This window comes from Aquiflexum sp., from assembly GCF_041751335.1.
Taxonomy (GTDB): domain Bacteria; phylum Bacteroidota; class Bacteroidia; order Cytophagales; family Cyclobacteriaceae; genus Aquiflexum.
In genome coordinates, this window is the sequence record NZ_JBGSXS010000072.1 from 1 (window position 1) to 57,671 (window position 57,671).

Annotated in this window: 51 protein-coding genes and 1 tRNA gene (1 of these 52 running past the window's edge); 24 read left to right on the forward strand and 28 right to left on the reverse strand. The window is 39.7% G+C overall.

Going from position 1 to position 57,671, the window contains the following annotated elements; genetic code table 11:
* Positions 1-379: PIN domain-containing protein (locus ACEW8U_RS04340; protein WP_373520809.1), on the forward strand; the 379-nt coding region annotated here is incomplete at its 5' end.
* Between the two features lie 158 nt (positions 380-537).
* Here ACEW8U_RS04340 and ACEW8U_RS04345 read toward each other — a convergent pair.
* The 3 genes from ACEW8U_RS04345 to ACEW8U_RS04355 form a co-directional block, all read right to left on the reverse strand.
* Positions 538-2,241, reverse strand: coding sequence for a GMC oxidoreductase (locus tag ACEW8U_RS04345; protein WP_373520810.1), 1,704 nt, complete (start codon positions 2,239-2,241; stop codon positions 538-540).
* A complete protein-coding gene (locus ACEW8U_RS04350; RefSeq protein ID WP_373520811.1) occupies positions 2,234-2,788 on the reverse strand; it encodes a gluconate 2-dehydrogenase subunit 3 family protein in 555 nt (184 codons plus the stop codon). Before ACEW8U_RS04350 ends, ACEW8U_RS04345 begins: the two co-directional genes overlap by 8 nt.
* 237 nt (positions 2,789-3,025) lie before the next feature.
* Positions 3,026-5,086 carry an alpha-L-fucosidase gene (locus ACEW8U_RS04355; RefSeq protein ID WP_373520812.1) on the reverse strand — a complete coding sequence of 687 codons (2,061 nt, stop codon included), beginning with the start codon at positions 5,084-5,086 and terminating at the stop codon, positions 3,026-3,028.
* Between the two features lie 158 nt (positions 5,087-5,244).
* Between ACEW8U_RS04355 and ACEW8U_RS04360 the strand changes: the two genes are divergently transcribed.
* From ACEW8U_RS04360 to alr, 7 genes are all read left to right on the forward strand, one after another.
* A complete protein-coding gene (locus ACEW8U_RS04360; protein ID WP_373520813.1) occupies positions 5,245-6,441 on the forward strand; it encodes a serine hydrolase domain-containing protein in 1,197 nt (398 codons plus the stop codon).
* Positions 6,442-6,554: 113 nt separating this feature from the next.
* Positions 6,555-7,007 (forward strand): hypothetical protein, encoded by a 453-nt coding sequence (locus ACEW8U_RS04365; protein ID WP_373520814.1) that lies wholly within the window; start codon positions 6,555-6,557, stop codon positions 7,005-7,007.
* Between the two features lie 119 nt (positions 7,008-7,126).
* Entirely contained in the window at positions 7,127-7,684 is a 558-nt protein-coding gene (locus ACEW8U_RS04370; RefSeq protein ID WP_373520815.1) for an RNA polymerase sigma factor, read from the forward strand.
* A gap of 10 nt (positions 7,685-7,694) precedes the next feature.
* Positions 7,695-8,465 (forward strand): tol-pal system YbgF family protein, encoded by a 771-nt coding sequence (locus tag ACEW8U_RS04375; protein WP_373520816.1) that lies wholly within the window; start codon positions 7,695-7,697, stop codon positions 8,463-8,465.
* Positions 8,462-11,656 (forward strand): CHAT domain-containing protein, encoded by a 3,195-nt coding sequence (locus tag ACEW8U_RS04380; protein ID WP_373520817.1) that lies wholly within the window; start codon positions 8,462-8,464, stop codon positions 11,654-11,656. Before ACEW8U_RS04375 ends, ACEW8U_RS04380 begins: the two co-directional genes overlap by 4 nt.
* Positions 11,657-11,718: 62 nt before the next feature.
* Positions 11,719-14,211: a hypothetical protein gene (locus tag ACEW8U_RS04385; protein WP_373520818.1), complete on the forward strand. Its 2,493-nt coding sequence runs from the start codon at positions 11,719-11,721 to the stop codon at positions 14,209-14,211.
* A gap of 97 nt (positions 14,212-14,308) precedes the next feature.
* Positions 14,309-15,463 (forward strand): alanine racemase, encoded by a 1,155-nt coding sequence (gene alr, locus ACEW8U_RS04390; RefSeq protein ID WP_373520819.1) that lies wholly within the window; start codon positions 14,309-14,311, stop codon positions 15,461-15,463.
* Positions 15,464-15,763: 300 nt separating this feature from the next.
* On the opposite strand, the gene ACEW8U_RS04395 is transcribed toward alr, so the two are convergent.
* Positions 15,764-16,468 carry a hypothetical protein gene (locus tag ACEW8U_RS04395; RefSeq protein WP_373520820.1) on the reverse strand — a complete coding sequence of 235 codons (705 nt, stop codon included), beginning with the start codon at positions 16,466-16,468 and terminating at the stop codon, positions 15,764-15,766.
* Between the two features lie 166 nt (positions 16,469-16,634).
* On the opposite strand from ACEW8U_RS04395, the gene ACEW8U_RS04400 reads away from it, so the two are divergent.
* A complete protein-coding gene (locus tag ACEW8U_RS04400) occupies positions 16,635-17,939 on the forward strand; it encodes an aminotransferase class V-fold PLP-dependent enzyme (protein ID WP_373520821.1) in 1,305 nt (434 codons plus the stop codon).
* A 224-nt stretch (positions 17,940-18,163) separates the two neighbouring features.
* Here the strand turns inward: ACEW8U_RS04400 and ACEW8U_RS04405 are convergent, their stop codons facing one another.
* Both ACEW8U_RS04405 and ACEW8U_RS04410 read right to left on the reverse strand, forming a co-directional pair.
* Positions 18,164-18,838, reverse strand: coding sequence for a DUF4349 domain-containing protein (locus tag ACEW8U_RS04405; protein ID WP_373520859.1), 675 nt, complete (start codon positions 18,836-18,838; stop codon positions 18,164-18,166).
* Positions 18,839-19,014: 176 nt separating this feature from the next.
* Entirely contained in the window at positions 19,015-19,242 is a 228-nt protein-coding gene (locus tag ACEW8U_RS04410) for a hypothetical protein (protein ID WP_373520822.1), read from the reverse strand.
* A 269-nt stretch (positions 19,243-19,511) separates the two neighbouring features.
* Here ACEW8U_RS04410 and katG point away from each other — a divergent pair, with 269 nt between their 5' ends.
* Positions 19,512-21,728 carry a catalase/peroxidase HPI gene (katG, locus tag ACEW8U_RS04415; protein ID WP_373520823.1) on the forward strand — a complete coding sequence of 739 codons (2,217 nt, stop codon included), beginning with the start codon at positions 19,512-19,514 and terminating at the stop codon, positions 21,726-21,728.
* A gap of 544 nt (positions 21,729-22,272) precedes the next feature.
* Positions 22,273-22,608 (forward strand): hypothetical protein, encoded by a 336-nt coding sequence (locus ACEW8U_RS04420; protein WP_373520824.1) that lies wholly within the window; start codon positions 22,273-22,275, stop codon positions 22,606-22,608.
* A 59-nt stretch (positions 22,609-22,667) separates the two neighbouring features.
* Here the strand turns inward: ACEW8U_RS04420 and ACEW8U_RS04425 are convergent, their stop codons facing one another.
* Positions 22,668-23,135, reverse strand: coding sequence for a PA2169 family four-helix-bundle protein (locus ACEW8U_RS04425; protein WP_373520825.1), 468 nt, complete (start codon positions 23,133-23,135; stop codon positions 22,668-22,670).
* Positions 23,136-23,783: 648 nt separating this feature from the next.
* Here ACEW8U_RS04425 and ACEW8U_RS04430 point away from each other — a divergent pair.
* From ACEW8U_RS04430 to ACEW8U_RS04460, 7 genes are all read left to right on the forward strand, one after another.
* On the forward strand, positions 23,784-25,091 hold the full coding sequence (locus ACEW8U_RS04430) for an aspartate aminotransferase family protein (RefSeq protein WP_373520826.1): 1,308 nt from the start codon (positions 23,784-23,786) through the stop codon (positions 25,089-25,091).
* A 96-nt stretch (positions 25,092-25,187) separates the two neighbouring features.
* The gene (locus ACEW8U_RS04435; protein WP_373520827.1) at positions 25,188-26,123 is read left to right on the forward strand and encodes a carbon-nitrogen hydrolase family protein; all 936 of its coding nucleotides are present in this window, start codon (positions 25,188-25,190) and stop codon (positions 26,121-26,123) included.
* Positions 26,124-26,140: 17 nt separating this feature from the next.
* Positions 26,141-26,548 carry a VOC family protein gene (locus tag ACEW8U_RS04440; protein ID WP_373520828.1) on the forward strand — a complete coding sequence of 136 codons (408 nt, stop codon included), beginning with the start codon at positions 26,141-26,143 and terminating at the stop codon, positions 26,546-26,548.
* Positions 26,549-26,551: 3 nt separating this feature from the next.
* Positions 26,552-29,314, forward strand: a complete 2,763-nt coding sequence (locus tag ACEW8U_RS04445; RefSeq protein ID WP_373520829.1) for an aminotransferase class I/II-fold pyridoxal phosphate-dependent enzyme — start codon at positions 26,552-26,554, stop codon at positions 29,312-29,314.
* 4 nt (positions 29,315-29,318) lie between these two features.
* Positions 29,319-30,968 carry a biotin carboxylase gene (locus ACEW8U_RS04450; RefSeq protein ID WP_373520830.1) on the forward strand — a complete coding sequence of 550 codons (1,650 nt, stop codon included), beginning with the start codon at positions 29,319-29,321 and terminating at the stop codon, positions 30,966-30,968.
* Between the two features lie 83 nt (positions 30,969-31,051).
* On the forward strand, positions 31,052-32,311 hold the full coding sequence (locus ACEW8U_RS04455; protein ID WP_373520831.1) for a C45 family autoproteolytic acyltransferase/hydolase: 1,260 nt from the start codon (positions 31,052-31,054) through the stop codon (positions 32,309-32,311).
* 84 nt (positions 32,312-32,395) lie between these two features.
* Positions 32,396-33,754 (forward strand): NAD-dependent succinate-semialdehyde dehydrogenase, encoded by a 1,359-nt coding sequence (locus ACEW8U_RS04460; protein WP_373520832.1) that lies wholly within the window; start codon positions 32,396-32,398, stop codon positions 33,752-33,754.
* A gap of 180 nt (positions 33,755-33,934) precedes the next feature.
* Here the strand turns inward: ACEW8U_RS04460 and ACEW8U_RS04465 are convergent, their stop codons facing one another.
* A complete protein-coding gene (locus ACEW8U_RS04465) occupies positions 33,935-34,996 on the reverse strand; it encodes an endonuclease/exonuclease/phosphatase family protein (RefSeq protein ID WP_373520833.1) in 1,062 nt (353 codons plus the stop codon).
* A 266-nt stretch (positions 34,997-35,262) separates the two neighbouring features.
* On the opposite strand from ACEW8U_RS04465, the gene ACEW8U_RS04470 reads away from it, so the two are divergent.
* Positions 35,263-35,865 (forward strand): hypothetical protein, encoded by a 603-nt coding sequence (locus ACEW8U_RS04470; RefSeq protein WP_373520834.1) that lies wholly within the window; start codon positions 35,263-35,265, stop codon positions 35,863-35,865.
* A 267-nt stretch (positions 35,866-36,132) separates the two neighbouring features.
* On the opposite strand, the gene ACEW8U_RS04475 is transcribed toward ACEW8U_RS04470, so the two are convergent.
* From ACEW8U_RS04475 to ACEW8U_RS04495, 5 genes are all read right to left on the reverse strand, one after another.
* Positions 36,133-36,435, reverse strand: a complete 303-nt coding sequence (locus ACEW8U_RS04475; RefSeq protein WP_373520835.1) for a DUF1330 domain-containing protein — start codon at positions 36,433-36,435, stop codon at positions 36,133-36,135.
* A 27-nt stretch (positions 36,436-36,462) separates the two neighbouring features.
* Positions 36,463-36,801 carry a DHCW motif cupin fold protein gene (locus ACEW8U_RS04480; protein WP_373520836.1) on the reverse strand — a complete coding sequence of 113 codons (339 nt, stop codon included), beginning with the start codon at positions 36,799-36,801 and terminating at the stop codon, positions 36,463-36,465.
* A gap of 340 nt (positions 36,802-37,141) precedes the next feature.
* Positions 37,142-37,393 (reverse strand): hypothetical protein, encoded by a 252-nt coding sequence (locus tag ACEW8U_RS04485; RefSeq protein ID WP_373520837.1) that lies wholly within the window; start codon positions 37,391-37,393, stop codon positions 37,142-37,144.
* A gap of 124 nt (positions 37,394-37,517) precedes the next feature.
* Entirely contained in the window at positions 37,518-38,573 is a 1,056-nt protein-coding gene (locus tag ACEW8U_RS04490; RefSeq protein WP_373520838.1) for a two-component regulator propeller domain-containing protein, read from the reverse strand.
* A gap of 216 nt (positions 38,574-38,789) precedes the next feature.
* Entirely contained in the window at positions 38,790-39,173 is a 384-nt protein-coding gene (locus ACEW8U_RS04495; protein WP_373520839.1) for a hypothetical protein, read from the reverse strand.
* Positions 39,174-39,281: 108 nt separating this feature from the next.
* Here ACEW8U_RS04495 and ACEW8U_RS04500 point away from each other — a divergent pair, with 108 nt between their 5' ends.
* Entirely contained in the window at positions 39,282-39,491 is a 210-nt protein-coding gene (locus ACEW8U_RS04500) for a hypothetical protein (RefSeq protein ID WP_373520840.1), read from the forward strand.
* A gap of 185 nt (positions 39,492-39,676) precedes the next feature.
* On the opposite strand, the gene ACEW8U_RS04505 is transcribed toward ACEW8U_RS04500, so the two are convergent.
* From ACEW8U_RS04505 to ACEW8U_RS04545, 9 genes are all read right to left on the reverse strand, one after another.
* Positions 39,677-41,947 carry a molybdopterin cofactor-binding domain-containing protein gene (locus tag ACEW8U_RS04505; protein WP_373520841.1) on the reverse strand — a complete coding sequence of 757 codons (2,271 nt, stop codon included), beginning with the start codon at positions 41,945-41,947 and terminating at the stop codon, positions 39,677-39,679.
* Positions 41,948-41,963: 16 nt separating this feature from the next.
* Positions 41,964-42,419 (reverse strand): (2Fe-2S)-binding protein, encoded by a 456-nt coding sequence (locus ACEW8U_RS04510; protein ID WP_373520842.1) that lies wholly within the window; start codon positions 42,417-42,419, stop codon positions 41,964-41,966.
* Positions 42,420-42,562: 143 nt separating this feature from the next.
* On the reverse strand, positions 42,563-43,027 hold the full coding sequence (locus ACEW8U_RS04515) for a cyclophilin-like fold protein (RefSeq protein ID WP_373520843.1): 465 nt from the start codon (positions 43,025-43,027) through the stop codon (positions 42,563-42,565).
* A 115-nt stretch (positions 43,028-43,142) separates the two neighbouring features.
* Positions 43,143-44,306: an aldo/keto reductase gene (locus ACEW8U_RS04520; RefSeq protein ID WP_373520844.1), complete on the reverse strand. Its 1,164-nt coding sequence runs from the start codon at positions 44,304-44,306 to the stop codon at positions 43,143-43,145.
* A gap of 91 nt (positions 44,307-44,397) precedes the next feature.
* Positions 44,398-44,883 (reverse strand): cupin domain-containing protein, encoded by a 486-nt coding sequence (locus ACEW8U_RS04525; RefSeq protein ID WP_373520845.1) that lies wholly within the window; start codon positions 44,881-44,883, stop codon positions 44,398-44,400.
* Positions 44,884-44,999: 116 nt separating this feature from the next.
* The gene (locus tag ACEW8U_RS04530) at positions 45,000-45,518 is read right to left on the reverse strand and encodes a cyclophilin-like fold protein (RefSeq protein WP_373520846.1); all 519 of its coding nucleotides are present in this window, start codon (positions 45,516-45,518) and stop codon (positions 45,000-45,002) included.
* A gap of 120 nt (positions 45,519-45,638) precedes the next feature.
* Positions 45,639-46,712 (reverse strand): SDR family NAD(P)-dependent oxidoreductase, encoded by a 1,074-nt coding sequence (locus ACEW8U_RS04535; RefSeq protein WP_373520847.1) that lies wholly within the window; start codon positions 46,710-46,712, stop codon positions 45,639-45,641.
* A gap of 12 nt (positions 46,713-46,724) precedes the next feature.
* Positions 46,725-47,201 (reverse strand): cyclophilin-like fold protein, encoded by a 477-nt coding sequence (locus ACEW8U_RS04540; RefSeq protein WP_373520848.1) that lies wholly within the window; start codon positions 47,199-47,201, stop codon positions 46,725-46,727.
* A gap of 2 nt (positions 47,202-47,203) precedes the next feature.
* The gene (locus ACEW8U_RS04545) at positions 47,204-47,764 is read right to left on the reverse strand and encodes a sugar O-acetyltransferase (RefSeq protein WP_373520849.1); all 561 of its coding nucleotides are present in this window, start codon (positions 47,762-47,764) and stop codon (positions 47,204-47,206) included.
* 96 nt (positions 47,765-47,860) lie between these two features.
* Between ACEW8U_RS04545 and ACEW8U_RS04550 the strand changes: the two genes are divergently transcribed.
* Positions 47,861-48,715, forward strand: a complete 855-nt coding sequence (locus ACEW8U_RS04550) for a helix-turn-helix domain-containing protein (RefSeq protein ID WP_373520850.1) — start codon at positions 47,861-47,863, stop codon at positions 48,713-48,715.
* Between the two features lie 201 nt (positions 48,716-48,916).
* On the opposite strand, the gene ACEW8U_RS04555 is transcribed toward ACEW8U_RS04550, so the two are convergent.
* The 6 genes from ACEW8U_RS04555 to deoC form a co-directional block, all read right to left on the reverse strand.
* Complete coding sequence (locus ACEW8U_RS04555) at positions 48,917-50,098, reverse strand: site-specific integrase (RefSeq protein ID WP_373520851.1); 1,182 nt, start codon at positions 50,096-50,098, stop codon at positions 48,917-48,919.
* A gap of 237 nt (positions 50,099-50,335) precedes the next feature.
* Positions 50,336-50,409: transfer RNA gene (locus tag ACEW8U_RS04560), tRNA-Arg, on the reverse strand.
* 135 nt (positions 50,410-50,544) lie between these two features.
* Positions 50,545-51,438, reverse strand: a complete 894-nt coding sequence (locus tag ACEW8U_RS04565; RefSeq protein WP_373520852.1) for a serine hydrolase — start codon at positions 51,436-51,438, stop codon at positions 50,545-50,547.
* Between the two features lie 28 nt (positions 51,439-51,466).
* Positions 51,467-51,913 carry a hypothetical protein gene (locus tag ACEW8U_RS04570; protein WP_373520853.1) on the reverse strand — a complete coding sequence of 149 codons (447 nt, stop codon included), beginning with the start codon at positions 51,911-51,913 and terminating at the stop codon, positions 51,467-51,469.
* Positions 51,914-52,055: 142 nt separating this feature from the next.
* Entirely contained in the window at positions 52,056-52,754 is a 699-nt protein-coding gene (gene deoD / locus ACEW8U_RS04575) for a purine-nucleoside phosphorylase (RefSeq protein ID WP_373520854.1), read from the reverse strand.
* Positions 52,754-53,407: a deoxyribose-phosphate aldolase gene (gene deoC / locus ACEW8U_RS04580; RefSeq protein WP_373520855.1), complete on the reverse strand. Its 654-nt coding sequence runs from the start codon at positions 53,405-53,407 to the stop codon at positions 52,754-52,756. The genes deoD and deoC overlap by 1 nt, the downstream gene beginning before the upstream one ends.
* Before the next feature lie 946 nt (positions 53,408-54,353).
* Here deoC and ACEW8U_RS04585 point away from each other — a divergent pair.
* The 3 genes from ACEW8U_RS04585 to ACEW8U_RS04595 form a co-directional block, all read left to right on the forward strand.
* Positions 54,354-56,267 carry a tetratricopeptide repeat protein gene (locus ACEW8U_RS04585; RefSeq protein ID WP_373520856.1) on the forward strand — a complete coding sequence of 638 codons (1,914 nt, stop codon included), beginning with the start codon at positions 54,354-54,356 and terminating at the stop codon, positions 56,265-56,267.
* A 9-nt stretch (positions 56,268-56,276) separates the two neighbouring features.
* On the forward strand, positions 56,277-56,942 hold the full coding sequence (locus tag ACEW8U_RS04590; protein WP_373520857.1) for a hypothetical protein: 666 nt from the start codon (positions 56,277-56,279) through the stop codon (positions 56,940-56,942).
* Positions 56,943-57,554: 612 nt separating this feature from the next.
* Positions 57,555-57,671, forward strand: the start of a protein-coding gene (locus ACEW8U_RS04595) for a glutaminase domain-containing protein (RefSeq protein ID WP_373520858.1). Its footprint extends 1,932 nt past the window's final position; the window shows 117 of its 2,049 coding nt (coding positions 1-117); it begins with the start codon at positions 57,555-57,557; the stop codon falls past the right edge of the window.

Here is a 57,671-nt window from a genome sequence, read left to right on the forward strand (position 1 = left end):
TATTTTCAACTCTGATAATCATTTTGAATTTTATAGCTGTAGTTATATGCGATACGAAATCCATAATCATTGGGAACGTCTTAAAAATATTTCAAAGCTTTCAGAAGAGCAATTGCAAGTCTCTTATGCAGAAGTCCTTACAAAGCTAAAGTTTATAAATGAAGAAATTATTCCAATTGAAACTTGGTTGGAATCAGAAGAAATCACAAAAGGAATTGACATAGATGATACTGATTTTGTTGCCCTGGCAAAGTTTTTAAATGCATCATTATGGACAGGAGACAAAGTTCTCTATGAAGGACTAAAAAAACTTAACTTCAAAAAACTCCTAAACACTAAAGAATTACTAGCTCTTCGCACTGAGAGAGGTAATTTATAAACAGAATTTAACTTTTAACTTAAATCCCTATTGTGTGTGGTTTTTAACCACCTCCAACAAGTCCGTAAATCAAAATAGTAAACCAAAATTTGGTAACCCAATTAAAAACAAAACCCCCCAGTCAAAATTCTTTTGACTGGGGGGTTTTGTTTTTATCCCTAAACATTCTTCATCGCATGATGCGCTGCCCTTGCCGCAAAAGCCATATAAGTCAAAGATGGGTTTTGCGTTGCTGTAGAGGTCATGGATGCACCATCAGTCACATATACATTGGGTACCGAATGCAATTGGTGGTTGGCATTGAGTAAAGAAGTTTTTGGGTCTTTGCCCATTCGGACACCGCCCATTTCATGGATATCCAAACCCGGGGCACGCTTGTCATCACGGAGTCTGATATTGGTGAAACCTGCTTTTTCAAACATCTCGGTCATCTGTTCCTGATAATCTTTGATCATTTTCTCGTCATTGTCATCATAATCCACATTGACTTTCAATAGGGGAATCCCCCAATCATCTTTTTGGTTGGGATCCAAGGCAACAAAATTGCTTTCTTTGGGTATGGTCTCTCCCATCATGTGTGAACCCACATGCCATGGTCCATATTTATCAGGGTTCAATAAGTTTTCTTTCAATTCCATCCCAATGCCGCTTTGGTCGGAATAGGTACCACGGCTTGCACTGAAGCCAGCAGCATAACCTCTTAGAAAATCAGTCTCCTGCTTGTGGAGATTACGGAACCTTGGAAAATATCCTGAAGTAGGTCTTCCTCCTTGGGTCGTATATTCCAAATGTCCTTCATATTGGGCAGACACGCCTGCACGGTAATTATGAAAAGCCACATATTTGCCCAAAAGTCCATTGTCATTCCCCAATCCATTTGGAAATCGATTGGAAGTAGAATTGAGCAAAATCAAGTTGGTATTGAGTGCGGCGGCATTGACAAAGATGACATCGGCATAGTATTCTTCCATTTCTTTAGTATGGGCATCCACAATCCTTACTCCGGTGGCTTTGCCCTTTTCTTCATCAAAGATAATGGAATGGACTACCGCATCTGTCCGCATGGTCATATTCCCGGTCCTTTCAGCCCAAGGAATTGTGGAAGAATTGGCAGAGAAATACCCTCCGAAAGGACAGCCTCTTTGACAAAGGTTTCTACTTTGACATTTCGCTCTTCCTTGTTGGGCATAATAATCCAAGTTACCTGTAATATGTGCACAACGTGCCAAAATCATATGCCTATCGTTTCCATAGTTTTTTTTGAGTTGATCGGCAAAATACTGTTCCACCACATTCAAAGGAAAGCCTGGCAAAAACTCACCATCAGGCAAATTTGGGAGCCCATCAAGATTCCCGGACACCCCTACAAATTTCTCCACATGACTGTACCATGATGAAATATCCCTGTATCGGATAGGCCAATCCACAGCAAAGCCATCCCTTGCAGGTCCTTCAAAGTCAAGGTCCGAGATTCTTTGGACCTGTCTTGCCCATAGCAGTGATTTACCTCCTACCTGATAGCCACGGATCCAGTCAAATGGCTTTTCCTGTACATATGGATGTTCTTTATCCTTCACAAAAAAGTGCTGGGCATCTTCCTTGAATGCATAGCATCGACTGACCACGGGATTTTCTTCTTGAACTTTCTGAGGAATCTGTCCCCTATGTTCAAATTCATAGGGAAGCATATTGGTGGTGGGATAATCCTTGATGTGTTTGACATCACGACCTCTTTCTATGACCAGTGTTTTTACACCATGTTCGCAAAGTTCCTTAGCAGCCCAACTTCCACTCATTCCCGAACCAATGACAATGGCCTGGAATGTTCTTTCTTTTGTTGCGTCTATATTTAAATTAGCCATTGATTCTTTCAGGTTTAAGGTCGGCAATCAGTACATCTCCTTTATATTCACCTGGAATTAGGGAATAGGGTTTTACTTCGGTCTGCATATATTCAGATGCCATAAAACCTTGAATGGTAAAGCGTTTGGTAGTCCTTAAAAAATCCTTTATGGATTGTTGGCTTTCATCCCCAGTGGATAAACCTTCCAAAACCAAAGCATCTCTTTGCTCTTGGGTCAATCTTTCAAATTTCTTTCCTGTGGATTTTTTACTGAAATCTTCAAAACCGTTTAGTCCAAACATAAAAGTTTGTTGGGCTTCTTTTACCATGCAGTCATTGACCATCACCAGAATAAAGTCCTGCACTTCAATTTCCGAAGCACCTTTTAGATTACCAGCGGGGATAATAGTATCTGCAATTGCAGCCAAAAGCTGTTTGAGAGTCGGGGTGATTTCAAGGTTTTGGTAAGCGCTGAGAATATCTTCTTGGGAGAAATCACAGGAAGGCACCAACACCAGACCTCCTGTCAGGAGGGCCAGACTCCTAAGGGCATCTCTTCTTTTCATATCGTGGTTATTTGGATGAAATATCAATCCTAAGGTAAAAGGATATAGGCATTTTTCATAACATTAAATTAAGGATGGTAAGAATTTGAATTGGTTTTTCCGGTTTAACAATAGATGGACAAGGTTTTGAAAGATTTGGTATAGATTGGATTAAAAAAAATCTGTGACCATCTGCTAAATCTGTGGTTAATCTTTCAAACCACAAATGGACTTTGATTTTCACAGATAACAATATATCTAATTGTCCATGGTTATTATGCCAACCTCTCCGAATGCGGCCAATTGACCATCAGTAGTTTGAAGTGACTCTAGCTTTATAAATTGCGCATTTATAGGATTTTTCAACAGAATTCCTTGCTCAATGGGATTGTTGTGGATATTTGAAAATTCTCCAGATGTTTGCTCTGTCCAGTTTTGTCCGTCGGAACTGGTTTGAAAGGAGTACTTGGAAATCACCCCGCTCATATATCGGTTTTGGGGAGGAAGATAGGAGAAACCTTTGATGGTGTGGATTTCTCCTAAATCAACCACTATCTCATTGTTGGTGCTTTTATAAAAGGTTTGCAGATCTTCGTCTATCGCCTTTTCGGCACTAGGATCATTTTGGACAACTTTCCATTTGGCTTTGCCAATGTCCAATGAGGTAGTCAATACCTCACTTTTGGAGGAATTGGAATGATCAAAGCTGATGGCTTTCAGAATGGTTGGATTCTGTACTTCAAATGGTGATTCATACTGTTGACTGTTTTCATCCGGCTCAGATCCATCCAAAGTATAGTAAATATCCACATTGCTTTCAGGGATACTGAGATCCACCAATCCGGATTTGCTTCGCTTGAGAATCGGTTCTATCAGCAGTTTAGGGGCATTATAAATTCCCAAACTGTATAAAGTGGGACTTGCTTTTGCATCTGTGATGCTGAACTTGATTTCATCGGTTTCCACATCATCAAAGCGCAGTATTCTCTTCACTCCCACAGTAGTTCCTTCCGCGATCAACGCCCAACCTTTTTCTGTTTTTGCTTCAAGCTTGAATGCTTTTATCCTTTGGCCAAGTGGATAATATTCCTGCGCCATAAATCGGTTGATGGTAGTGACTTCAGGCAATTTGATCATGATTTCATTTTGTATAACTCCATCTTCCGCTGCCCAATAAGTTTCATTATTTCCATCAGCGACATGATCAATAATAAAATTTCTTCCCCTTGTATTGCTGGCAGTGAGTTTGGATTTTGTAATGAGATTATCGGCAAAATCCTCCTGAATTTTTTTGGATAATTTGATGATCTGCTCAGCATCTTTTTCATGGATCAAACCTCTTCTGTCTACAGGGAAATTGATCAACAAGGAACTGTTCTGACCGATACTTTTGTAAAAAATATCCAAAAGCTGGGGCAGGGTTTTGACTTTATGGTCTTCATAGGCATGGTAATACCAACCCGGTCTGATGGACACATCAGCCTCTGCCGGAACCCAATGTGTCCCATTTTCCTGACCTGCGGCGTACAGATCGGAATATTCGGGCATCCCTGCATAAACAGAATCCCTAAGCAAATTGGACCAAGTCGTTTCATAGGCAAATCCGTGTTCATTACCGACCCATCGAACATCAGGACCCGCATCTCCAAAGATGACTGCATTGGGCTGCCGTTCCCTGACCAAGGCAAAAGTGTTTTCCCAATCATAATAGGATTTTTTGTCTACTCTCCGGGTTTCATTGGCACCTCCATAATAGCCATCGCCGCCATTGGCCCCATCAAACCATACCTCAAAAATCTCCCCATAATTGGTCAACAATTCTGTGAGCTGATTTCGCATATAGGTGATATATTCCTGTTTGCCATAATCGGCGTGATTTCGGTCCCAAGGTGAATAGTAAATACCAAATTTTAATCCAAATTCCGCACAGGATTCTGCCAATTCCTTGATCAAATCCCCTTCACCGTTTTTCCAAGGAGAATTTTTTACCGAATGCGCTGTATATTCTGAAGGCCATAAACAAAATCCATCATGATGCTTGGCCGTGATGATAATTCCTTTCATACCTGCTTCTTTGGCTACTTTGGCCCATTGTCTGGTATCCAATTCGGTGGGATTAAACTGTAGGGGGCTTTCATCTCCCATGCCCCATTCCATATCTGAAAAGGTATTCATATTGAAATGGACAAAACCGTAGTATTCCAGTTCATGCCGAGCCAATTGCCTGGCTGAAGGAATGGGATGGACAGGTGCTGGAGGATCTATATCTTTGTCCTGGCAAGCAAGGAGAATAAAAAGGGGGAGGAGATATTTTTTCATATTCAGGTTTGAAAAGTCAAAATAACAATTCAATAAAGTTCTTCCTAAATCAAAGAATTTTCAGGTTATAAAAGTAAAATAAAATATTTCCTAAATACCTGATGACAATTGGAATTTATTACGATGATGGTTTGAATACATTATTAAACCAAAACCCCATGAGAACATTATCTAAACCTTTCTTGATTCTTCTGACCGTCAGTCTCTTTGTTTTGTCATGTTCTGATGACAAGGATAACAATCCCGGACCTCAGCAACCGGTAACCCAAGTTGAAATTGCTGCGATTGACAATCAAATCTCGCAGTTTATGTCTAAATGGGAATACCCCGGTGCAACCTTGGCCATCAGTAAAAACGGTAAACTGGTCTATTCTAAAGCCTATGGATTGGCTGATGTGGAAGCAAACCAATCCATGACCACGGACCACCGCATGAGAATTGCCAGTATATCCAAAACATTTACGGGAGTAGCTATTCTCCGATTGGTCCAAGAGGGCAAATTGGGTTTGGACGACAAGGTTTTTGGTGATGGGGGAATACTGGCAAATGATTTTGGTACAAAGGCATATAGCGAAAGAGTAAAGAATGTTACCATCAGACATTTATTACATATGACCACTGGGGGATGGGTTTTGGCCAATGATAGGGATGCTATTGACAGCAGTCCTAATTTGAACAACAAGCAGTTTTTCGATTGGATGCTGGACAATGCCCTCCTCAAACATGCTCCGGGAACTCAATATTGGTATATCAATACCAATTATTTTGTAGCTGCGAGGGTGATTGAAAAAATAAGTGGAAAGTCCTTCTTTCAATTTATGAAGGATGATTTTTTGGAGCCACTTGGGATCAATTCTGCTATAATGGCAAAAAGAAACCTAGCGGAAAGACATCCCAATGAGGTCAAATATTACGGCATAGGAAATATCAAGGGTTATGAATATGGATTCAATATTGAAAGACGTGATGGTGATGGGGGAATGGTAATTTCAGCCAAAGATCTTTTAAAATTTATATTGGCAATCAACAATAGACCTGGAAGGCAACAGATTTTGGAAGGTCCTATTTATGAAGAGTTTGTAAAAGGTTCTGGTCCCAACCCCTTGAATAATTCCTTTGGACTTGGAATTACCCGTAGTCAAAACGGTATTAGCTTCAGCGGAGCCCTACCTGGAACACGCACTGTATTCCAAACCAACAATAACACAGGGCTTGCGGTTGTGCTCTTATTTAATGGCTGCGTGGATTACACCAATGCAACCATATGGAATAACTTCAACCAAGAATTTTTTGCATTGGCCAATGCATTGGTTTCCCAAAACGCAAATGTGTATCAAGATATCGATCAGTTTTAAACCTTAAGGGTGAATTTTTTTGAAAGTAAATGGCCAAAGGAATTTGGTCATTTTTTTTTGATGACATTTTATTGATGGGACCGATGTATGGTTATAAATCAACAATTAAAAAAATGAAACAATTATCAATTGTATTAGCCTTTCTCTTGATTATCGTTGTCTCCATATCATGTAGTGAAACTGAAGAGCCTAACGAAGATCTGCTTAACGCAAAAGTTTTCAGAGTACCCATTGAAGGAATAATCCCTGTCAAAGAAAATCCCAACGGTACCTTTAATATTTCCAATGCAAGATTTGAAGCTGGATTTCCCGAAAGAGACAATGTCAATGGGTATGAAATAAAGGTTGTTAAGGAAGATGGAACTTTTGGAAGTACGAATGTGAGAAGAGCCAATCAGTTGGACAAAAGGGGTGACAATTTATTCTTCGTCATATTAATTGGTTCACCCTATGCGGGCCTTGGAGTTTCAGCTGGAGTAAAATACCAAATGAATCAAACCTTTCAAACGCAGCTTCAAAATGCTAAAACCAACCTTAAAGAAATAGAGGTGACTGTTCTGGAATAGTGACAATTTAAAGTCATCAATTAAATAGAACTATTAATCGGATAAAATAAAATCGTATAAAACAACTTTAATTTGGGATAAAAAACATTTAAGTGTATATTTCTGCAATTTTCATTCTTATGCAGCAGTATACTTTTAGAAAACTCACCCAAATTGAAATTCTTGAAGGAATCAAAAACAATGATTCTGATATTCTTCAGGGATTCTATCAGGATCAATATCCTAAGGTAGAAAAATATGTCCTTTCCAATAATGGAACTCATCAGGAAGCAAAAGATATATTTCAGGAGGCCCTAGTAGCAGTTTGGAAAAACATTAAAAATGATAGGTTCACGACTGAAAATGGAACTGCCCTAAACGGGTATTTATACCAAATAGCAAAAAACAAATGGCTTGATCATCTCAGGTCACCAAAATATAAAAAGACGGTGCCTCTCGAAAATTTCTACGAGATGGAGGAAGAAGTAAATGACGAAAAGGAAATTCATTTAAAAAAGATTGAAGACTCATTTAAATATTTGGGGAAAAACTGCAAGGAGCTACTGACCCGGTTTTATTACAAAAAAGAAAGTATGTCAATGATAGCCAAAGCATTTGATTGGACCGAGGCTACTGCCCGAAACAACAAATACAGGTGTATTCAGCGACTGAAAGAAATGCTTATTACTAAAGAATAAAGAACCCAAATTGGAAAATAAAAATCATATATCGCAAGAGGAATTTGAAAAGTTCGAAAGATACATCCTAGGTCATATGGATGCCCAAGAGAAGATTGCTTTCGAAAACACAATTGCTTCAAACAAAATACTCTCCCAAAAGATGGAGGACATGAAAGTCATTTTGGAAGGGGTTGAGGAAGCGGCCTTCAGAAATCATCTTGATCAAATTCATCAAGAACTGAAGATGGATTCCCCAGAACCTACTGAGATTACAGAACCTGCTGACAGAGAAAAAAATAAAAAAATATTCCCTTGGAAACCCTTATCAATCGCTGCTTCATTGCTATTGACGATTGGATTTTTTACTTGGTTGCTGTTGTTAAGGTCTGATCCAAATGAAAGGCTCTTCATGGCCTATTATCAGGAAGACCCGGGATTGGTGACAGCCATGAGCTCAGAGACAAATTATGAATTTGACAGGGCCATGGTGGATTATAAATCAGCCAATTATCAAGAGGCAATTACCCGTTGGGAAAAATTAATTCAAGACAGACCAGAAAACGACACCCTACAGTTTTTCCTTGGCGCTTCCCATTTGGCACTCAAAAATACAGATCCTGCTGTCTTTTTTTTTGACTCAGTTGTTGCCAAAGAAGAATCAGCCTTTTATGAAGACGCAAGATGGTATTTGGCCTTGGCCTATATCTTGGCAGGAAAAGAGGGTGAGGCCAAAGAAGTGCTGGGCCAAAGCCAAGATCCACGCGCAATTGAATTGTTGAATGAACTAACAAAAAAGTGAAAAAGACAGCGTTCATTGGTTTTTTATGGATTTTTTTGCCCATACTTCTATTTGGGCAAACTGTTGATGAGCGATTGGCTGAAGTCCAAAAAGCAATCAACGAAGACAATTTGGACAGTGCAATTATTTTCTTTGATACACATACAAACTTTTATAATAAAAATGCTGATTATTTGAATCTCAGCTATTTTGTCTCTCTTGCAGGATTTATTGGCAACAAACAAAAAGACATGGAATATGGGATGGACAGGGTTCAATTTTGGATGGATTTAATCGGCAAAAAAAGTCAGGATCCCAGAGTATTGAGACAGGCCCATTTGGAATCACATCAGTATTTTATGTTTGCCGGAAAGATGCAAATGGCTTATGAAGCCAATCAAAGCGCATTGGATCTAACCTATAAAATCCCCGATCATACCCCATCTGAATGGGCGATGATTGAGCGAAATCTCGGTGTGATTGCTACCCGGATGGATAATTTAGAGACGGCCAGAAACCATACACTCAAAGCTTTGGAGGGCTTCGACCTTGATCCGAATACAAGTTCTGATAGCCGCTTCAATATCCTCAATGACCTGGGGGTTTCATATTGGTTTGCATCCATCTGGGATTCTGCAGAATATTATTGGAAAGAGGGTATAGCGTATTTGGGACAAATGGAGGATAATCCTACCAACCAATTGTACCGAAGGGCTATGATTGAGGGCAATTTGGCAGCTGTATATGATGTGAAAGGCAAACTCGATGAAAGTGTCAAAATGGTCAAGTCATCCATTGTATCCAACAAGGCATTTATCCAACAAGCCATTGATGACCCAAGACGGGATCGAGCCATGCTTTCGATTTTTTACAGTTCGATGAACTTGGGGATTACTTATAAAAGTATGGGGAATTACCTCCAAGCACTTCAAATCCATGAACATACACTTAAGGAAAAGGAAAAATATTTTCCAGAAGGCCATCCTGAAATCATCGAGAGTCTAATAATGGTTGGTCAGGTTCATAGTTTCTTGATGAATTACGAAGAAGCAAAGAAATACCTGCATAGAGCCATTGATGCATTCAATGCCACAGAAGAAAAGTTCCCTTTGCGGTTAGGGGGTATTTATCATACGCTTGCCTTAATAGCTGAGCAAGAAAATGAAATAGACTTGGCTAAGAAACATTATCATACAGCATTACAGTATTTTCAACAAATCCATACAGAGGCCATGGACTTTGTATATTTGGATTTTCTTGGCCACGCTGCCGATTTTTTTTCTCTTCATGGAGAGACTGGCATTGCGCAGAAATTGTCACGAAGGGGATATGATTACATTAAGAAAATCAATGGTATCAAATCTCTTCCCGGTTTTCATCAGGTAATCAATAAAAGTAGAGTGTTCTATAATTTGGGAAATTATGCCTCCGCCAAATCAACAGCAGAGGAAAGTATGGCTATTCTTGAAAACCTCTTGGGGTCTGTCACCAATCTCACCGATTCTGTAAGAATAGAATACGAAAAACCCATGGCATTTTTGCTCAAATGGAAATCGGATTACAAAACCACCACAGATCCTTCTGTCAAGTATTTGGAATCAATGTTGGCGGAACTGAAACAGGCCCTTCAACTTTTGGAAAAGCGTAAAGCCATGCTTTCAGACAGTGAGGATTTGAGCGTATTGCTTTCCCAAAATCAGGAAATTATCGATTTTGTCAAGCAGATAGAATTGAAACTGTATGAAAAAACGGGGGAAGAAAAATACCTGAGCCAATTGATCGCAACCCACGAATCCAGTGTGTATTCTAAAATCCGGGCCCAGCTCAACCAACAAAGACAGGTGAGATTCAGTGGAGTTCCGGAGTCCATCATAGAAGAAGGTTCCATGATTAGGGATGAGTTGGGATACATCTTTTCTGAAGGTGGAGATATGGAGGAATTTATGGAAATTTCTTCGAAATGGGAAGAACATCTGAAAATGCTCAAATCCGATTATCCCGCCTATTATCAGGCCCGGTATGGAGACATTCATGAAGGGGAGTTGGATTTTCCGAAAGAACGGCAAATTGTCAGGTATCTTTTTGTAGGAGAAAATCTCAAGGTCATTGTGATCAATAAGGGAAAAAAGAAACTTTACTCCTTGAATTTCAACCCTGAATTGGTCAAAAAACTTCCTTCCATTTGGCATGACCAAGCAGCTTTGGGTGCCGTTACTTACCAGCTTTATCAGCAGCTTTGGCAACCTTTTGGGGGCAACTTGAATGAATCCAGCGTATTGATCATCCCTGACGGAATGCTGTTTAATCTGAGCTTTGATCTTTTGACTGAAAAGGAAATCAAAACCTATGGGGAATTCCTCTTACACAGCTTACTTGTCAAACATGATATCTCTTACCAGTATAGCATGGGATTGGGTTTTTCCAAAAGTACTAAAGATATTAAAGCCAATTATGTGGCATTTACTCCAGGTTTTTTGGATAAAATGAAGGAAACTTATCTCAAATCGGTAGCCGATACTTTGAGTTTGGACAAGGGCTATCTTTCTCTCTTACCCCAGCCTTTTACCATAAATGTAGCCAATAAGGCAGCAAAAACTTTTGATGGAAACATCTTTGCCTATGAAGAATCCACAGCTCAAGCCTTCCGTGAAAAAGCGGCCAAAAACAAAATCATCCATATTGGTACTCATGCAGAATCCAATAACTTAAGCCCAGTATTTTCCAAACTTATTTTTGCCAAAAATGATGACCTTTTGGAAGAAGACAATGCCCTGTATGCCTATCAGATATACAATACTGACATCCAGTCAAATCTGACCATGCTTACAGCTTGCGAAACAGGCAAGCCAGTTTACCAGCCAGGAGAAGGAATGGTATCTCTGTCCCATGCTTTTCAATATGCAGGTTCCGAAAGTCTATTGACCAGTCTTTGGAAGGTGGACGAAAAATCCAGTATGGAAATCACAGATTACTTTTTGGAGTTTCTGTCCGAAGGAATGGCAAAGGATAAGGCACTCAAAGAAGCCAAACTGAAATACCTTTCTACCGCCAAGGGACGGACCCTTTCTCCCCAGTATTGGGCCGGATTGATATTGCTTGGAGATGTGGAACCTATACCAGATTTGGATAAAAATAATTCTTGGATTTACTGGACCTTTGCAATACTTCTTTTTCTCACATTTTTATTTCTCATAGGAAAATACCGAAGCTAATTTTTTTGATGACATTTTTTAAGGTTTACGATGTGTAAGTATTACACCTAACCTCACTTATCATGAAAGTAAAATCTACACTCCTCTTGCTGTTTGCTTTTTTTCTGGCTGTAGGATCTTGTAAAGAAACCGAGACACCTAATAATGGCCCTGTCAATAAAGATCCTGACCCAATTAATGTATCGACCGCTGAAATTTCAATTGAAATTCCTGAAGGTACTTCCCTTAACCTGTCCGGAATGAACGTGGTGGCCAATACTTTCAGCTTTCCTGTTGACGGATCAAGCAAATCAAAAATTGCCTTTCAGCCCGGTCAGTCTCAGATGGCATTTCTGATGGATGCGCAGGACAGGGTGATTTTATCAGGGTTTATCAGTGATGCCAACAAAAAACTTTCAGTAGCCTCCACCGTAGAGGTTTTACTATATTTCCGATCAGGTGCTTTTATCCTTCCATTTGAATTCAGGGAAAAATATATTTCCGAGATATCCGCTGTCAATGGAATCAATGATTTGAACGAGAAGCTGGAGACATTATTCAAACAGAACCCCGTTAATTTCTCTTTGGGTGCTTACACAGCTTTACTAGACGAATTTCTTGCAGAACTAATCCCTGAAAATGATCCGTTGGACATCAGGGCAAGGCAGATCAACTTCGATCCAAATGGGGTAAGGAGCGGAATTCAAGTTATGGATAATGATTTTCAATCGGTAATACTTAGAAATTTTTACAGAAGAAGAGCCTATGCATTTATCTATAAGTCTTCTTTTATAGATAAAGACGGTAATGAAACCATCCTAAAAAGCAGTTTCACAGGGGGTGATGTGGCAGATAGCCAACAGGCAGTGAATCCTCCTTCAGCATTGGACGGGTTTTTGGGAACGCTTGCAGTAGGACTTGCAGGTCAGGGGGCGAAGTATGCTTCTGAAGATTCTTCTCCGATCAATATTCCTCTAGGTTCAAATGAGTCTGAGGCAAAATATAAAGTACGTGTAATCGGTGCGTCTCCAGGAATCAGTTGGATGGGTAGGGAACACACGGATGCGGAAAAAGCAAAGTGGGAAGATCTGATGATTGAGACCCTTTTCATGGACATGGTGATTCCTTTGATGTCGGAGGCATTTGCTGCAGCTGGCGATATGGCCACGGAGGAACATGCCAAAATCATAGCTGCTGCTGTCAAGAAGGTCGCGGATTTCACCCCTTTTTACAAAGAACTTTATGAAACAAAAGACCTCACCAAATTCGTGTCCGATGTCATGGACTATTTTATCAGTGACAAAGTCAGCGGTGATTTTCAAGAGGTTTTGGCTGATCTCTTGGCTGAAAATGCCATGAAGAATTCCTCTTGGGATGTGGACCTCAATAAGGAATACAGAGCCGAAATGAAAAAAGCCAGATTTTTGAAAGTGCTTCAATACATCGATTTGGCGATCAAAGGAGTGGATTTCGTAAAGATGATTGGTGAGATTTCCCTTTCTTCCCCTTTGGAAATCTTTGAAGTGACAGCCAAGGACCACGACATTGTCTTAAGTCCCAAAGATGCCTCCGTCACTAATTTTGCTGCTGAGGAGCTAACTGTACATACAAAAACCGAACTAGGAGACGGTCAGGCATTTTTGTATAAATGGTCAACTTCCGGCAAGTATGGACATCTGAGGGATAACCTGGGAAATAATGGAACTGAGATCGAAAACGGGCAAAAGACTATTTCTTACAAAGCAGAAACCTCGGCAGCCAATTTACCCGACAATGCCATAGAGACAGTCACCGTAATCGCCTATGTCAAGCAGGGAGAAAACCTCTCTAAAATCGGGGAAGCTCAAGCTACCATCGCCGTCAAGCCTGCCCGGCTTGAGATCAAACCCAAGAATGTAACCCTGAGTGGTAAGGAAAAACAAAAAGTAAAGCTATATGTGGAATGGGCTAATGGAGATGAATTTTACAAAGCAAATGATCCAACATTCGATTATAAGTTTGAATGGTTTACCGAGGCAAAGTATGGAAACTTTGTAGGTGGTGTGAGTAGCGCGATTACCCATGTTCCAAGTATCACCTATCAGGCTTTGGATGAAGAGGTAGAAAATGCAGTTGAGAAAATCAAATTGAAAGCCTATATAAAATCCAAAGATTCCGATGTGTGGACACGCTATGATGACATTGAGGGAACTGTCCTCGTAGATAATGATGCGTTTAAAAAAGTGATTTATGTTACCCTTACCCCAAGACCATGGGGCCCGACAGTATCCGGAAACTATACCAATTGCGGAGCATCTACATTATTTCTGATTCCACCACAGGAAAATGCTGTAAGTTATACCGCCACAATAATTTCCTTTTCACCGAGGCTAATTCCCCATCCGGAAGGCACCACAAGGACGTGGCTGGAGAACCCCAATTTATTGAATGATGGGTTTTATGAGTTTGGAGAAGTATCTGCAGGAGCAGCAAGCACCCCTACTTGGTTATTTAATTCCGGGGACTGTGCCCCTTGGATTGCTAATGCCAATTCAAGAAAAGGAATTGCCAAGGTCGTAATAACGCTTAAAAAATAAGGTGATTAGCCCATTTTTGAAACAGCCCGGAGGAATGGAATTCTCCAGGCTTTTCCTGTTTTTCTAGGTCTTATCTTGATTTTGTACCTTTGCAGCTATGCAGCATACCTCATACATTGAAATCAGTAAATCCGCCTACGCGCAAAACATAGATTTTTTAAAGTCTGACATCGGTCCAAAAACAGAAATATCTGTCGTTGTCAAAGGCAATGCCTACGGACATGGCATAGAAAATATAGTCCCCATAGCAGAAGAAAACGGTATCCGACATTTTAGCACTTTTAGTGCCGATGAAGCCCTTCGGGTACATCAGGTCAGCAAAGAAGGAAGTCAGGTAATGATGATGGGAATGCTGGGCAATCAGGACTTGGAGGAAATCATTAAAAAAAGAATCAGTTTCTATGTTTTTGAGTTTGACAGGCTTGAAGCAGCTATTGAAGCAGCCAAAAAAATAGGTGTCAAAGCCAAAATCCATGTTGAGGTGGAAACTGGATTTCACAGAACAGGATTTGATTGGGATGAGTTGGATTGGTTGGCAAATCTATTGAAAGAAAATCTTGATTGCCTTGAACTCAGGGGCCTTTGTACCCATTATGCCGGGGCAGAAAGCATCAATAATTACGTAAGGGTCAGGAAGCAGATCAAACAATACAAAAAAATCAAATTATGGTTTGAAAGGAAAGACCTGGAATTTGAGAAATACCATTCAGCCTGTTCTGCTGCAACCCTGCTTTATCCAGAGACCAAAATGGATTTGGTCAGGTTGGGAATTGCTTCTTATGGATTTTGGCCCACGCAGGAGACTTATATGTACCGCTTTAAATCATTACCTGCAAACAACAAAAACCCACTGAAAAGGCTGATCAGTTGGAAAAGTAGCATCATGAACACAAAAAAGGTAAATATGGGTGAATTTATCGGTTATGGGTCTAGCTACATGGCTCCTCGGGATATGACGATTGCCTTGGTACCGATAGGTTATGCACATGGCTACAGCAGGATGTTGAGCAATCAGGGAAAATTATTGATCGGTGGAAAAATCGTTTCTGTAGTGGGTACCGTTACCATGAACAGTATAGCAGCAGACATCACTGATCTTGAAGGAGTTCAAAAAGGCGATGAAGTCGTAATCATCGGAAAACAAGGTGAAAACGAAATCACAATCGCCTCTTTCGGTGAATCCACCCAACAGGTAAATTATGAACTGCTAACCCGGTTGCCACAGGATATTCCAAGGATAGTGGTGGAGTAAGGATGGGGGGGTAGATTTAAGATTTAGATTGAAGATTTGTGATTTGAGAAATGATCAGGGATGAATAGACACAAGGAGGAGAAGATTGACCCAAAAAGGTCAAAAATGATCACGGTGCTTTAGATTTTTGGATGAATGATGATTCATAGTGGACAAAGCCTTCGGCCTAAAACAAGGATGGGCAATGGAGAAATATAATTACGATTTATGAATTGAGATTTAAGTAGGCTTGCCTAATAAATAAACTTTGTTACCTCCCTTTCCTTTGATTTTTCCTTTTTCCCAGTGATAGTTTTCATCTTAAAGCCCCTCAATCAAAATGTCCATGTCCTCCAAAGTATATGTTCGGGCATTGGAAACAGCCCCGTCCCATGCTATGAATGAAGGCAGTATGGGAATAAGATAGGTAAATACCAATTGCTGCCAAGTAATGGGTCTGACCATGGGAGTAACAAACAGCGTGGTGATAAAAGCAAAAGGAATCGCGAGCCACCATAGAAAAATCGGGGGGGCATTATCACTGATTTCAAATATCAAAATCGGTTGGTTGGATTCTTTGGCATTTTTAAGAATTTGCCTTGCAACACTAGGCTTCATGTGGTGCAAACTGCTCACCATCGTACGAAGCGCCTTAAGGTCTTTGCTTACATTTGAGGCATCTAATGGGGTGGTGATGTATTCAATATCCCTATTTTTAAGATTATTGAATTGTTCAGCAGCTGGTTGGTTTGGATACAGGTCACTGAGAATGAGTTTCAGGTCTTCATGTTCTGTGGATTTTTTCAGGCTCCGAGTTACATCGACCATAGGGCCTCCACTTCCTGAACACAAATCCAAAATTACCGTGGCATCGGCATGTTGGAGTCCTTTTTTGACCAAAGGAAAAATCAAGTCGGCTGTGCCGAGCAATTTATGAAAAGTCATGATATACCGTGTCATCAATACCCTTATCCAATCAGGAAACCAAGCTTGGTCTTCAAATTCAAAGAGATGTATCCTTTTCATGTCATAACAGCTTTAAATTCCGGGTCAAAATACAAAAAAACCACCCATACTAAACTGGATGGAATTTAAGGTTTTTTTTCCATAATTTAAGTAGAATTTAATAGATGAATTCACTTTAGGATTTATCTCCAAAAATGCCATAAGAAGGTTTAATCCAGCAATCACTATGAAATTATCCGAAAACAGACGCTCCTTTATCAAAAAAGCTGGAGCCCTGGCAGGTGCATTTTCCATCAACAGTTTCTTCAATCAAATCCATGCCGCAGCATGGCAGCAATTGGAAAAGAAATACCTACATAAATCCCCTATGGAAATAGCCTCTGATGAAGACTATTGGACCGTAATTCAGCAGGGGTATTCTGCCAGTTCCTCGCCCATCATTATACTGAATAATGGCGGAGTTTCTCCAAGTCCATTGGCCGTCCAACAGGCCGTGGAGAGATTCAACCTAATGACCAATCAAGGTCCTTCATACTACATGTGGCGGATTCTGGATCAGGGTCGGGAAAATCTGAGAGAAGAACTGGCAAAACTTGGTGGATGTTCCCCAGAAGAAGTGGCCATTAACAGGAATGCCACCGAGGCTTTGGTAACCATTATTTATGGTTTGGATCTTCAAAAAGGGGATGAAGTTATTGGCAGTACACAGGATTATCCCAATATGATGCAGGCTTGGCAGCAAAGGGCTTTGCGGAATGGAATAGTTTACAAGCAACTTACTTTCAATTTTCCATCTGAAAATGATTCGGAAATAGTGAATGCCTATCGTCAAGCGATTACCTCTAAGACCAAAGTTATCCACCTCACCCATGTCATCAACTGGAACGGGCAGATCATGCCGATCCAAAAAATTGCCAGAATGGCCCATGAAAACGGACTTGAAGTGATAGTGGATGGTGCACATTCATATGGATTATTGGATTTTAAAATTCCCGATTTGGAGGCAGATTATTTTGGAACTAGTCTCCACAAATACCTTTCTGCTCCCATAGGAAGTGGGATGTTATGGATCAAAAAAGAGAAGATTTCCAAAATATGGCCATTGATCTGCGCAGGAGATCCAAAAAGTGACAATATCCGGAAGTTTGAAAATTTGGGGACTAGAAGCTTTCCCATAGAGCAGGGAATAGGTGAAGCGCTCAATTTCCACAATGCAATCGGGACAAAAAGGAAAGAGGAAAGAATCAGATACCTTAAAGATTATTGGGCCTCTAAGGCTGAACAAATTCCCGGGGTAAAAATCCATACTTCTCTGAAAAAAGAATACAGTTGTGCTTTGGCTGGCGTGTCTTTTGATCGTCTGACCCCTGGAGAATTAGAAGGCAGGTTGATGAGGGATTTCAAAATCCACACTACCCCTGTTTCGATTGCAAATATCAATTGTGTCAGGGTTTCACCCCATGTCTATACCAAAATTTCTGACTTGGATAAGTTGGTGGATGGATTGGAAAAGATTGCAAGAGGTGTGTAGGCTGGTTTCTTGGCCATAGCGGAAAAGATCTTTAAACTCTCAAGCGATAACAGATTTCTTTCGCTACGGCGGATGGGCCCTAAAGTACCAATGACGTAATTGTTGGAACCGTCTCTCACGATGGAAGAGTCTCTCATTAGGCTTAAGAGATCCTTCATCCTTCCCGTTAAGCAACAGGACAGCTGCATACCTCGGATTCAGGATGACGGGTAATCTAAATGTGATTACCCATTCCTTTTACGTAAGACCATAACCAAAATAAAAATAATCCCACCTGCTAAAAAAAATGGCCAAATAGTTACCAAGCCTACAACCACTGAAAGAAATAGCTGCCAGCCATTGTCCAAAGCGTTGAAAATTCTCACCCAGAATCCTTTTTTCTTGGGAGAGTTCAGTTCATAGGGCAATTCCTCATAAAACTGAACCTGAAGTGAACTAAACTGGATCTGCTTACTGAGGTAATTGAACTGCCCTTCCATCAACTCAATATCCGATCTCACTTCATTGAGGTTACGCTCTATTTCGAGAATATCTTTGACTTGATTCGCTTTTGATAAAATCTCCCTGTAGCGTTTTTCAAGTTCTTTTTTGTTTTGGATGCGACTTTGAAGATCATAATACCTTTCGGTAACATCGTTTACATTAGAGTATTTGCTTTCAACCCTGTAAGCAATTTTGGAAATGGCATTGAGTAGGCTGTCATATTTTTCTGAAGGAACACGGATGCTTAGGTTATAACTTTTTCGATAGTTGTCATTATTTTGGTTTTCATTCTCCAAATAGGCATCAAAACCCGCTAGCATTGCTTTTATCTGTTCGTAGTCTTTTTCCAAAGCTTCTGATTGGAAATTGATTCCTCCTGAGCGGATCAGTTTCTGGCTGATATCCGAGGATTGAATTTGTGATTCTGAACTAGGTGCAGATTGTTTGGCAAATGGAACTTATTCCATATCCATGTTTACCATAATGTCATCAGAATTCCCTCTTGGGCTTAAAACCAAACTTTCATTATTGGAACAGGCGGCAATGATAAATGCCAAGGCGAATAAAAGCTTCATAGGATCCGTGTTAAACTTTAAACGAATTTGTTTGCTTGAAAACATTCCAATCTTGTATTCTGATCTACCATCATTGGAAAGTGCTTATCCAGTTCAATAGAAAGGTTTTCCTGCTTTACATCAAATGAGGAGGGTTTAAAAAAAATTTTCTTGATGGCAAAAGCCAAGGTTAGAATTATAATCAACCCAAAAAACATCATGATTTTTTTTCTCTTTACAGCTACTTCTTGTGCTTTTGGCGTCATAAGGTTGGATTTAAGAAAGGTTACGGTGAATTAGGTGGTAAGAAATGTACAGAATTAATCTGAAAAATCTATTTAATCATCAATTTCTACCTATTCCTAAATTTTGGGAATCTAAAATAACTTTTTAATTTGACCATATTTTTGTATGTTAATCACCCATCTAAAGTAAAAAAGAGTCATAGATTTTATCTATCGAAAATTCAGTTTTATAAGAAAATTCTTTATTACATTAGCCATAATAAATTCAAAAATAAATAACCAATAATACTATGAGTTCTTACAACATGAATGAAAGTGACATTAGCAAATGCCCCTTCCACAACGGTCAACTCTCTCAAGCAGCCGGTGCAGGGCCAAGAAACCGTGACTGGTGGCCAAATCAATTAAAATTGAATATCCTACGGCAGCATTCCACCCTTTCCAATCCTATGGGAGAGGATTTCAACTATGCTGAGGAATTCAAGTCACTGAACCTTTCGGAGGTAAAAAAAGATATTGCAGATGCACTACAAACTTCACAAGAATGGTGGCCGGCTGATTATGGTCATTACGGTCCATTTATGATCCGGATGGCTTGGCACAGTGCCGGAACCTACCGTGTTCAGGATGGCCGTGGCGGTGCAGGATTCGGAACGCAGCGTTTTGCACCGCTTAATAGCTGGCCTGATAATGCAAATTTGGACAAGGCCCGTTTGCTACTTTGGCCAATCAAACAGAAATATGGAAAGAAACTATCATGGGCTGATTTGATGATTTTAACCGGCAATGTAGCGCTTGAAACCATGGATTTTAAAACCTACGGTTTTGCTGGTGGACGTGCTGATGTTTGGGAACCTGCTGAAGATGTTTATTGGGGTTCTGAAGGAGAATGGATGGGAGACGATAAAAGATACAGTGGACAGCGGGAATTAGAACAACCTCTTGGTGCTTCTCACATGGGTCTTATTTATGTCAATCCAGAGGGTCCTCAAGGCCAACCCAATCACGAGGGAGCGGCACATGATATCCGGGAGACTTTTGGCCGTATGGCAATGAACGATTATGAAACTGTTGCATTGATCGCCGGTGGACATACTTTTGGCAAAACCCATGGTGCAGCTGATCCATTACAATATGTAGGGCCAGAGCCTGAAGGAGCTAATATAGAGGATTTGGGAATGGGATGGAAAAACTCATTTGGCAGCGGAAAAGGCGCTGACACCATCACCTCAGGACTGGAGGGTGCTTGGACATCCACTCCAACACAATGGGGTCATGATTACTTTAAGTTTCTTTTTGAATTCGAATGGGAATTGGTCAAAAGCCCTGCTGGAGCCCATCAGTGGCAAGCCAAAAATGCAGATGAATTCATTCCTGATGCCCACATTGAAGGTAAATTTCACAAACCTTTCATGCTGACCACTGATTTGGCCTTGAAAGTGGATCCTGCTTATGAAAAGGTTTCAAGACATTTCTACGAAAATCCAGAGGAGTTTGCCGATGCTTTTGCAAAAGCATGGTTCAAACTGACACATCGTGATATGGGGCCAAAAACACGGTACTTAGGTCCAGAAGTTCCTGCTGAAGATCTGATCTGGCAAGATCCGATTCCTGTGGTAAACCACGAATTGGTAGATGACAATGATATTGCTGGTTTGAAAGCCAACATTTTAGCGGCTGGACTTACCGTTTCTGAATTGGTTTCTACGGCTTGGGCTTCTGCTTCCACTTTCCGAAGTTCCGATAAGCGTGGAGGTGCCAATGGTGCCCGAATCCGTCTTGAGCCGATGAAGAATTGGGCAGCCAACAACCCTACACAACTTTCCAAAGTGCTGGGAACCCTTGGAAGCATCCAAGAGGAATTCAACAGTAACCAGTCAAGCAACAAGAAAGTGTCCCTTGCTGACCTGATTGTGTTAGGTGGTTGTGCTGCAATAGAAAAAGCAGCAAAAAATGCCGGGTTTGATCTTTCAGTTCCATTTACTCCTGGTAGAATGGATGCTTCTCAAGAAGATACAGAGATTGATTCTTTTGATTTCTTGGAGCCTAAGGCAGATGGTTTCCGAAATTACTATAATGCCAAGAATATGGCGAGTGCAGAAGAAATGTTGGTGGACAAAGCACAACTACTAAATCTGACAGCACCCGAAATGACCGCTTTGGTTGGAGGACTTCGTGTGTTGAACGCCAACTTTGATAAATCTAAGCATGGGGTATTCACCAGTAATCCTGAGACCTTGACCAACGACTTCTTCCTAAATCTATTGGACATGAGAACTACTTGGAGAGCGACCTCTGATAAGCAGCATGTATTTGTAGGTAGCGATAGGGTAACCGGAGAACCAAAATGGAGCGCTACCCGCGTTGACTTGATTTTTGGATCTAATTCTGAATTGAGGGCAATTTCCGAGGTCTATGGATGTACAGATGGCAAAGATAAGTTTGTAAAGGACTTTGTAGCTGCTTGGGACAAAGTGATGAATCTGGATCGCTTTGATTTGATTTGATTAGAGTTCTAATCTTTAAGAAGACTAGGAATAGCTGCCCAAAAAAATGGGCAGTTATTTTTTTGTCCTAATTACTAAATCCATTTAACCCTTTAAATATCAAGACAAAAAATCCACTAATCTTAAGATAATTTGATCATACAAAATATTTATAACATACTAATATTTTGCTTTTTTTAGGATTCTAAACCTAAGTTCAAATTTTAAAAATTAAATATATAGTCACTTTTTTTCTTGACAAAAAAAGTAACCAAAAAAGTCAAGACGGCGGAATCCTATCAGCGCACGAGGCCAAGGCCGGCCCGGTCCGCCGTCATTCCTCCCCGCCGTTTCATATTAGAACTTAGTTTAAATATTAAGATTTGGTAAATTTAGACAACATGCATTCATACTAATAATCCAATTAACAAAATTGGATATCAATCCCGAAGCAAACAAGATGTTGTTAAGAGAACTATCCGGAAAAAATTACAGCAGGCATATTCATGCATTTAATTCATAAGTTTCTTATACTTAGATAGACTGGAATGCCAAGGAAATTGACATGGAAGATAATTATTTGAAAGGAAGGGGGGCGCAGACCCAAACAGAAAACCGCTTTTTGGAAAGAAGGGTGGTGGCCGAGCATATAGAAGGCTTGGATGAACCCTTGATTCAGCATCCGAAAACAACGGTACTTATTGAACATCCAAAGACCATTGTGAACAAAGTAGAAAGCCCGGATGTAGGAATGGATTTTTCCCTCAATCCGTATCAGGGATGTGAGCATGGCTGTATTTACTGTTATGCGCGCAACACTCATGAGTATTATGGCTTCAGTGCCGGATTGGATTTTGAAACCAAGCTGATGGCCAAACCGGATGCATTCTTTCACCCATAAAAACAAAAACCATCCCTGATCCAGAGATGGTTTTTTTTGTTTATTTATAGGACCTAGAATTAGGCTAAACTTTTATGCAAATCCCTCAGTTTTTTGATCTGATCATGATCAGTTTTTATTGATGACTTTTGTTCCATCAACATCTGTCTGACATCTGCGCTCATTTCAGCATCAGAAGCTAGGGCCGTATCGTATGCTTTCAAAGCCGCATCTTCTCCTTCTTCGCAGGATTCCAAAATACTTGTCCTATCATCCGCAGAAAATACGGATTTGACACTCATCCAGGTACGGAAGACTTTGCCGGAAGTAGTAGTGCCATTTTCAATTTCTCCGCCAATTTCATGGATCAGCTCACCTAGTTCACTTATGTGACCTCTGCTGTTGGATATCATTTTTGCAAAAAGCATTTTCAGATCAGCGTCTTTCTGATCTACTATCTCTATTGATTTGACATAGCCTTCAATCCTGTCATTATGGATCAATACCAGGTCATTGAGGGTGCTGGACAATTCTTCTAAATGTGTCATGGTTATTTTTGATTTAAGTTGAATATATTTTAATTACCAATGTTCAACTATCAGTCCATCATTGTATTAATCCCTGAAACCAAAAAAACATGTAAATTATTGGTGAGATTATACAAGGGAGGCAATCAAAAATCTGTAAATCTGATTGTGCGAAAAAAACCAGTCGTAAAAATAACTCTGGTACCTTCGAATTGGAGTTAAATTGGGTAAATTCGTTTGTTTAGGAATTTATTTAGTATTGATTTGCCTAAAACACCCCGTTATTTATTAAGTTAAATGAACTTTTGACAATATAAAATATGGTTTAATGCCTTACTGTGGTTACAATAGGTTCACTTTTTATTGTCCAATATTTTTCTTATATTGAATGAAACCGAAAAATTGATCTCTTTAAGCCTTAAAATTTATGTAAATATTCATCTTCTTTAAAGATGATTCCCGCATAAAATAAGGTATGTCGCTTATCAGATACCATTCCTATATTTAATGGAGAGCACATCAATTTAGCTCTGAAGAAAAGGCTTTGATCGGGCAATTTGATAAAAAGTAGCTATTTTAAGCAAGACTACGAATAGCAGTCCATTCAACCATTATATTCCATTCGAAAAGCATCCCTATTGATTTTAAATTAAAAAAAGCTGAATTTATATGATAACACAAAAAACTCAATCTCAGGAAATTCTAGAGAGGAGAAAAAATATTGTAGCCAATGGTGTAGGTATTTTCAATACTGCCACTGCAAAAAAAGCAAAAGGAGCGATTATAACGGATGTCGATGGCGAGGAACACATAGATTTTGCCGGAGGTATTGGGGTTGTAAATGCCGGACACTGTCCTGAGCCTGTGGTGGAGGCTATCCGTGAGCAGGCTGGAAAATACCTGCATACCAGTTTTAATGTGGTAACCTACGAGCCCTATATAGAACTTTGTGAAGTCATGGCCGACATTCTTCCCCACGGTGAGAAAACGAAAGCTATGCTCGTAAGTACAGGAGCAGAGGCCGTCGAAAACGCCATTAAAATCGCGCGACAAGCCACTAAAAGGCCGGCAGTTCTATGTTTTACAGAAGCCTTTCATGGACGTACCATGATGGCAATGAGCCTTACCAGCAAAATCAGCTACAAGTATGGAAGTGGTCCATTTTCCCCCGAAGTTTATAGGATTCCCTTTCCTAATTTTTATAAATACAGTGGGACACAAGACATGGACGATTTTGTAAAAACGGAACTGAACAGGCTTCGGGACAGCGCCCATAGTATGGTAGATGTCAAAAGTGTTGCTGCTATTATCATTGAACCTATTCAAGGTGAGGGAGGATTCAATCTAGTACCGAAAAAATACCTCGAAGGACTGCGTGAATTTTGCGATGAGCATGGCATCATGCTGATAATTGATGAAATACAGAGTGGATTCTGCCGTACGGGTTATTGGGCAAGTTGGCAGTATTATAATGTACAGCCCGATATCAGCACCTATGCCAAATCGATGGGCTCCGGATTACCGATCGCCGCTATTCTTGGCCGCGCCGAAGTAATGGACGCCGCAGCTCCCGGAACTATTGGCGGAACATACATCGGAAGTCCGGTATGTTGTGCAGCAGCATTGGCAACTATTCAATACATGAAGGATATCAATTTGAATGAACGTGCAAAAGAGGTGGGTAAAATCGTGAAAGATCGCCTGGAAAAAATGCAGAAAGATATTCCAGAGATAGGAGATGTAAGAGGTATAGGCGCAATGATCGCCATGGAACTTGTGATAGATAATGATCCGGGAAAACCGAATACTGAATTGTGTGATAAAATTGTCAAAGGTTGTGCAGCAGATAAACTGATCCTGTTAAGCGCCGGGACTTTTAAAAATGTAATAAGAATACTTTCACCCTTGGTAATCACTGATGAGCAATTACACAAAGGACTGGACATATTGGAAAAGCATGTCAGAAAAAATACGTAAATATTAATCCGCAGAGTATTTCGCGGAATTTTTTCATTTACATGTCCTTAAAATATAGGGCAAAAATTAGTTATCAATAGTAAATAGAATACATACATGACTCCATTCGCAATAGCAGGAATACAAATGAAAGTTTCGGCAGTAGCTTCCAACGTCGAGATGATGAAGCTGAAGCTAAATATAACCATGAGCCTTTATCCATGGGTTGAGATGGTAGTCTTTAGTGAGCTCTGCGCTTTTGGCCCACTCACACACACAGCTCAGAATTTACCATGTAATTTTGAACATGAGATGCAGGCAATGGCCAAAAAACACAATATTTGGTTGTTACCAGGTTCAATATTTGAAAAAAGCGGGGACCATATTTATAACACCGCTACTGTCATAAATCCTGAGGGTGAAATTGTCACCCGCTACAGAAAGATGTTTCCCTTTTATCCGTATGAAGTGGGCGTTACGCCAGGAACTGACTTTTGTACATTCGACGTTCCGGGTGTGGCCAAATTTGGCGTTTCCATCTGTTATGATATGTGGTTTCCCGAAACCATACGTACACTGGCCGTCCAAGGTGCTGAGGTTATTCTTCACCCTACCATGACAGGTACAATAGACCGCGAAATAGAACTGTCCATAGTAAGGGCAATGGCTGCGATCAATCAATGCTATTTTATTGATATCAACGGTCTGGAATCTGGCGGTAATGGAAAATCCCTGGTCTGCGGTCCCGATGGCAGGATAATCTATCAAGCAGAAGGAAATGAAGAGATAATTCCCCTTGAACTGAATATTGAACGGGTAAAGCGGAGCAGAGAGCTAGGCATATTACGTCTGGGACAACCTTTGAAAAGTTTGCGTGATCATATCGGGCAATTCAGCATTTATCAGCCAGGTACACAGTTGCCATATTTAAAATCTTTAGGACCTCTGATCAAACCCACCCGGCTAGATGACCTTGCAAGATTAAAAAGAAAGGAAAATGAATACCAACCCCCTGAAACACCAACAGGATACAAGGGGTTTGGTGAACTTTAAACCAAAAAAATAAAACTATGGGAGTAATACCTTCAAATAAAAAGAAAGTACAGAAACCGTTTACAAACTACGTAACCTGGTTTGAAATACCCGCTGTAAATTTTAAGCAGGCAGTAAATTTTTATAACCATATATACAGCATTGAAATGGAAGAAAACTTCAATGGAAATCATTCGATGGCTTTCTTCCCTGCTAATAATGGTATTGGAGGGGCGGTTGTAGCCGGTCCAGGCTCGACACCAAGTGATACAGGAGCCTTAATCTACCTGAATGGCGGCAAAGATCTTAACAATATTCTTTCAAAAATAGCAGAAGCCGGAGGAAGGATAGTAATGCCCAAAACGCTTATTAACGAAGAGCATGGCTATTTCGCCATTTTTATAGATACTGAAGGAAATAAGCTTGCCCTGCATTCAAAAAACTAAATTATGCCTCAAAAACAAACAATAAGTACTCGCCACTACAATATCGCTCAACTTCGGATTGAATCCTGGAATCAGTTGAAGAATACATCTACCTCGCTTGATTCTTCAGCCAGAGGTTCAGTTGATGAAAAAGATTGTAAGCAGGAAGTCAAAAAATTGCTAAACGAGTTGGAGCAGATTGAATCGTATTTTGCCTTTCCCGGTGTCCCAAGGCTCAAGATGCTATGTGAAATGCTGGATAGGCAGGAACATACAGCGCTAGCCAATAAAATCACCGAAATCACAAAGCAACTGGTAAGTGACAGGTATAGAAATCATACAGACAATATTGATGATGACGAACATGGTGTAGAACTTTCCGGAGATGGGGAATCCTCAGATGGGCATCATAAGCATCATTTTGAAGTGCTCATTGTGGAAGATATCTCTCCTCAGGAGGAAACTAAGCTAAGAAATGATCTTAGGGACTTACAAGCCTCTAGTGAAAAGTTTGTGTACAATATAGTAGTGCAGCGTTCTTTTGAAGATGCTATGATAGCCCTGCATTTCAATTACAACATCCAGGCTGTTGTAATACGTTATGCCCCCCCTTATCATTCTAAGAAGGTCACTCCACAAATAATGCCTTTTATTCAGAATATTCTTAAACTTGACCACGCCTCCACTCCTCAGAGTGAACTTGGGCCACTCCTAGGCCAGCTTATAAAGAAATTTAGACCGGAGATAGATACTTATTATGTTACGGATACCGCTCTCAGCAACCTGAAAGACAGCACCCTGAAAAGTTTCAGACGTATATTTTATAGGGTTGAAGACCTCCAAGAACTGCATCTTACCATATTAAGAGGCATTGGTGAAAGGTATGAAACGCCTTTTTTTTCAGCCTTAATGGAATACAGTAAAAAACCCACTGGAGTTTTCCATGCCATGCCCATCTCAAGAGGTAACTCCATATTCAAGTCCAGATGGATCAAAGATTTTGGAAATTTTTACGGAAGGAATATGTTTTTGGCCGAAACCTCATCTACTACCGGAGGGCTTGATTCACTTCTTCAGCCCACAGGCTCCTTAAAAAAGGCGCAAAAAATGGCGAGTAATGCTTACGGTTCCCAGCAGACTTTTTTTGTCACCAATGGAACGTCAACAGCTAATAAAATTGTAGTTCAGGCTCTCATTAAGCCAGGGGAGGTTGTCATGATTGACCGTGACTGTCATAAGTCCCACCACTATGGGTTGGTGCTAGCGGGGGCTTACCCAGTGTACCTGGATTCATATCCAATAGAAGAATATTCAATGTATGGGGCAGTTCCTCTCGAACAGATTAAAGAGAAACTGCTTCGGCTCAAAAAAGCCGGAAGGCTTAACTTGGTGAAAATGCTCCTGCTTACCAATTGCACTTTTGACGGTCTTGTATATAATGTCGAAAAAGTAATGCAGGAAATCCTAGCTATAAAACCGGATATGGTATTTCTATGGGATGAAGCATGGTTTGCTTTTGCCGGATTCACCTACAATTATAAGCAGCGTACAGGAATGTTTGTGGCCAAAAAGCTGTATGAAAAATATAAAACAGCAAGCTACAGGGAAGAATATACAGCACATATCAACAACCTGAAGGAAGATGAACTGCCCAAATTACCTGATCCCGATAAGGTTCGGATAAGGGTATATTCCACACAGAGTACACATAAAACGCTGAGTAGCTTCCGTCAGGGTTCCATGATTCACATATGGGATGAAGATTTCCGCAGAAAAAGCGAAACCACCTTCATGGAAGCCTATATGACCCACACCTCCACCTCTCCCAACTATCAGATGTTGGCTTCCCTCGATGCCGGTAGAAGACAGGTACAGTTTGAAGGTTATGAGCTCGTGGAAAAAAGTATTGAGATGGCAATGGGTCTTCGTGCCAAAATAAATGACCATCCACGTTTGAGCAAATATTTTGATGTGCTGACAGTCAGTGATTTTATTCCCCAAGAATATAGAGAATCTGGCTTGTCGGAGTATTACAACAAAAAAGAAGGCTGGAACAGAATGGAAAATGCGTGGGAAAAGGATGAATTTGTCCTAGATCCTACAAAAATAACCCTCCATATCGGCCGCACAGGAGTAGATGGCGATACTTTCAAGAATAAATACCTGATGGATAAATTCAATATCCAGATCAACAAGACTTCGAGAAACACGGTCTTATTCATGACCAACATTGGTACAACAAGAGGAAGTGTGGCTTACCTTACCAATGCACTGCTAAAAATAGCCGATGAATTGGATCAGGAATTTAAAAGTCTGAATGAAGAGGAGACAACAATCCGTCAAAATAAAATCCAATCATTGATTAAGGATTTTCCCCCTTTGCCTGACTTCAGTTATTTTCATGAAACATTTCAGGCCGTACCTGGAGTGCCGGGTGGAAATATACGGGAAGCATTTTTTATCGCTTATAATGAGGAGAGTTGTGAATATATAAAAATGGATGACTGCTTGCCCTCAATGGAAAATGGCCGTACGCTCGTGGCTTCGTCATTTATCATTCCTTATCCTCCTGGATTTCCAGTACTTGTCCCGGGGCAGGTGGTGAGCAAAGAAATCATACATTTTCTCAATGCCCTTGATGTCTCTGAGATTCATGGCTACAGAGCTGATCTCGGACTTCGGGTTTTCAAAGAAAGTGTGCTCAACAGACACAAAACCGTCACCTCGATGGGATCGACAAATACAAATGCAAAAAAGAAATTATCAACCAAACCCTTAAAAAATTAAGAATATGGCAACTAAAGGAAATAATAAAACAGATCAACCGGTAAAACCAGATGTGAAAGTTTCTATACCCGGTGCACCCATAAAAACTGTACAAAAAACAACCACCACAACTAAACCTGCTTCAACAAAAACTACTCCAACCACCAGGACAGCTAAAAAACCAGCGTCTGGTACTGAATTGAAAAATGGAGGTAAGAAACCTAAAGCTGAGTTGGTTGGTGTTTCAGACATAAGGAGGTCTTTCCACAAAAATGAAGAGCCTCTTTATTTTATCAGCGCTACTAATTTCAATTTACTGGGTGCTGATGAATGGATCAAAGGATTTAAATTCATTTGTTATATTGAATGTTTTGACGGCCTTCACCCAAATGTCTTTTCTCCCAAAAATGAAATTCCACATGACGATTTTGAAGGCATAGAGGACATCAACAACTATCTGTTGCAACATCCCGAAGTGCAGGACTACCTTAAAACACGGGCAGTAGATGGCAGGGCAGGAAAAGCAATGTTCCTCATGTTTGACGAAAAAACCGAAAGGCTTGCAGAGAAATTAGGTCTGGAAATCATGTTCCCAAAAGCTGAAATGCGGAACTCTCTGGATAACAAGGTAAATACCAACCGTATTGCCGAAAAAGCAGGGGTGGCCTGTGTGCCTTATGTACTTTCCAAGGTAACAGATTACAAACAGCTGACAAAAATTGCCAAGAATTTGGGAAGTGATCTTGTCATACAAACGCCTTTCGGTGATTCAGGACATACCACTTTCTTTATCTCGAATGAAGAAGAATTTAAAAAGCATGAGGAGGAGATTATCAAAGAAGATGAGGTCAAGATCATGAAGCGTATCCGCTGCAAAGGATCTGCCATCGAAGCCTGTGTTACAAGACATGGAACTATCGTAGCTCCATTGATGACAGAGTTGGTAGGCTTTAAGGAACTTACACCTTACCAAGGTGGATGGTGTGGAAACGAGATTTACCCAAATGCATTCACGCCGGAACTGCGCGCCAAAGCTATAGAAAACACTCAGAAATTCGGTAATCAACTGCGAAAAGAAGGTTACAAAGGATATTTTGAACTTGATTACCTGATCGATTTGGACAATGGGGAGATTTACCTCGGTGAGTTGAACCCACGGGTTACAGGTGCAAGCTCCATCACCAATCATGCAGTATTTGCCTTGGCAGATGCGCCACTGTTTGTTTTCCATATCTTGGAATGGATGGACATTGAATATGATCTTGATGTTGTAGCACTTAATAATCGTTGGGCACATCAGGACAATATTGACGGTTGGAGTCAGTTAATCATAAAGCATACTGAAGACACCATTGAATATGTGACTGAAGCGCCAAAATCAGGTATCTGGAAAATGTATGATACAGGACACATTCAGTTTGACCGTATGGATACCCACAGGAGAGCCGTGGAAAATGAAAATGAGGCCTTTTTCTTAAGAATAACTAGAAAAGGCGATTATTTGTATGAAGGTGCGGATATGGGGATACTTGTAACGAGAGGCCGTATGATGACGGATGACTTCAGCCTGAATCACCGTGCAAAACACTGGATAAAAGCGATAAGATCACAGTACAAAGCTGAGATGGTAGAGGATAAAACTAAGCCTAAGCTTACCGGTTCATTGACCAAATAAAATAAATTTTCAGAGGTAATGCCCGTAATATAAGATCTATATTGCGGGCTAATCTGGATTAATTTTCAATCATAAATCAGTAAATGAATTTACATTTCAATACAATTGCAGAACCTGGCAAACCAGGGCTAAAGTGGAAAAAATTATTTAAAACGCACTGGGCAGCCTATCGCACTTGGTTTGAATCGAAAGGAGCAGCATATACTCCCGACCTCAAAACTTCACAGGAAGCACTTAAAAAACACATGCCGGAAATGTGGCCTACTTACAAGAGGCTTTGCAAACTAGCGAATGCCGATGAAGTTTCTGCACGTTTTCTGACTGGTTTTCAACCTCCCGCATATATAAGTGGATGTTCACAAGCTGTGCTACCGGGAAATGACATCAAACTGGTCCGTAATTATGATTACCATCCAGACCTGACTGAAGGCACACAACTCCTGACTGCTTGGAATGGCAAAAAAGTGATTGCCACAAGTGATTGCCTCGCTGGTGCCGTGGATGGCATGAATGATGATGGCTTGGCGATTTCCCTGACCTTTGGCGGTAGGAAAGTTGTGGGTGAAGGCTTTGGTATTCCTTTTATACTAAGGTATGTCCTGGAGTTTTGCAGCAATGTGGAGGAGGCCGTTGCCGCACTTACACGAATTCCTTCCCACATGTCGTATAATGTCACTGTCATTGACAAGAGTGGAGCTCATAAGACTGTTCAGATAGCACCGGACAAGGCGCCGCTGGTTACTGATGCCGCCTTTGCTACCAATCACCAAGGGGAGATTGATTGGCCGGAAAATGCAGCTTTCAATAAAACCCTCGAAAGGTATGGGTTTATAGAAAAGATGTTATCCGAAGGAAAAGCAAATTCCACTGAGATGGCTGATGCTTTTCTTCAACCGCCGCTTTATAATACGAAGTTTAAAGAAGGATTTGGTACCCTTTACACAGTGGTGTACAGTCCTGTGGAAGGAACAGTGCATCTTCGCTGGCCAAATGAGGTGATCCTCCAAAGCTTCAATTATTTTAAGGAAGAATACAGGTTAATTGAATTTGATCAGCCTGCAGTTGCTCCTGTTTTGGCAGAACGGTTTCATCAGCCAATTTCACAAACCGCAAATAGAATTGATAGGACTTATCAGGAACAGCAAGTTTCACAACCTGATTGGCAAAAGACGGTAACTGATACGCTTGTGAAAGCTATGGCTCAGGCGAACCCTTCAGCTGATAAGGAAGAATTGGAAGCTTTTCGGAACAAACTTATGAAAAGAGGCCAAGTCTCTTGGGAGGTGCTGGCAGATTTCTGGTCCAAAATGGGCACAGGCTATTCAAGCTTTTGGAAAAACTGATTTTGATTAGAGAATTTAGGTTGTAACGGCATCCCTTACAATACATCCGGTTCATTTACACGGATTAAAAAAACACAATTTACAATGGAATTTAAGAGCATCAATCCCTATAACAATGAAGAAGTAGGGAAATACAAAGCACATACTTCTGATGAAATAGACAAAATTTTAGACAAGTCAGAAGAGGCTTTCAAAACATGGAGCCGCAAACCGCTTTCTTACCGCACAGAGCTGATCAAAAAGGCAGGACAGGTATTGAGGGAAAATGCGGAAGAATACGCACAGATGATCACCACTGAAATGGGCAAGCCCATTTCGGAATCAAGGTCTGAAGTAAATAAATGTGCCTGGGTATGTGATTATTATGCTGATAATGCTGCTGATTTTCTTGCTTCAGAAGAAATAAAAACAGATGCCAAAAAGAGCTTGGTAAGATATGACCCGTCAGGGACAGTTCTTGCTATTATGCCCTGGAATTTCCCATTCTGGCAAGTGTTTAGGTTTGCAGCCCCAACGCTCACAGCAGGCAATACAGGTTTGTTGAAACATTCTTCCAATGTATTCGGATGTGCTACTCAAATTGAAGAAATATTTAAAAAGGCAGGTTATCCTGAGGGAGTATTTCAGAATCTCATCATACACCATGACCAAACAGAAAAGATAATTGCTCACGACACCGTGAAGGCAGTAACACTTACCGGCAGCGAAAGGGCAGGCGCATCTGTAGGTCAACTAGCAGGCAAGTATTTGAAGAAAAGCCTACTGGAACTTGGGGGAAATAACTCCTTTATTGTCTTGGAGGATGCGGATATTGATCAAGCCGTAAAAACAGCCGTTACCGCAAGAATGATGAATAGCGGTCAAAGTTGCATTGCAGCAAAAAGATTTATATTGCTTGAAGGGATTTATGATGAATTCGTCTCAAAATTTACAGACGCTGTCAAAAAACTCAAAATCGGTGATACCAAGGATGAATCCACCCAATTAGGCCCCTTGGCACGCAAAGATTTGGCAGATGACCTCAACCAACAGGTAAAAAGTTCAGTTGATCAGGGAGCAACAGTGCTCCATGGTGGCAATCAGAATAATTGTTTTCATGAACCGACGATCTTAGGAAATGTAATGCCGGGTATGGCGGCTTTTGACGAAGAGACTTTTGGTCCCTTGGCAGCGATGATTAAAGCAAAAGATATAGATGTGGCTTTCAAACTTTCTGAAACGTCCAAGTATGGTCTTGGAACAACAGTTTTCACAAAAGATACGGATAAAGCCCTTGAAATGGCAGACAGAGTTAGCGATGGGGCCTATTTTGTAAATGAGCTCGTAAAATCCGATCCCCGTCTTCCATTTGGAGGTACCAAACGTTCAGGATACGGGCGTGAACTGGCCAAAGAAGGGATCAGGGAATTTGTGAATATTAAGACTGTGTATGTGAAGGAATAAAAAGAGTTGTTGATAGATCATCCTCCAACACAGCTAGATGAGTTGATGATAATCTGCTATAAAAAAAATAGAACAAGAAGCTAAAAGAAGCTTCTTGTTCTATTTATATTCTATTTGTTATATAACTTCTCCGCAGTCATATTCTGTATTTGTTTCCAATTCTAAAGTCGTGTCATAAACTTAATTATCAGCGCCTTCCTTTTTTCCTTCTTCAATTTTTTCTTCCACTTCTGCTTCCTCTTCTGCATCGGTTTTTTCCAAACCTTCTGTATTGTCCTCATCGGGTTCATAATTCAAACCAATCAAAATTGGATAGTGGTCCGATCCTATATCTTCCAATTTCTCAAGGGTTAATAATCCGAATTCTTTGGAGTAGAAAATATGGTCCAATGGATATCGAAACAAAGGTAATAAAACACTGTATGTATTATATAAGCCCCTGCCTTCACGTGGGTCAACAAGCTCACTGTATTTTCTGAAAAGCTTGGAAGTCCCCGACCAACCCACATCGTTCAAGTCGCCGGCTACTACTGTAGGATTTTTGGATTCCCTTATTTCTTTACCGATGATCAGCAGTTCAGTATCTCTTTCATATGTATCGGTACCAGGCTTTGGAGGTTCTGGGTGGACGCCATAAAAATCAATGATACTGCCTGAAGGCAAAGTGATCTTGGTGAAAATAGAAGGTACATCATCCCTTACCAAAAAATTCACCGCACTTTCCTTCAGCGGAAATTTTGATAAAAGCATCATTCCGTAGGTATTATCCAGTGGGTATTTGATGGAATAAGGGTAATTTTTGTCAAGTTTTGCAATGGAAACAGCCCACTTTTGGTCAGGTTCATTGATCAGCAACACATCCGGATCATACTTTATTACAAGCTCATAAAAGCTTTCTTTATCTTTATTTTCCATCCGGACATTTGTAACCAAAAGAATAAAGCTGTTTTCTTCACGCTCCTTATTACTATCCTTCGCCTGAGTTGTGTAAAGAGGCGTGTATACCACCACAAACTGGATTTGGTATACAAGAGAGACTACTAGGATTACCAACAATGGCAACTTGTATTTCCATTTGAAATCAACATAAAAATATACAAGGATCAGTGCCAATAAAGTCAGAATAGCAATCTGGATTCTTGGGAAATCAAATATTCTGATCCACCATTCCCCTGAATTGATCAAGGGCAATCCTGTGGCCACTAGAACAATTGCGCTCAATATGAGTGTAAGTATCCGCATTTATCTCAATTAAAACTCGTAAAAGGTTATCAATATCTTCATATGAAAAAATCATTCCAATGTGATCCTGTGCTTTCAACTTTAAGACACCATTGGAAAAACCGAAGCCAAATTTTTTTTTATTTATGGTCCAGGAAAAATTAGAATAACATATACCGAAACTTTCCTTTTCAACTTAATTGGCAAAATCGTATTTCAGAAATATCTGAGTTTATCCCTGCAGCGATCAACAATACTTGCTAACTTGTACAAAATTTAAAAAAATTATGAAATTTCAAATAAAAATCATTTCATTCAAAACTATAGACGAGGTATTAGATTATTGGTCAACAGCGGATTATATTGAACTGTTGGATCTTTTCGGGTTTCCTGATGCTGAAAGTGCGAGTGAAGATACTTTGAGAGAATTGTTGCTAATGGCCATTACCGATTATGAACCCAATGAAGCTGCAGCTATAGTATTGGAATATAAACTGAGTGATGATTTGAGCAAAGGACAGATAGAACAGATTTCCAATGACATGTTGCTCGACAAAATAGCCGAGGAGTATCCGGAGATCAATCTCCACGGTACACTTTTTCATATCAACCAACTTTTGTTTAAAGCTTTTAATGGGAAATTTCCCAACACCAAAGCCAGTCAATTTGAGTGTTCAATTACCCCTCTGGGCAAAGTAGAGGATATTGAGTTAACTAAAGAAGTTGCGCTCAAATTATTGAGTGAAGGACTTTCTGACAGCAATCTGATCAAAAGATTGTTTGGTGATAAAATGACTGGAGATACTTCCTTTCCTGAAGCCGAAGATATACTTTGGGACTTGACAACAACAGATGCGAAGAATTTTAAAATTTTGACTTCAGAATATTGATTGAGTCAAGATGATTTGATTGCGGAGGAATTTGAAGGAAATTATGAAAAGCCAGATGAAACTGATGAAGATTAGCCTCTTTTGCCCTCCATGCTTTATTCTTTTAATCAGTATTTTTAATAATTTAGGGTGAATATAGTTTAAAAGTTTTGATATACCTTTTACCTCTATTTCTCCTTCCTGCTGGACTTTTGTAATTTTTACACAAGTTACCTTTTCCTCCAATTCGGCGGGAAATTCTTGTTTTTGCTTGCGTTCTTTCTGTCGTCATAGTTTGGTCCCTTGAATTAAAATTGATGCCTTTATTGATTGGTCTTTTAAGTGCAAAAAATTCTTTCTTTCTTCGTCTAGTTTAAAGTTGTCAAAATCTTGTTGTGTTTCAAATTCAACAAGATGAATTTCATAAGGTTTGTTAATATGATTTTCTATAAATGTGTTTTCTGTCGGTCTAACTCGTAATAAAAGTCGTCCGTTATATTTTAAAAATGTAGGAATAGCAATGCTTTCAAATTCGTCAAAAACTTGTTCTTGTCCTTTAATAATGTAGATTAATTGAGTTATGTAAATCATTTTAATTAGTTTTTAGTTTCTCCAATTTTATTTCAAAAAGTCTCCGTCAATAATAAGAATTTTGACACTGTTTTCGGAAAAGGAACGATGTGAACTGAGTTCGTCAGACACAACATAAGTTTCGCCCTTTTTTAGTTTAATTTTTTCACCCGTGCTTAGTTCGCTGATAAATTCTCCGTCTAAACAATGAACAATATGTCCTTTTTGACACCAATGGTCTGCTAAATATCCGTTTGAGTACTCCACTAACCGTATTCTAAGTCCATCAAATTGAATTGTCTGCCAAAATGCTACACCTATTTCACCTTTGTATTCAACTTTTTCAATTGAAGTCCAGTCTATTGTTTGAAAGGGTATATTGCTCATTTTTTATAATTGTTTATTGTCGTTTAAGTCGTCTGCTACGTTTGCAGATAACGTTTTGTGGGTTTAAGAAGTTGGTGATTACGGAGCGCAAAACTGTCTGCCAGCACCATAGTTTGATTGAAAAACTGAACTTGATTTACCCACTGAACCGCCACTTTTGGGTAGGTGCTGTTGAACTGACACCCTCTGCGTGAGCGAATTACCTAAATTCTGTTTAAATTCCGTCAAATCAAAATCAATCATTTTAGAAACTAAAAAAAAACACCTTCGGGACTGTTGTCCTTAACGGTCCGGCACAGGAGTATCTACTCAGACTGGCCTCATTCCTGGAAGCAAAGGCCTATTCGCCCATGACCATCCGCATCTCGATAGCAATCGGCCCCAAAATGCCTGCCCCTTCATGATGCACCACTCGATCGGGGAAAACATAGGCCCGGTCCAAGAAATGTCCATTGTTTACCCAACCGGAAATCCGGGTAGGCGTATTTATGTCCAAAACCCAATAATAACCATCCGGTTCCCACAAATAACAATCCCAAAAATGACCATGAAACCAAAACCGTCCTACTGTTCCACATAGCAAACGTTTCACCCTGAGGTTGTCAGTCAACAGCCACTAACCAAAAGCTCTGATATATGAATGCATCAATCAAGGTTTTTTTTCTGGGGCTTTCGGCTAGTGGGCTAAATGTTATCGGCTGTTCTTCTTTCGCTCGTTATAGTTTAAATTTTTCAAACGTGTTTCCGTTAAATTTATATGCACCGTTTTCGTGTGTCCCAAGCCATAGGTCGCCATTGTTGTCCTTGTAAATGCTGAATAGCGTTATGTCTTTTGAGTTTGCTTGAACTGTATAGTGTGTAATTTTCGTTCCATCATATTTCCAAACGCCACTACGATAAGTTACAAACCACAAATTATTATTGTTGTCCTTTGCAATTGATAAATACTCTTTAAGACCACTGGTATTTTTCCCATCTAAACTGCCTATACTTTCGTGTCTTGTATAAAACTTATGGCTTTTTAATGTTATGCTGTCGTAAACACTATAACGGTTTTCGGTATTGAACCAAAAGTCTCCATTTTTGTCTTCCGTGATTGACCGTATTCCGTTTGCCCCTTCGTTGCGAAATTCTGTCACATCTTCTTCTGTTATCCATTCAAACGATTTTCCATCGTATCGGCAAGCTCCAACAGGATTTGTTCCAAACCAAATGTTTCCTTTTTTATCTTTATAAATGCTGTAGACTCCAAAAGGATTGGGCAGGCTTGGTGGTTTAGGCAACTGCAATTCATATAAAGTAGTGCCGTCATACCGATAAACGTTATTTTCAAAATCGTAAGTATGTCTAAACCATACATCTGTGGATTTAAGATGCCAATCATTGCTGGAGACTGGAGATAATGTTGTAAATGTATTTCCGTCAAACTTAACAATCGTAGGTTTTGGATAAAAACTGGTGAAGTATATGTTGCCAGATTCATCTTGCTGTATTTCATCTATTCTATTGTTTGGCAAACCATGTTTTGTTGTATAATTTATCAATGTCTTACCGTCATATCTATACACGCCTGTTTCCCAACTTCCAAACCAATAAATATTTTTTTTGTCTTGATAAATGACCATAATGCTACTTCCAAGTTCTTTTACGGTGTCGCCCTTTATAAATAGTTCTTTAAAATGGTCAGTGTTTTTTTTCGAATTAGAAGTCTGTCCATTGCACGAAGTCAATATGGATAGAATGCTAAAAAATATAAGTGTTGTTAATTTCATTTCTATCTGTTTATTGTTAGAACGGGCGGTCATAGAATAGCCGATAAAACGGTCTGTGTATGAGTAGTATCGAATTAAATGCACAAACTCTTTATGAAGCAAGATACTCAATAAATTACAGAAGCGACTTGGATATGCAACAAAGCCGCTATTACTTATACACCTTATTTTAGCGGTAATTATTTTATCAGAAATTCGCTAGTGGTCGTTGTTCTATTAGCTATTTTTTATTCTATTGATTAAGTAAATATGAATAAACATTGCAATTGGAACTTGAAAAATAGAAATCAATGTTAATGGAGGTAATCCCATAGGTGTAAGTGCTGGAGAAACACTAATTAGACCAAAGAAAGACAAACCGACTACAGTAAACGCACTGGTGAAATCTAATAAACCTAAGCCATACCAAGCTAATACTAACTTGTTGAATTTATTTCCTGTTTTGTAAACCATTAGAGCTAGTATAATAGCAGTAACGGCTACGATTATGTCAAGTAAACCGTTGACTACACCAATTTCGAAGGGTAGTTTTTCCTTAAAATAAAATACTAGGAAGAAGATACCTGCAAAACGAATGCTTGCGTTGAAATAAGTAACCAAGTGGGAACTTTATCAAGAAAGGCTTTAAACTTTTGACTTTTTGACCAAGCAACTATTAAAGCAAAAACAGGAATCATAACGAAGCAGAAGATGCCCCAAAATAAAAAAATGAATATCTATTTGCTTACAGAAAAAGGCTTGGCATTTACACCTGTTATAATGGAATTAGTTGCTTGGAGTGAATTCAGCCTAAGAGAAAGTCATTCTGAAATGACAGATTACGGAGTAGCAACTTTTATTTCGAACAAAACAGAACAGACTGAAGTCATTCAAAATAGCTATAGAAATTTTGCCAATACCTTTGATATTAATCCTTAGGCTGTGGATTTCTTCAGTCTAAAGATTTTATTCGGATTCAAACCTAATAGTTATGTTTCCTGAACATAGTTCTGAAGCCAAACCTGTTGCTACTTCTACTGAACTCCAATTTTGTGTAGCTGTAAGATGTCGAAAAGGTCTTTTATTATAGCTCTATTTCCATAGAAAATCCTATTGCAGGGTTCTTATAATAACCTTATATTTTCCCCTTCGAAACCAGTTATAAACGGCTGATTGTATTGCCTTTTACCAGTTGATTTGTAAAGCGCATTGGCCAACGCCGCAAAGATCGGTGGGAAAAGTGGCTCGCCAAGACCTGTGGGGTCATGTTCATTTTTGACAAAATGGACTTCAATTTTCTTTGGTGCCTCCGGCATACGGATCATTCTATACGTATTGAAGTTATTCTTTTGAGGAACTCCATCCCGGAAGGTCAACTCCCCATAGAAGGCATTACCTATCCCATCCACTATGGCACCTTCACCCATGTTGGCCGCAGCATCCGGATTGACGACAATGCCACAGTCTACAGCTGCATAGACATTTTCCACCACAGGCTTATCATTTACCATCTTTATATCCAACACCTCTGCCACATAAGAATTGTGGCAGAAATAGGCAGACACTCCCCGATGAATATCGGATTGACTTGTATCCCAGTGCGATTTTTCACGTACCAATTTCAGCACTCCCGCATAGCGTTCAGGATCATAGTCATTCCTTTCACCAACAGGATTTTTCATGGCCCGGTCTAACAGTTCCAATCGGAAATCAATGGGGTCTTTGCCCATTTCCTCTGCAAGTTCATCTAAAAAAGACTGTTCCGCTCCGGCAATGAAATTAGAACCAGGTGCCCTGAATGCCCCAACGGTAATATTGGAAGGGATATCCCAACCTTCTGCCAGGTAGTTGTCAATAGCTCCGGCCGGGAAACGGTTTGGAGCAATCGGGGTCTCCGGTATCCCCCCCGCCTTTACATGGAAAGCGGTCAAATTGTTGTTTTCATCCAAAGCGGCACGGTAAGTAGCGGAATAGGTTGGCCTATAAACACCGGAGGTCATATCGTTTTCACGGGTATAGACCAACATGACAGGAGCATTTGCTTTTTGGGAAATCAGGGCTGCTTCCACCATTTGGTGACTATAGGCTCTCCGCCCAAAGCCTCCTCCCATTCTGGCGAGATTGATCTGGATTTTTTCTTTCGGCAATCCAAGACTATCAGAAAGTGTAGCGCTGATGGGCTCAGGCCATTGGGTGGCACCATAAACTACGGCCTGATCTGCTGTGACATGGGCGAAGCAATTGGCCGGCTCCATGGTATTATGGGCAAGGAAAGGAGCAGTGAAAGTTCTTTCCAATACTTTTGTTGCTGTTTTGAATGCCGCCTCAGGATCACCGTCTCTTCTACGGATTTTGCCGGGTTTTTTAGAAAAATCAGCCATTTTTGTCTGATGAATAGCTGTACTTTCAAGGCCCTCAGGAACGGTGACTTGGAAGGGATCTCCACCGCCAAATCCTGTCTTCATGAAGGTCGATTCCGGTGCGTTTTCCCACTCGACTTTTACTGATTTTTTTGCCTGTAATACCTCCCATGTAGAATTACCTACCACAGCGATCAATTCGGGATAAGTAGCTGTATCAAAGAAGCTCCTGACGAATGATTTGTTGAAGATGTTGATGGCAAACACTTCCTGAATTCCCGACATAGCAAGCGCAGCGGCAGCATCAAAAGACTTCAATTTCATGCCAAATGCAGGGGGGTGGATGATGGAGGCATACTTTATGCCTTCCACTTTATAATCAATTCCGAAAAGTGGCTTTCCCGTAATGATCTTTTCGAGGTCTACATTTCTTTTGGAGGAACCGACGATCTTAAAATCCTTTTTTTCTTTCAGTTTAATTTCCTCTGGAACCGGAAGTTTGGCTGCAAGTGAAGCCATTTCACCATAGCCTGCTTTTTTACCACTGGCTTTATGCAGAAGGACTCCATTTTCTGTTGTGATTTCCTCACTACTAACCTGCCAAGTCTGAGCTGCTGCATTGACAAGCATCTGACGGGCAGTGGCACCTACTGTTCGTAGTGGCGTCCAGCCCTGACGAATGGATTGACTTCCTCCTGCAGATTGTCTTTCAAATCTCTTTGGTGAAAAATTTCCTTGTTCCACCATCACCATGTTCCAAACCACATCCAGCTCCTCAGCCAGGATCATAGGCAATGATGTTTTTACATTTTGTCCAAATTCTGGAGTCGAGTTAAAAAGCGTCACTGCACCATTTTCGCCTATTTTGACATAACTGTTCAGCTCAAACCATTCTTTGGGCATTGCCAAAAGCTCATCTTCATTTTTAGGCTTACAACCTGCTAGCCAGCTAAAGCTCAGTATCATTCCACCACCTGCCAAGGCAGATGCTTTCAAGAATGATCTTCTGTTTATTTTTGTTTTTACAACGGTCATGGTCTAGTGCTTTTGATTAAGAATTGGCGGCAGTCTTTATGGCCTTTTTGATGCGAACATAGGTTCCGCAGCGACAGATATTCCCTCTCATGGCATCGTCAATATCCGTATCGCTTGGGCTGGAGTTTTTATTCAAAAGGGCTGCAGCCGACATGATCTGTCCGGCTTGACAATAGCCACATTGTGGCACATCATGTTCCACCCAGGCTTTTTGGATAGGGTGATCGCCCTTTTCGGATAGGCCTTCTATCGTAAGAACCTGCTGGTCCTCTACTACACTAACCGGATAAGAGCAGGACCTTACCGCCTCCCCATCTATATGAACCGTGCAGGCGCCGCATTGCGCGATACCGCAACCGAATTTGGTGCCTACAAGATTCAAGTGATCTCTCAACACCCACAAGAGTGGTGTGTTTGGATCCACGTCTACTTGAAGGGATTTGCCGTTGATATTTAGATTATACTTTGCCATAAGTCATGCATTTAATTCTAAGTTAATGCTAATTTCCAATTCCTTTCCCGGCTATTTTAAATGCTCAGAAAGAAACTCCATCACTTTCGTTCTGATTTCTTCCACGTCAAACATAGAACCGAAATGGGGAGCATCTTAGCTTTTTATTCGATTTCAAAAGTAACAGTCACCTCACCTGCTCCCAAAGCATTTCTTAATCCTGTAGGATCATCTATTTTCCCCATTCGGGTATAGCTATAAGAAGTATTCAAGCCCTCATAAAAGAGTACAGCCGTATTTGAACCGTAAAGCATCAAATCACCAGATCGAATAGTTCCAGGATTTGAGGCGTTAGTAGGAAGGTTTTCCGGAAGGCGAATATACTTTTCATTTCTGTTCAGCTCAGTCATTTCTACCGTCATTGGCAGCATCTCCTTGAATGCCTTTGCGGTATTATTGTCCAAAAGGGTGGCCGTAAAGGTCTGTGAATTGACCGTTATTTGGATTTTTCCATTAGCCATTGACCTAGTATTTTCCGTGTTGATATTGTCAACTTCTTGGTTGCAAGAGGATGCACCACTGGTAAGTACAGATATAAATATCAAAATCGTTAAATGTAAATTTTTCATCAACTCAATTCTTTTTGATACTAAAGCTCTTAAGCGATATGGCTAATGCTTCTTCTTAATGAATGATTATTGTTTTCCATAGGTACCTCCTTTGTTTTCAATACATATTTCTTCTTCAATATTCTACTCTCGACTGTTGCAAAGCATCATATCTGTCACCAACAACTCCTATTTCTTCAATTTTGCTTTCAATCTCATTGATTTCGGCTGACGTTAACGTAAAGTCAGCGGACCTTAAATCTTCCTCTAAATGCGAAAGCTTGGTTGTGCCAGGCAAAGGAACAATAAAGGGGTATTTGGAAAGCATCCAACTCATGCAAATTTGAGATGAACTCATGCCTCTTGTTTTCCCAAACTCATTCAGGGCCGCGAAAATCCGGATATTTGATCTTAATGCTTCCGGTTGAAACCTTGGCCATGAACCCCGAATGTCATTCGTATTCAAATCAGAATATTCGGTTAAATTTCCACCCAACAAGCCACGGCAAAGCGGACTATAGGCCACGAAGCCTATCTCCAGTTCCTGCAAGGTGGAAAAGATGACCTCTTCGGGCAGCCTAAACATAAAGGAGTACTCACTTTGAACGGCCGTAACAGGGCATACAGCATGTGCTCTTCTGATGGTTTGAGCACCTGCTTCAGAAAGGCCAAAGTGTAGAACCTTTCCTTCTTTAATAAGATCATTTACAGTGCCTGCAACATCATCAATGGGCACGTTGGGATCAACCCGATGCTGAAAGAAAAGGTCAATACGGTCGGTTTTGAGGCGTTTGAGTGATTGATCCGCGACTTTCCGAATTTGCTCTGGTGTACTGTTAAAGACATTTGTCCCCCCAATATCAAAACCAAACTTGGTGGAAATGGCAACTTGGTTTCGGATGGGAGCAAGTGCTTCTCCAACCAACTCTTCATTGACGTAAGGACCATAAACTTCGGCAGTATCGAAAAAATCGCAGCCTCGATCTGCGGCATCCCTTATCAGTTTGACCATGCTCTTATGATCGGGGTGGACACCACGTCCATTCGTCATTCCCATGCAGCCCAACTGAATGGCCGAAACCGTAAGAGGATTTTTTTTTGATCCTAACGTTCTCTTTTTTGTAAGTATAGTTCCAGTATTCTTATCCCCAGCGTTTTTATTTTCTATACCCCGGGGAGCAACTCCATAACCCATAAGAGATCCTGAAAAGATCGTTCCTAACCCAAGCAAAGAAGCCGTTTTTAAAAAGTCTCTTCGCATTGTAGGATTGGTCTTTTGATTTTCCGTAAGCTTCTCCATATTCCTTTAATTTTTTATTTTGAAATAATTGTATTTAAAAAACCGAAGATTTTAATATTCCATTTTATAAAATAAGACGATTATTCTAATGCTACCTGGCACTTTTATAAACTTCATCTGTTACAGGCTCCATCCATTCCACAATTCCTTTTTCGGTGTTGGGAACGATGTATAATTGTTGTAAACCCACATCAGGGCTTGCTCCGTGCCAGTGTCTTACATTGGGCGGGCATTTTACCACATCTCCTTTTTTGATGACTTCAATTGGTTGCCCATCAATCTGATGATAGCCAACGCCGTCCGTAATGATCAGTATCTGCCCGGCTGGGTGGATGTGCCAATTGCTCCTGGCTCCGGGTTCAAAATAAACATTACCGACGGCCGTGGTGTGAACAGAATCAGCATCTACCAAACCTATGTTGAAGGCGTTTCCTGTGAAAAGTTCTTCCGAACCTTTTTCACCTTTTGGGAAAATGGCGTTCAATTCGCTTTTGTCCGATCCCATATTTTCTTGTTTTTCTGTTTTTGTGTTACAGCCCTGTCCTATCAATAATAGGAGGGTTAGTGCGAGTTTCATTGTTGTTTTCATTTTATCTGTTTTTAATTTATTTACTGATTTTTGTGGCAATTCGCGAGCACAATCTGGTTATCCTTCGAATTTGATGAGCCATACTATATTTCATCTATTTACAATTATTCAACTTGCTCAATCATCACCATCACAGGCTCTGAATGATTTTTCAGAATAGATAAATCACCCTCAATTCGTCCTAACCGAACAGCGCCTACCCATTCTCCAAGATCGGCGTATGTCAATGAAAGGGCATTGCTTGGTGCATAAAAACTCAAATCACCTTCCTGTGGAGAATCACGTTCCGGCATACCTTCCATTGTTATTGGCTGAAATGGCTCTGCAATCAGTTCTCTCCCGCCATAATCTTCAAATGCCAAGGTCAGAGGCAGCTGTGCGAGAAGTGACTCGGAAGCAGGATTGCTCCATAAAGTTGCTGTTAATATCTCGTCGCCTACAGTGATTTGAAGTGTCGCTAAGGTTTCGGATTCAGATGGAACCGGAATTTCTTCAGGAATATTAGTGATATCTGAGCTTTGATTATTATTGGGTTCTTGTAGAGAAACCGACGGTTGTTGCTGAGAAGCATATCCAGCTATCATCACCATACAAACAATGCCCATAACCGTAATTCGTTTCATAACTTTTTTCAATTAGTACCTCCTTTGCTTGACTGCCATACAACTGTCAGGCTGATATTTCTCATGATAAATCCCTTTTAATTCAAAGTCTATCCTCTTTTTCATTAGCCTCATCATAAACTATTCTTGATTTCTTGGGAAAGAAATTCCTGTCTTCGTTTCATATGATTGCATTAATTGATCTTGCATAGTTTCGTCGTGGATGATTGAGTTAAAGCTGTTTTCTACTTTGCTTTGGAAGAAATACCCTCCCGTAACCTCTGTACCTTCTTCAAGGCCTTCTGCAAGCCATATATACGTCATGTAGCCTTTGCGCAGACTGTCGGGCGTAGTAGTATTGCCATTATGAAAACCCATTAGAGTGGGAACCCATCCCGGTCGAATTGCATTTACCTGAATATCCGGCCAATAACGAGATATCGTCATCGCCAAGGTTATCATTTGAAGTTTGGTGTCACCGTAATTGATATTTGGTGTATCGCTTATAATTTCATCAAATTTAAGGCTGCCGCTGCGGTGAAGATCGGAAGTGATGTAGATCAAATGTTGGGGTTTATTCACCAAGCTTGTCAATATGTAGGGCGATAAAGAGTTTACATCTAACATTACTTCCGCAGAAGCTCCATATACGCCCACATTGTGAATGATAACATCAAACGTCCCAAATTCATTGATCTGGCCTGCCATTTGTCGGGTTTGTTCCAAGTCAGAGTAGTCACCTATCACCACGCCAAAGGCATCCGGAAAATCCCTACGAACATCTTTTGCACGACTTTCATTTCGAGCATGAACTACTACTTCATGACCCCGTTCAATGAGATACATAGCAGCTAGTTGCCCTAAGCCTCCGGTTGATCCCGTAACTAAAATTCGTTTTTTGTGAGCTTCATCAATTGGTTCCGTATTACGTTCAATGTAGAGAAGCTCCTCAACAACCTGTTTTGTGTTATAGGTTCCTAATCCAAATCTGTCTTGATACGAACCTGCATTGATTGCGTCGTCTTCATTTGCCCCTCCATTTTCTATCGACGTTTGAAATTCAGATTCGGTATTCGATCTTTCTGAGCCTTTAGTGAAAATCGCACTTAATTCGTCATTTTCCTTCTTATTGCTTTCTTTGTTTTTGTTTCCTGTGTTGCAGGATTGTCCCAAAAACATTAAGGCTGTAACTGTCACTATTGCTAATTTTTTCATATCTAAAATCTTTTATTTTATTTGAAAAGTCACTTCAACGTTTCCTGTACCTAATGTTTCCGCCAAACCTTCAGGGTCATCTATCTTTCCGATTCTGGTGTAGTTGTAAGAAGTGGATATTGATTTATAAAAAAGCACCAATGTGTTTGAGCCGTAAAGCATCAAATCCCCATTTCGTATAGTGCCGGGATTCGAAGCATTCGCAGGTAAACCTTCTGTTAAATCAAAATACTTTTCATTATTGTTCAATTCAGTCATAGTAATCGTCAAAGGCAAGCGTTCAATGAAAGCCTTTGCGGTTGCATTGTCTTCAAGTGTAGCTGAAAAAGAAGATGTTCCAATAATAATTTGTATTTCCATTAACTCCGTATTTTCGGTTTCAATTTGGTTATTATCCGGCTGAAGGTTGTTTTCCTGTGTACAAGCAAACAACTGTAAACAGAAAAGGCTCATTAATAGAAAAGTCGTTGTTTTCATGGTCCTGTTCATTACTAAATTGTTTTAATGATTTTTGCGGGAATACCACCAACAATAGTGTTATCAGGTACATCTTTAGAAACCACGGCGCCTGCTGCTACAACTGAATTTTCACCAATAGTTACCCCTTTTAAAATGGTAACATTGGCACCAATCCAGGCGTTTTTTTTAATGCGAATTCTGCCAGTAATTAGTGAGTGCCTGTCTTTAGCTGAAATTGGATGAGCTTCAGAAAGCAAGCATACTTTAGGAGCGAGCATGACATTATCTTCAATGGTTATTCCGCCCAGATCCAAAAAGGTGCAGTCAAAGTTGATAAATACGTTTTTACCTATTTTGGTGTTTTTTCCATAATTGATGTAAAGTGGTGTGAAAACAGCAACACTTTCGTCAATTTCACTTTCTGTAATTTGACTTAAAAAATTTCTGATTTCTGATGGATCAGAGGTACTATTCATCTGCAACAACAATTTTTTAGTATTGTATGAAGCCTCCCGCATTTTATAGGCTTCAGGGTCGTTGGGTGAAATAGCTTCTCCATTTAATAATCTCTGAAATACCGAATTTGCTTCCATGCTGTTGATCTTCTTTTATTTACATTACGAAATTAAGAAAGAGATTAACTACATTTGTAACACTATTTACCTGATTAATGTCAAATATCACCTATCTTGAAGGAAGAGTCAATAAATTCGAAAATTGTTAAGCCTGAGCGTATTATTCTGCTGAAAGTGGCAACAATGAAAGATTTCCCTAACACCTTTCACAAAAATTATCATACCCATTTATTGTGTCATCGGGGGAGTATTACTTTCCTGTTCAACGAGGTTAAGATGAAATGTAAAAGCGGTGAATTTTTATTTTGGTTTGCTAATAGTTATTTGACCAACTTAGAACTTTCAAAAGGTTTTACAGCAACAATTCTGCTTGTAGAAAATCATTTCTTGATCGACAACATTCCTGACCAAAACTTGGGTATTGATGCCACCTTACATTCCCGTCAATATCCTGTTAAACAACTGAATAATAAGAATGACAGGCAACGCGTGTTAACTAACTTCCAATTGTTGTATGATAAATTTCTGGATATGGAACATCGCTTTTATGAAGAAGCCCTGAAACTACAAATGCGACTTTTCGTTCTCGAAATGTGGCATACCTTTGCTAAAGAGTACGAACGCAGAAAACGAAGTTTACAAACCGGAACGCTATATGAGAGGTTTAGGAATCTGGTTCAGGATCATTGTATGAAAGAGCGTGAAGTCCAGTTTTATGCCAATGAGTTAAATATAACAGCAAAATATTTAAATGCTATCTCCAAACAGAATTCTGGCATTACAGCCTCAGAATGGATTAAACGTTTTGCTAAAGAACGCATCGTTCTGCTTCTACAAAATAAGAATCTGAATATCGCAGAGATTTCCGATGAAATGGGATTTTCAAGTCGGTCATTTTTCACTCGCTATGTAAAAAAAGTATTAGGAGTTACTCCGAGTGAATACCGCAATCGGTTAAGGGTAGAATAACAAATGTGCGCTGTGGTTCTCTTTGGCTTTTGTATAGCTGGTTTTTAGCTGTAACCCAAATTGCTTACAACAATTGCGTAACACACTATCACTTTACACTTTTATAAAACATATCTAAAGAAATTTTAAACATAAAAGTGCCTCATTGGGAATTATCCGATTCTACCTAAAATTTAGCTCTTAAAATATTCATATCCTCACTTACTTTCTTTTCAAGAACCGCGCATATATTTGAGTAGTAGCCATTTTGGTATGGCCGAGGAGTTTGGATACTGTTTCTATTGGAACTCCATTGGATAGGGTTACAGTGGTCGCAAATGTATGCCTGGCTACATGTGAGGTAAGATTCTTTTTAATTTTACATTGTTGGCATATTTCCTTTAAGTAGGAATTCATTTTTTGATTAGATAATCTAGGCAGCAATTTTCCATTTACCTGTGCCAATTCTGAATTTTCATACTTTTTAATTACCCATAAAGCTTTTGGAAGTAAAGGAATTTTAATTGGGGTAGAGGTCTTTTTTCTTCTTGTTTGAATCCAAAGGTTCTGATCCTGGCCTTTTACGACATCTTTTTCTGACAATTCCATAATATCTCCATAAGCAATCCCGGTATAACAGATAAATATGAATAAATCCTTGGTGACATTCAGTCTGTTTAATGGACTTGAAAATTTTTCTATTTTTTCAAGCTCTTCTTTTGAAAGGAAGTCTCTATCTGTTTTGACGAGTTTTGTTTTGAATTTCACGAAAGGATCCCGCTCTATCCATTCTGTATGAAAAGCCATGGTCACCATTTTTCTAAGTCTCTGGATGTGCTTCATTATGGTATTGTTACTAATGGATGGCTGAGGGTGTTTGGGGGTATAGGATCTCAGAAAATTTTCAAAACCGATTACAAAACCATAATTAAGATCTCGTAAATAATAGTCCTTTGTTTTGTACCGCTTTTTTACATACTCAAGAATATACTTCTGGCTGGTTTTATAATGCCTTTGTGTATCATAATGCAGGACATGCTTTGTCTGTTCATTGTGGTAATCTATAAGTTCCTGTAAAGTGGGAAACTTTTCATCCTCTCCTAAATACCTTGCTTTTACCGTTTGAGCAGTAATAATGCCTCCGGAGGATTTTAGATCTATATAACTTTGGAAAATTTGGTTACGGGTAGCGTCCAGATATTCATTAATCTGTTTGGCTTGTTTGCTACTACCTTTGACCTTAAATTTTTGTATATCCCATTGATCAACAGGTATTTTTTCCTTGAGGCTTAGGTTTACTCTTTTACCGTTTACGGTGATTCTTACAAAGAGATCTGCAAGATTTTCTTTTGCACGGGAAGTGTTGATCCAGAATAGGATCGAAAATGTTGACTTAGTTTTCATGAATTTTCGTCTTTTGATGGTACATAATCTGTTTAAGACGAAAGCCGTATTACCCTTATTTAAAGGTAATTATTAAAAATAGGTCAAGAAATAAAACTCAAAAAGTTGTTGACCGATTTGTGAACTTTTATGGCCATTTTTAACAGTTTTAAATGATTTCAAATGATATCATTAAAAATGAAAAACCCTGAAAATCAACAGATTAACAGGGTTTAGTTTTTAACATATTCTAAAAAGTGATCGCGTCAGGATTCGAACCTGAGACCGCCTGCTTAGAAGGCAGGTGCTCTATCCAGCTGAGCTACGCGACCAATTTCGCGGTGCAAATATAAGTTTCTTTATATTTATATCAAGGTTTTTTTGGCAAAATATCTTGCTCAATTGAGACGCGTTCTTAAATGCTTATTATTCAACCTTATTGCACAATAAATAATTTGAATAATATTTTATTCTTGACTTTCCATATAATTATAGATAAGAAGCGATGCCCGGGAAAGCATATTAGTTGCCGTATCCATATTTTCAAGATTCTTTGAAAGTATCACCAATACATATTTTCGACCGCCCGGTAAATAGACAATGGCCGAGTCGTGATGCACACCGTTGATCCATCCGGTCTTATTGGCAATTTTAACATGCTCTGGTAAAAGTGCTGGAATCATGTCTCTGTGTTTTTGTTTTAAAAGAATATTGACCATTCTCTTACTGGAGATTGTATTTACTGCCTCTCCCCGGGCAATAGCCTCTAGAATAAGCATGAGGTCATAAGCTGTAGTGGTATTACTTAAGCCTGCATCAAAAGCTTTTATGTCTTCCACTCCCCGTAATACCTTGATATTTTTTGCACCCATGCCCCTGAGGGTAGAATTCACATTATCTGCCCCCACCAGTTCTATCACGATGTTGGTTGCCAGATTACTGCTGTAAATGATCATATCTCCAACCAAATCCTCAATACTTCGATAGCTCCCTATTTGCTCATATAATTGTTCCCCACTATCTCTTGAAATGTCCATTGAGTAAGTGCTGCCATCTACAATACTTTTAAACTCATTCTTTACGAGGAGGGAATCTGAAAGTTTATATTTTCCTTCTTTTACCTGTTTGAAAATTTCCAGCATCACCGGTATTTTCATAGTACTCGCCGCATGGAAATTTTCATGTTCATTAATAAATATATTCCTTTCCGGTTTCTGCAAGTCTTTAAAAGCAATAGCAAAATCCCCTTTTTCAGTTGCCAGAAGGGATTCGAGTTTTATCCTTAAACCGGTTGTTTCCTGAGAATACACATAAGGAATAGCAACAATCAAGGCTAAAAGAATTACGATAATATTTTTCATTTAATGATATCGTTAGGAGGATAAAAAGTTAAGCTTTATAATTTAAATTTTCATTCAGCAAAGAATCTGTATTAATTACAGGAAGAATGAAATCTTTTAATCTCTTAGGGTTTAATTCCCCGATGCTTGCATCGTTTTTACTTTTTGGAATTTGGGATTTGTTTTTTTGGAATTTGATACCTCGTATGCTTGCATCGAGGTAGTTCATTCCTGTGCCTAAAACCCGTTTTAACAAAATTCCCCGTGAGGTCGAATACGTCATGGCAGAAATATAATTCCCTAAATTTTTTTGTAGGATGATTTTTTCCACCTCGCGGGAGATTGTATATTTTTCAATTTCCTGTACTCTTAAATAATATAAAAACTGAAATACGGCCTGGGCTTCTTCAGTATTATGGTTATCGCAATCGGTGATTATTTCAATTCGCAGATCAGCTTTAAGAATATTATCTTCAGGATCAGTATTCAATTCCATATTTAACATGAAATCCATGGTAGGAGATCAGTTCCGAATCAAAATTTAAAGGAGTGCTAATCTGCTCCAATACGAGTTTATACCCCAGAATTTTAATATCTTCGGGGTTAAAGTTTGATTTTTTCCATAAAATCATGAGATTTTATACAGTTCCTAATGCGATCTCCACCATTTTTGAAAAGGAGGTTTCGCGATCTGCAGAGGAAAGATGTTCACCTGTTACGAGGGAATCTGATATAGTGAGTAGGGATAAAGCCTTAACCTTATGTCTGGCGGCAATGGTGTACAATCCTGCTGTTTCCATCTCCACACATAACACTCCAAAGTCTGCCCATTTTTTATATGCTTCGGGTTCATCTTCATAAAATTCATCTGAGGAAAGAACATTTCCGGCTTTTATCTCAATGTTTTTCTCTCTGGCAAAAAGGGCCGCTTTCATAAATAATTCAAAATTAGCGGTAGGGGCATAATCTGCATTGATGAAGCGGGAATTATTTATTCCGGAAGTAGTGGAGGCAGACATCGCTATTACTATATCTCGTAAAGTAATCCCCCGATTATAAGAACCGGCAGAACCTACCCGTATCAGGTTTTTTACTCCGTAATTATTAATGAGTTCGTGACAATAAATAAGGGTAGAGGGGATACCCATCCCTGTTCCCTGAACACTTATGGGTTTACCCTGATATGTACCTGTAAATCCAAGCATACCTCGTACTTCATTATAACATACCGGGTTTTCCAGGAAAGTTTCGGCTATCCATTTAGCTCGTAAGGGATCACCTGGTAATAGAATTGTTTCGGCTATTTCGCCTTTTTTAGCCTGTATATGTGTACTCATTAATCTTCTTCTTTTTCAGTTAAAATATCAATTCCTGCTGAAGTGCCTATTCTGGAAACTCCAAGTTCAATATATTCCAAAGCGGTGGGACGGTCCTTGATGCCGCCTGAAGCTTTTATCTTTACCTTATCTCCCACAACATCTTTCATCAACTTCACATCTTCAATGGTTGCCCCCGAGGGTCCAAATCCTGTAGAGGTTTTTACGAATTCTGCCCCTGCCTTGACCACCGCTTTACAGGCTGCCCTTTTTTCCTCATCTGTGAGATAACAGGTCTCGATGATGACCTTTAATACTTTATCACCAATAGCTTCTTTAATCCCGGTAATTTCGTCCTCAACAGCTTTGAAATGTTCAGCTTTTAAAAGACCTATGTTGATGACCATATCGATCTCATCTGCTCCATTTTCTATGCAATCCAGAGCTTCGGCTATTTTTACCTCTGTACTCATAGCTCCAAGGGGAAATCCTACCACGGCAGCTACTTTAACTGGTGAATCCTTCAGCATAGAAACAGCGAGTCCCACATAACCACTGTTTACACAAACGGCATAAAATTCATAAGATTTGGCCTCCATACAAAGATTTTTGATGTCCAGGGGGGTGGCGACCGCTTTTAAAATAGTGTGGTCAATGTACTGATTTAGCTGCATAAAAGAGGGTAGAAATTGTTTTAATATAAGATCATTTTTGAAATGCTTTACTACAAAAATATACAATTGTTTAAAACCCTCTTCTAAAAATAAAAGTTTAATAAAAAAAGCTGCAATTTTACACTCAAAATTACATTGTTTCCAACCTTCAATGCCCCCCCCAAAAAAAATTTATAAAAACTTATTATTTAGCGTTTAACATATCAAATTTTTGCTTATTTTAGTATTATTAAAATGTTCTTTTTGATTATAAAATCTGATATTAATTCCATCAAAAGATCGGGTCTTCCCGACTCACTTTTTTCATTAAGAGTATGATTGTTGGATGGTATTAATATAGAGATGGAAACAGGAATTTCTTTAGAAGTTCCTGTTTCTTTAAGAAATAAATTTAACCGGTGTTACATCGGTTAAATCTGGAGGAAAAAGGAGAGTACTACGGAATTAGTCATTTCCCTTAAAAAAGGAGAAAAACTTTGGAAGAGTGAATCCTTATCCTTACCGGAAACAGGTAGGCGTAGTCTACCTGTTTCTGTTTTATAAAGTTTCATTTAGATCATTTTATGGCCTGGGTGTTCAATTTAAACCAGTAAAGCTTTTCCTTATTCCTTTCATTTTATCTCCTAAGTATTCAAGGTTTCAGGTTGAATATTCCAGGTTTAGGGTTCAGCGTTCAGCGTTCAGGGTCCAGATTCCAGGTTCAGTGTTCAGCGCTCAGTGTTCAGGTCCAGGTTCAGCTTCCAGGTTCCAGCTTTTAGATTCCAGGTTTAGGGTTCAACGTTAAGGATTCAGGGTTCATATATCTAGATTCCAGATTCCAGGTTCCAGGTTCCCTTTGACCGATAATCTAAGCTGGAAACCGTGAACTGAATTATCAACAATAACTATTGCATAACTCCTTTAGATCAACTCTCCCGGAAAATTTCTATTTATTAATTTTACTTGTATGAACCATCGTCTACCCCTGCATATACTTATTCATCTTTGCCTGTTATTTTATGGTTGCGAGAATTATGATCATTCGAGCCAGCCTTCCGCAGAAAAAGGTACCGCACAACTTCATTTTGATAAGGCAATCAATGCGAAAGCCTCCGGGGAGATTCTTTCCCATTTAAATCTTGCCCTGGAGTCGGTGGAAAGTAGTCATGACACTTTAATTCCTTTACTTCTTGATTACAAGATATATTATCATTCAAGCTTCAGGGAACCGGACAGTGCTTTTTATTTTTCTGACAGCCTTATAAGCTGGGCAATCAAAAAAAAAGACACAGTGAATCTGGCATTAGGCCAGTACAGGAAGTCAAGGGTCCATTTTCAACTGGGAGATCATGAACAGGTTTTCAGGGATGCTTTCGAATCAAGAAGACTTTCACTTCTTATTGGGGATAGTACCTCCGCAGGGCAAAGATCCCTGGAGATGTCACTGGCCCAAAGCCGGCTGGGAGATCATACCGGAAGTCAGGAGAGTGCTACTGAAGCTCTTAGGTTTCTCAATAATAACAAGGATTCACTGTATATAAGCAGCGCTTACAACAATATAGCTATTTCCTACCGGCTCCAGGATTTTTATGATGATGCAGAAAAGGAATACCTGAATGCCCTGAAATTTGCTTCCCGAAAATCAGATAGTCTTGTATATCTAAACAATCTTGCATTGGTGCTCCAGGAAAAGGGAGATTATGCCCGATCTGTCAGAATACTGGAAGGCATAATTGCCGGTGAGGGACTTGAACCGGTCTCAAAGGCAAGATATCTCGACAATCTTTACTATACTAAATGGTTATGGGACCCCGAGATTAATGTGGAGAAAGACTTACTTGAGGCAATGGAGTTAAGAAAAGATCATAACGACCGTGAGGGTTTACTGGCGAGTTATTCTCATCTCGTGGAATATTACAATGAAAAAAATCCTGCTGAAGCCGAAAAATATTCAAGATTATTACTGGAAAATTCGCGCAAATTTGGGAATACAAGCGGGGAACTCCAGGCCTTAAAATATTTAGTGACCATTGCACCAGGTAATACGCGATGGACAAATGAATACATTGTTCTAAACGACAGTCTCAACCGTGCCCAATTATTAGCCAGAAATATCTTTGCCAAGATAAAATTTGATGAAGAGCGCAAGCAGCAGGAGATAGACAATCTTGAATCTCAACGAGCCTTTCAACTCCTTGAGGCCAAAAGGCTACGTAACCGGAATTTGATTTTTTTCCTTATGGGGCTTCTTGTAATACTGCTCTTGTTTTTTCTTATTTATTATTTCAGGCAACGCCATAAAAAGGAAAAAATAATGGAGATTCACAAAACTGAAAGCCGGATATCTAAAGTCATACACGATGAATTGGCCAATGATATTTTTAATGTAATGAGCAGCCTTGAAACCCTGGCCCCCGTTCCTGTGATAGACCGGCTGGAGAGGATCTACCTGCGTACCAGGGATATTTCCCGCGAGAACAGGGAACCCGACACCGGCGATTCTTATTTCAAAAGCATGATCTCCACCCTCTCCAATAATATACCTGAAAATTCCAGGCTCATCATAAAAGGAGAAAACACCTTGGACTGGAATAAACTTGCCGAAGAAAGGAAGGTAATTATCTATCGTGTTTTACAGGAATTGATGGTAAATATGAAAAAACACAGTAAGGCAAAACTGGTGGCTCTAAGCTTTTCAAAAGCAGGTAAATATCTGTATATCAATTACTCTGATACCGGAATTGGCATACATGGGGAAGTGTTGGAAAAAGGCGCCGGACTTCAAAATGTGGAAAACCGTATTTTTTCATTGAACGGAAGTATTAAATTTGAATCTGAAGCCGGAAAAGGATATAAGGTTCACATCAAAATCCCGGTTTAATTAGATCCTATGTTTATAAAAGCCCTGGTAGTAGATGATATTGATAGCATAAACCATGCTGTTGCCAGCGTTCTCCGTGACTTGGAAATTGAAAATGTGGAATATGCCCAATACTGTGATAAGGCATATATAAAAGCCAAACGAGCAATGATGGATAAGGTACCATTTGATCTTCTTATATGTGATCTTTCCTTCAAAACAGATCACAGGGAGGAAAGCATAAAAGGAGGAAGGGAACTTATAGCTATTCTAAAAGAAATGGACCCTGATCTTCAAGTGATAGTAAATTCAATAGAAGACCACCCTCATACCGTAAAATCCCTTTGGGAAAGTGGAAATATTCAGGGATATGTATGTAAGGACAGGAACGGGATGAAGGAGTTGTGTGAGGCTATCAAAGCACTGTCTGTGGGAAAAAGCTACAACTCGCCAAGAATAGACCGGAGTATGAAACAGGAAAATCTAACGATTCTTGATAATCTGGAAATTAAACTTCTCACCTATATTTCCCAGGGACTTACGCAGGATGAGATTCAGGAAAAATTTAAAACAGAAAATATCTTCCCAAGCAGTAAAAGCGCCATAGAAAAAAGACTAAAAGAGCTTAGGGAAAATTTTAATGCAAAGACTACTCCCCATCTCATAGGGATTGTTAAAGATTTAAAATTGATTTAGAGAGGAAAGATGCCGGTTACTTTTTCAGAGCAGGGGGGTAGGGCTCTCTGTAATGTGAAGTGCCGGTATTCTCTTTAAGCCCCCCAGCCCCCAAAGGGGGAGCAAAAAATCAAGCACCAAGCACCAACCTCCAATAACCGCAGGAAGTTTCCTTTTTTCTTTTACTTACTATTTTCAACTACAACATACAACATACAACATACAACATTCAACATTCAACATTCAAACTTTCCAACTTTTCAACTTTTCAACTTTTCAACTTTTCAATTTCCAACTTTTCAACTTTTCAATTTTCAAATTTTCAAATTTTCAAACTTCTCCTTGTTAAATTTTAAAAATAATTCCACCTGTTAAGAATACGTTAAATTTTTTTGCTTACATTGGCATTATTATCGATTCTAGAAGGATAGGAAATTATTTCTGAATAATTGATTAAATCCGGTTCCCAACCCCCGGAACCTGCTCCAGTGCCCCCTGCTAAAGATACCTTGTTGTATTTTTTAGATTGGGCGGGATGATAATAAGACCTATAACCCCAACTCTAAAGTCCCAACATTCATTATTTAGCATATCCCATATAGGAGTTTAACCCCACAAAAAACCCCAACCCCCATGCCCCCAGATTATGTATCCCAAATTCAGGCGTCTCATAAAGGTATGCCTGAAAATCAGCCAAGAAAGGCGCCAGCTTATCTACTTGTGACCCACGATCCTTATTTTAGTATCTGG

Coding starts and splice junctions, on each gene's coding strand:
- ACEW8U_RS04345 (WP_373520810.1), bottom strand. CDS start 2,241: ATGGCTAATTTAAATATAGACGCAACAAAAGAAAGAACATTCCAGGCC.
- ACEW8U_RS04350 (WP_373520811.1), bottom strand. CDS start 2,788: ATGAAAAGAAGAGATGCCCTTAGGAGTCTGGCCCTCCTGACAGGAGGT.
- ACEW8U_RS04355 (WP_373520812.1), bottom strand. CDS start 5,086: ATGAAAAAATATCTCCTCCCCCTTTTTATTCTCCTTGCTTGCCAGGAC.
- ACEW8U_RS04360 (WP_373520813.1), top strand. CDS start 5,245: ATGAGAACATTATCTAAACCTTTCTTGATTCTTCTGACCGTCAGTCTC.
- ACEW8U_RS04365 (WP_373520814.1), top strand. CDS start 6,555: ATGAAACAATTATCAATTGTATTAGCCTTTCTCTTGATTATCGTTGTC.
- ACEW8U_RS04370 (WP_373520815.1), top strand. CDS start 7,127: ATGCAGCAGTATACTTTTAGAAAACTCACCCAAATTGAAATTCTTGAA.
- ACEW8U_RS04385 (WP_373520818.1), top strand. CDS start 11,719: ATGAAAGTAAAATCTACACTCCTCTTGCTGTTTGCTTTTTTTCTGGCT.
- alr (WP_373520819.1), top strand. CDS start 14,309: ATGCAGCATACCTCATACATTGAAATCAGTAAATCCGCCTACGCGCAA.
- ACEW8U_RS04395 (WP_373520820.1), bottom strand. CDS start 16,468: ATGAAAAGGATACATCTCTTTGAATTTGAAGACCAAGCTTGGTTTCCT.
- ACEW8U_RS04400 (WP_373520821.1), top strand. CDS start 16,635: ATGAAATTATCCGAAAACAGACGCTCCTTTATCAAAAAAGCTGGAGCC.
- ACEW8U_RS04410 (WP_373520822.1), bottom strand. CDS start 19,242: ATGACGCCAAAAGCACAAGAAGTAGCTGTAAAGAGAAAAAAAATCATG.
- katG (WP_373520823.1), top strand. CDS start 19,512: ATGAGTTCTTACAACATGAATGAAAGTGACATTAGCAAATGCCCCTTC.
- ACEW8U_RS04420 (WP_373520824.1), top strand. CDS start 22,273: ATGGAAGATAATTATTTGAAAGGAAGGGGGGCGCAGACCCAAACAGAA.
- ACEW8U_RS04425 (WP_373520825.1), bottom strand. CDS start 23,135: ATGACACATTTAGAAGAATTGTCCAGCACCCTCAATGACCTGGTATTG.
- ACEW8U_RS04430 (WP_373520826.1), top strand. CDS start 23,784: ATGATAACACAAAAAACTCAATCTCAGGAAATTCTAGAGAGGAGAAAA.
- ACEW8U_RS04435 (WP_373520827.1), top strand. CDS start 25,188: ATGACTCCATTCGCAATAGCAGGAATACAAATGAAAGTTTCGGCAGTA.
- ACEW8U_RS04440 (WP_373520828.1), top strand. CDS start 26,141: ATGGGAGTAATACCTTCAAATAAAAAGAAAGTACAGAAACCGTTTACA.
- ACEW8U_RS04445 (WP_373520829.1), top strand. CDS start 26,552: ATGCCTCAAAAACAAACAATAAGTACTCGCCACTACAATATCGCTCAA.
- ACEW8U_RS04450 (WP_373520830.1), top strand. CDS start 29,319: ATGGCAACTAAAGGAAATAATAAAACAGATCAACCGGTAAAACCAGAT.
- ACEW8U_RS04455 (WP_373520831.1), top strand. CDS start 31,052: ATGAATTTACATTTCAATACAATTGCAGAACCTGGCAAACCAGGGCTA.
- ACEW8U_RS04460 (WP_373520832.1), top strand. CDS start 32,396: ATGGAATTTAAGAGCATCAATCCCTATAACAATGAAGAAGTAGGGAAA.
- ACEW8U_RS04465 (WP_373520833.1), bottom strand. CDS start 34,996: ATGCGGATACTTACACTCATATTGAGCGCAATTGTTCTAGTGGCCACA.
- ACEW8U_RS04470 (WP_373520834.1), top strand. CDS start 35,263: ATGAAATTTCAAATAAAAATCATTTCATTCAAAACTATAGACGAGGTA.
- ACEW8U_RS04475 (WP_373520835.1), bottom strand. CDS start 36,435: ATGATTTACATAACTCAATTAATCTACATTATTAAAGGACAAGAACAA.
- ACEW8U_RS04480 (WP_373520836.1), bottom strand. CDS start 36,801: ATGAGCAATATACCCTTTCAAACAATAGACTGGACTTCAATTGAAAAA.
- ACEW8U_RS04490 (WP_373520838.1), bottom strand. CDS start 38,573: ATGAAATTAACAACACTTATATTTTTTAGCATTCTATCCATATTGACT.
- ACEW8U_RS04500 (WP_373520840.1), top strand. CDS start 39,282: ATGAATATCTATTTGCTTACAGAAAAAGGCTTGGCATTTACACCTGTT.
- ACEW8U_RS04505 (WP_373520841.1), bottom strand. CDS start 41,947: ATGACCGTTGTAAAAACAAAAATAAACAGAAGATCATTCTTGAAAGCA.
- ACEW8U_RS04510 (WP_373520842.1), bottom strand. CDS start 42,419: ATGGCAAAGTATAATCTAAATATCAACGGCAAATCCCTTCAAGTAGAC.
- ACEW8U_RS04515 (WP_373520843.1), bottom strand. CDS start 43,027: ATGAAAAATTTACATTTAACGATTTTGATATTTATATCTGTACTTACC.
- ACEW8U_RS04520 (WP_373520844.1), bottom strand. CDS start 44,306: ATGGAGAAGCTTACGGAAAATCAAAAGACCAATCCTACAATGCGAAGA.
- ACEW8U_RS04525 (WP_373520845.1), bottom strand. CDS start 44,883: ATGAAACTCGCACTAACCCTCCTATTATTGATAGGACAGGGCTGTAAC.
- ACEW8U_RS04530 (WP_373520846.1), bottom strand. CDS start 45,518: ATGAAACGAATTACGGTTATGGGCATTGTTTGTATGGTGATGATAGCT.
- ACEW8U_RS04535 (WP_373520847.1), bottom strand. CDS start 46,712: ATGAAAAAATTAGCAATAGTGACAGTTACAGCCTTAATGTTTTTGGGA.
- ACEW8U_RS04540 (WP_373520848.1), bottom strand. CDS start 47,201: ATGAACAGGACCATGAAAACAACGACTTTTCTATTAATGAGCCTTTTC.
- ACEW8U_RS04545 (WP_373520849.1), bottom strand. CDS start 47,764: ATGGAAGCAAATTCGGTATTTCAGAGATTATTAAATGGAGAAGCTATT.
- ACEW8U_RS04555 (WP_373520851.1), bottom strand. CDS start 50,098: ATGAAAACTAAGTCAACATTTTCGATCCTATTCTGGATCAACACTTCC.
- ACEW8U_RS04565 (WP_373520852.1), bottom strand. CDS start 51,438: ATGAAAAATATTATCGTAATTCTTTTAGCCTTGATTGTTGCTATTCCT.
- ACEW8U_RS04570 (WP_373520853.1), bottom strand. CDS start 51,913: ATGGAATTGAATACTGATCCTGAAGATAATATTCTTAAAGCTGATCTG.
- deoD (WP_373520854.1), bottom strand. CDS start 52,754: ATGAGTACACATATACAGGCTAAAAAAGGCGAAATAGCCGAAACAATT.
- deoC (WP_373520855.1), bottom strand. CDS start 53,407: ATGCAGCTAAATCAGTACATTGACCACACTATTTTAAAAGCGGTCGCC.
- ACEW8U_RS04585 (WP_373520856.1), top strand. CDS start 54,354: ATGAACCATCGTCTACCCCTGCATATACTTATTCATCTTTGCCTGTTA.
- ACEW8U_RS04590 (WP_373520857.1), top strand. CDS start 56,277: ATGTTTATAAAAGCCCTGGTAGTAGATGATATTGATAGCATAAACCAT.